Origin of the sequence: Streptosporangium sp. NPDC051023, from assembly GCF_040689595.1 — a bacterium.
GTDB lineage: Bacteria > Actinomycetota > Actinomycetes > Streptosporangiales > Streptosporangiaceae > Streptosporangium.
This window is the reverse complement of sequence record NZ_JBFBCE010000008.1, coordinates 57,672-114,802: the sequence shown is the minus strand read 5'-3', so window position 1 is coordinate 114,802 and position 57,131 is coordinate 57,672. Positions and strand designations below refer to the sequence as shown.

Sequence of the window (57,131 nt, the reverse complement as noted above, 5' to 3'; positions counted from 1 at the left end):
GTCCATGCAGCGGGCGGCCTGCTTGGTCAGGGCGGGCTTGGGGAAGTCCTGGTAGACCTCCCGCCAGTCGCGGATGCGCACGTCGACCGGGCGGCGGCCGGGCAGCTCGCGTCCGTGAGTGAGGAAACCCTTCGGGTCAGCCATCGGTGTACCCCCCTTATCCCTGGACCGCGGCCGTCATGACCGCCTCGTCGATGTCACGGCCCTCGAGCCGGGCGGCCTCCGCCGCGCGCAGCACCCGCTTGTAGTCGGTCGGCATGATCTTGCTGAAGCGGGCCGGGTCCCAGTCGGCCAGGAGCGCCTTGGCGACCGTGGAGCCGGTCTCCGTCAGGTGCGCCTCGACGATCTCCCGCAGCGCCTCAGAGTCGGCCTCGTCGAGCTCCTCGATCTCGACCATCTCGCGGTTGACCCGCGCGGTGTCGAGGTCGAGCAGGTAGGCGACGCCGCCGGACATGCCCGCGGCGAAGTTGCGGCCCGTCGGGCCGAGGACGATGGCCTTGCCGCCCGTCATGTACTCGCAGCCGTGGTCGCCGACGCCCTCGACGACGGCGGTCGCGCCGGAGTTGCGGACGCAGAACCGCTCCCCGACGACGCCGCGGATGAACGCCTCACCGGAGGTCGCGCCGTACAGGCCGACGTTGCCCGCGATGATGTGGCCGTCGAGCGGGGCCTCGTCGTACGGCTGGACGGTGATCCTGCCGCCGGACAGGCCCTTGCCGAGGTAGTCGTTGGCGTCGCCGGTCAGGCGCAGCGTGATGCCCCTGGGCACGAAGGCGCCGAAGGAGTTGCCCGCCGAGCCGGTGAAGCGGACGTCGATGGTGTCGTCCGGCAGCCCGGCTCCGCCGTACCGCTTGGTCACCTCGTGCCCGAGCATGGTGCCGACCGTGCGGTTGACGTTGCGGATGGGCAGCTCCAGCGTGACCCGGTCGCCCTGCTCGAGGGCCCCCTCGGCGAGCTGGATCAAGGTGTGGTCGAGCGCCTTGTCCAGGCCGTGGTCCTGCTCCTGGGTACGGCGCAGCGGGGTGCCCTCGGGCAGCTCAGGCCGGTGCAGGATCGGTGCCAGGTCGAGCCCGGCGGCCTTCCAGTGGTGCTCTGCCGGGGTGGTGTCCAGCAGCTCCGCGTGGCCGATGGCCTCCTCCAGAGTGCGGAAGCCCAGCGCGGCGAGGTACTCGCGGATCTCCTGCGCGATGAACTCGAAGAAGTTGACCACGAACTCGGGCTTGCCGCTGAACCGCCTGCGCAGCTCGGGGTTCTGGGTGGCGACGCCGACCGGGCAGGTGTCCAGGTGGCAGACACGCATCATCACGCAGCCGGAGACGACCAGCGGGGCGGTGGCGAAACCGTACTCCTCGGCGCCGAGCAGCGCGGCGACGATCACGTCGCGGCCGGTCTTGAGCTGGCCGTCGACCTGTACGACGATCCGGTCGCGCAGCCCGTTGAGCAGCAGCGTCTGCTGGGTCTCGGCGAGGCCGAGCTCCCAGGGGGCGCCCGCGTGCTTGAGCGAGGTGAGCGGGGAGGCGCCGGTGCCGCCGTCGTGGCCGGAGATGAGCACGACGTCGGCGTGGGCCTTGGACACGCCCGCCGCGACCGTGCCGACGCCGACCTCGGCCACGAGCTTGACGTGCACGCGGGCGGCCGGGTTGGAGTTCTTCAGGTCGTGGATGAGCTGGGCGAGGTCCTCGATGGAGTAGATGTCGTGATGCGGCGGCGGCGAGATGAGGCCGACGCCGGGGGTCGAGTGCCGGGTCTTGGCGATCCACGGGTAGACCTTGTGGCCGGGCAGCTGGCCGCCCTCACCGGGCTTGGCGCCCTGGGCCATCTTGATCTGCAGGTCGTCGGCGTTGACGAGGTACTCGGAGGTGACGCCGAAGCGGCCCGAGGCCACCTGCTTGATGGCGGAGCGGCGTGCGGGGTCGTAGAGCCGCTCCGGGTCCTCGCCGCCCTCACCGGTGTTGGACTTGCCGCCGAGCCGGTTCATCGCGATGGCGAGGGTCTCGTGCGCCTCCATCGAGATGGAGCCGTAGGACATGGCGCCGGTCGAGAAGCGCTTGACGATCTCGCTGACCGGCTCGACCTCGTCGATCGGGACCGGCTCGCGGACCCCGTCGCGGAGGGTGAACAGGCCGCGCAGCGTCATCAGCCTCTCGGCCTGCGAGTCGACCAGGGAGGTGTACTCCTTGAAGATCTCGTAGCGGCGCGAGCGGGTGGCGTGCTGCAGCTTGAAGACGGTCTCGGGGTTGAACAGGTGCGGCTCGCCCTCGCGGCGCCACTGGTACTCGCCGCCGACCTCAAGGCGCCGGTGGGCGTTCTCCACGCGGGGGTAGGCGCGTCCGTGGCGGAGCGCGACCTCCTCGGCGAGGACGTCGAAGCCAATACCACCGAGGCGGGAGGTGGTTCCGGCGAAGCAGACCCCGATGACGTCGTCGTCGAGGCCGAGCGCCTCGAAGATCTGCGCGCCGGTGTAGGAGGCGACGGTGGACACGCCCATCTTGGACATGACCTTCAGGACGCCCTTGCCGTACGCCTTGATGAGGTTGCGCACGGCCTTGTGCCGCTCGGTCGCCAGGACACCGGAGGTGATCATGTCCTCCACGGTCTCGATGGCGAGATAGGGGTTGACCGCGCCCGCGCCATAGCCGATGAGCAGGGCCATGTGGTGGGCCTCACGGGCCTCGCCGGTCTCGATGACCAGGCCGACCCTGGTGCGGGTCTTCTCCGCGATGAGGTGGTGGTGCACCGCGCCGGTGAGCATCAGCGACGGGATGGGCGCCAGGACGTCCGAGGAGCCCCGGTCGGAGAGCACGATGATCCGCGCCCCGCCCTCGATCGCCGCGGAGACCTCGGCACGGATCTCCTCGAGACGGTGGAGCAGTGCCTCGCCGCCGCCGCGGACCTCGTAGAGGCCGGAGACGATGTGCGGGCGAAAGCCCGGCAGGGCGCCCTCGTCGTTGATGTGGATGATCTTGGCGAGCTCTTCGTTGTCGATCACCGGGTAGGGCAGCACGAGCTGACGGCAGGAGGCGGGCTCCGGGTCGAGCAGGTTGCCCTCCGGGCCGAGCGTGCTGGCCAGGGAGGTGACGAGCTCCTCACGGATGGCGTCCAGCGGCGGGTTGGTGACCTGCGCGAACAGCTGGCTGAAGTAGTCGAACAGCAGCCTGGGCTTGTCGCTGAGGACTGCGACCGGGGTGTCGGTGCCCATGGAGCCGATCGGCTCGGCTCCCGTCGTGGCCATCGGCGACAGGATGATCCGCAGCTCCTCCTCGGTGTAGCCGAAGGTCTGCTGCCGCTTGATCAGCGCCTCGTGAGTGGGGATCTCGCGCGAGCGGGCGGGCAGCTCCTCGAAGCGGACGAGGCCCGCGTGCAGCCAGTCGGCGTAGGGCAGCTCGGCGGCCAGCTCGGCCTTGATCTCGTCGTCCTCGATGATCTTGCCGCGCGCGGTGTCGATCAGGAACATCCTGCCGGGCTGCAGGCGGCCCTTGCGGACCACGTCCTGCGGGGCGATGTCGAGGACACCCGCCTCCGAGGCGAGCACGACGAGACCGTCCGCGGTGACCCAGAACCGGCCGGGACGCAGGCCGTTGCGGTCGAGGACCGCGCCGACGAGGGTGCCGTCGGAGAAGGTGATCGAGGCGGGGCCGTCCCACGCCTCCATGAGGGTCGAGTGGAACTCGTAGAACGCCCGCCGCGCGGGGTCCATCTCGGTGTTGCTCTCCCACGCCTCGGGGATCATCATCAGCACGGCGTGGGGCAGCTTGCGGCCGGCGAGGTGGAGCAGCTCCAGCGTCTCGTCGAAGGAGGCGGTGTCGGAGCCGTCGGGGTCGCAGATCGGGAACAGGCGCGACAGGTCGCCGGGGAGCGCGGCGGTCTTCAGCATGGCCTCGCGGGCGCGCATCCAGTTGCGGTTGCCCTTGACCGTGTTGATCTCACCGTTGTGGGCGATGTAGCGGTAGGGGTGCGCCAGCGGCCACGAGGGGAAGGTGTTGGTCGAAAAGCGCGAGTGGACCAGCGAGATCGCGGTCTCGTAGCGCTCGTCGCTCAGGTCGGGGAAGAACGGCTCCACCTGGCCGGGGGTGAGCATGCCCTTGTAGACGATCGTCCTGGAGCTCAGCGACGGGAAGTAAACGTCCGCCTCGTGCTCGGCCCGCTTGCGCAGGCAGAAGGCGAGCCTGTCGAGTTCGAGGCCGCTCTCGCCGTTCGGGGAGGCCACGAAGAGCTGCCCGAAGAACGGCATCACCGCGCGGGCGCTGGGCCCGGGGAGCGTCGGGTCGGTCGGGACGTCGCGCCAGCCGAGGACCGTCAGCCCCTCCTCCGCCGCGATCTCCTCGATCAGCCGCACCGCGATCTGGCGGGCCTCGGGGTCAGCGGGCAGGAAGGCGGTGCCCACGGCGTAGGAGCCCGCCTCGGGAAGCGGGAAGCCGGCCTCGGCGCGGAGGAAGGCGTCGGGGATCTGCGTGAGAATGCCGGCACCGTCACCGGTGTCCGGCTCGCTCCCCTGGGCTCCCCGGTGGTCGAGGTTGCACAGGGCCATCAGGGCCTTGGCGACGATGTCGTGACTGCGGCGTCCCGCCACGTCGGCGACCATTGCGACACCACAGGCGTCGTGCTCGTTCGAGGGGTGGTAGAGGCCCTGAGGCTCGGGAAAGCCGAGGTGGGCAGCAGGCATTGAATCCCTCCCGTCGTCTTGCTTCTTTGGATCAAGCAAAGGGACGACGTTGGCCCTGCTGCGTGGTGGGTAGACATTACCGTACCCCGTCGGAAACCTACCTACCCGGCCCGCATAGCGACCATTTAGCATAGGTTTGCCCACTTCAGTCAACGCGGCCGCGAGGCGCGGCATTCCGGGCGGGGCCCCTAAGGTTGGGCCATGGAAGCGATTGCGGAGCTCCTCGCACGGGCGGGGGTTGACGGCAGGCGGCCGAGGGCGGTACTGGCCGCGCTGAGCGAGGGCCGCTGGTGGACCCTGGCCGACCTGGTCAGGGAGACCGCGACGTCGCGGCGGGCCGTCGAGGCCCTGCTGCGCGAGGCCGACCTGGAGCGCTCCGGCGACCGGTTCAGGCTCAAGGCCCCGCTGCCGGGCCTGACCGTACACGCCGCTGCGCCCGCCGATCCGGTCGCGCACCTGCTCGCCGGGCACGCCTCCCTGGTCGCCACGATGGAGGAGCTGATCGCCAAGGCGCCCCGGGGGCGTCACACGCTGGACCACGTGTCGGCGACCGCGGAGACCGTGGTCAGGCGGGCGCTGCTGCTGGATGCCAGGTTCTGGCTCGATGGCGCCCGGCTGCTCTGCGTCGGCGACCACGACCTCACCTCGCTGGCCGCAGCGGCGCTGCACCCCGGCCTCGAGGTGACCGTGGCCGACATCGACGAGCGCATCCTCAGCTACATCGCCGAGCAGGCGGAACGGCTCGCCCTGCCCGTGCGGACCCGCTGGGCCGACCTGCGCCTCGGCCTGCCCGCCTCGACGCGCGCGTGGGCCGATCTGGCGATCACCGACCCGCCCTACACGCCCGAGGGTGTCGGCCTGTTCGTCGCCCGCGCCGCCGAGGGCCTGCGCGACCGTGAGCAGGGCCGGATCCTGCTGGCGTACGGCGCCAGCGAGCGCACCCCCGCGCTTGCCCTGAAGGTGCAGCAGGCCCTGTCACAGCTCAATCTGGTCAGCGAGGCGATCTACCCCGACTTCAACCGCTATCTCGGCGCCGAGGCCATCGGGTCCGCCGCCGACCTGTACGTCCTGCGGCCGACCACGAAGACCTGGCCCGCCGTCGCCGCCCGCGTCGACGGCCTGAGCGCCGCCATCTACACCCAGGGGCCCCAGGCGGTCGAGTCGGCAGGCTCGACCGCGCCGGCGCCCCTTCCCGGCGGGACACCCGAGGTGCTGGTCGGCGACTGGCCTGGGGAGGTGTTGCCGAAGGTGCCCAGGGCCCGCTTGTCGACCTGGCTCGCCAAGCCGTACGCCACCGATCCCGGCGAGGTGGCGATAGCGGTGCCCGCCGGTCTCGAGGCGGCGCTGCCCCGGCTGCTACTGGCGACCCGTGCCCGCCGCGTCCAGGTCACGCTGGCTGCGCAGCCCACGCCGTCCGCGAGCCTCCCCACCGAACCGCTGTCGCCCGTCTACGAGCTGACCATCGAGGGCCGGACCGTGCACGCGGCACGGCTCCCGCTCCCGGAGACCGGCGAGGAGCGGATCCTGCGCCGCATCCTGGACAACGCCCACGGCAAGGTCGCCAACACCTGGCGGGAGGCGCTCATCAAGGCCAGAGGCGATCTGACCAAGAGGCAGGCCAGGGCGGTCGTCGCCGCCGTCGCGCCCTGGGCGGAGGACGTCACCGTCCTGGAACTGCCCGCCCACCGGCTGCTGGGGCTGCGGGACGCGGTGGCGCGGTCCCTCACCGCGCCCGCCGAGTGATCAGCGCACCAGACGGCGCTGGATCAGCAGGCTGGGGCTGTCGACGGCCACCTGCGGGTAGGTGAGGTCGCCCCCGCCCTTGTCGCCGACCGGGCCGACCCAGCTGACGGTGACGAAGTGGCCGAGGGCGCGGGCCTGCGCCCAGCCTCGCGATCCCTCGAAGCCGTCGGGGGTTCCGGGGGCCGGCCGGACGAACCCGCCGTGGCCGAACGCCGCGAGAAGCCTGTCCGCGGCGGCCGAGTCGGCCAGGTTGAAGATGACGAATTGCCCGAGGACCCGGCCGTCCCGGGTCGCGTAGCGGGCGCGCAGCACCTGGGTGCATCCGGCGACCGCCTGCTCCGCGCTGCCCCACACCGCTGCGGCGCAGTCGGTGAGCGCCTCGGTCCCCTGGCTCGCGAGCGTGGTGCCGCCCGCGCTCACCGAGCCGGTGGGAAAGATCTCCTCGACGGTCAGCGGGGCGGGATCGGCGGCCCGGGTGGCGATCGGGCCGTAGTGCGCCGTGGTCGGCTCGGCCCTGAACGTCGCCGGTCGCGGGGTGTCCGCGCCGCTCCGCCACCACAGGAAGGCCGCCCCGGCGGCCAGGAGCACGGCGACGACGGCGATCCACTTGCGCATGACCGATGAGCCTACTGCGAGCTGAGGCGTCACGAGGGGGCGGCGCTGGGACTCACCGCAACGACGCGGCGGAACACGGCCTTCTCCGCGCCTCTGACCGCCAGCGACAGGGAGACGAAGTCGTCCTTCTGGCCGGGGTCCGCGCCGTCGGCGCGGCCGATCCAGACCAGGCCCGCGTAGTGGCCCATGGCGTGGCCGCTGGCCTCGGTGTGGCCATCGGGGGGAAAGAGCATCCCGCCGGACTCGAGCGCCTGGACCCAGCCTCCCCGGTAGCCCGCGGTCAGCGACTGGACCAGCCCGTCCGCCGCGGTGGTGTCGCGCAGGTTGAGCAGGGTGTACTGGGCGATGTAGCGGCCGTCCGCGCTGGTGTACGCGCCCCGCAGTGCCTGGGTGCAGCCCGCCTGGGCAAGCTGGCTCGCCAGTTCCTGGCCCCAGATCACCGCCGAGCAGCCGGCGTCCAGCTTGGATTCGGTCAGTTTCAGCGTGACCTTGCCCTCTTTGAGGGTTTTTTCGGCGAAGACGTCCTTCAGGGTGAGCGGCGCCGGGTCGGCCGTGTTCTGCTCGATGGGCGCGAACAGCTTCGGCGAGACCCACCCCTTGTAGGTGTCGGGCCTGGGCCGGGTCGAGATGGCCGCGGCGGTCGCCCGCTCGGGCACGAAGTCGTTGCCGATCGCGGAGATCGCGAAGGTGAGGACGACCGCGGCGACCAGCACGCCCGCCACGGATCCGGCGATCACCAGCAGCCGTTGCTGGGCGGGGCTCAGGCCCCACTCCTCCAGCGCGGCGATGTTCTTGGGCTGCGTCCTGGCGGAGCTGCGGCGGCGCTTGCGCGCGGGCGGGGAGGGGGAAGGTGAGGTCACACGCCTCCTCCGAGCAGGTGGCCGAGGCCGAAGGTCAGGCCCGCCGCGACCACACCGACGACGAGCTGCCGCAGCCCGCTGTACCACCAGCTGCGCGCGGTGACCCTGGAGACCAGCGCGCCCGCCCCGAACAGCGCAAGGCAGGACAGGACCGCCGAGCTGACCAGGCTGGTGACCCCCAGGAGGTACGGCAGGAGCGGCAGGACCGCGCCCACGCTGAAGGACAGGAACGAGGAGACCGCGGCGACCTTGGGCGAGGGAAGGTCCCCCGGGGTGACGCCGAGCTCGGCGCGGGCGTGCACCTCCAGTGCCTTGGCGGGGTTCAGGGAGATCTGCCTGGCCACCTCGGCCGCCAGGTCGGGCTGGACGCCGCGCGACTCGTAGAGCTGGGCGAGCTCGCGCTGCTCGGCCTCAGGGTGGCGTTCGAGCTCGCGCCGCTCGACGTCGATCTCGGCGATGGCGAGCTCCCGCTGGCTGGCGACCGAGACGTACTCGCCGCCCGCCATGGAGAACGCGCCTGCCGCGAGGCCCGCCATCCCGGCCAGCACGACGACCTTGGTGCTGGCCGTACCGCCCGCGACACCGGCGATCAGGGCGAAGTTCGAGACGAGCCCGTCCATCGCCCCGAAAACCGACGGCCGCAGCCACCCGCCGTTGACGTCACGGTGGGCGTGATGGATCTCGGCGCGCCCTTCGCCCTCGCTCATCGTCTCTCTTTCTTCCCCTTGTTGGCGGCCACGGCTCACGCCGTGCCGCCCTCCCCGGACGTGCCGCGCTCGCTCCTCGCCACACCCCTGCCCGAGGCGGTCTCGGCCTCGTCTGCCTGGTCCGACGAGTGCGCGGGATCGATCCCGCCGTCGTGGGCGAGCGCGGACATGAGCGCCACTCCCCCATCCTGCACGGCAGCCTCTTCGGCCTGGTCCGCCGGGTGCGCCGGATCGGGCGTCTCGGGGCTTTCCTGGGCGGCCTCCGAGGTCCCGGCCGCCGCGTCACGTGCCTCGTGCTCGTCAGCCTGGTCGGCCGGGTGCGCCGGGTCGGCTGGGTGCGCCGAGTGCTCGGCCTCGAGGGCGGGCTCCGCCGCCTGGACCCGCTCCTCACCTGTCTTGTTCCTGGCGTACCAGAAGTAGGCGAGCGCCCCAATGAACAGCACGATCGAGGTCCACTGGTTGAGCCGCAGGCCGAGGATGTGGTGGGCGCTGTCCACCCGCAGGCCCTCAATCCAGAAACGGCCCAGGGTGTAACCGGCGACGTAGAGCGCGAACACCCGGGCGTGCCTGAGTGAGAACCTGCGGCCCGCCCAGATCAGGAAGAAGGCCAGGCCCAGGTCCCAGAGCGACTCGTACAGGAACGTGGGGTGGTAGGTGGAGACGCCCGCTATCGTGCCCGGCTTGTCGGGGTCGATCTCCAGGCCCCACGGCAGGTTCGTCGGGCTGCCGAACAGCTCCTGGTTGAAGTAGTTGCCCCAGCGGCCGATGGCCTGGGCGACCGCGATGCCGGGGGCCACGGTGTCGGCGACCGCCGACAGCGAGATCCCCCGGTTCCGGCAGCCGAACCACACGCCCAGGGCACCGAGCGCGACGGCCCCCCAGATGCCCAGTCCCCCGTTCCAGATGTACAGCGCCTCGATCGGCGTGTGGGGGGCGTCCGGCCCGAAATAGAGCTGCCAGTCGGTGATGACGTGGTAGAGACGCCCGCCGACCAGGCCGAACGGTACGGCCCATACGGCGAGGTCGACGATCGTGCCCGGCGCGCCGCCGCGGGCGCGCCAGCGGCGTTCGCCGATGATGACGGCGACGATGACGCCCAGCACGATGCACAGCGCGTAGGCCCTGATGGGAATTACACCGAGGTACCAGACCCCTTGGGAGGGGCTGGGAATCGAGGCGAGGGGCATGTCAGGTGACGTTACCGTGTCGCGGGCTACTTGGCGGCATCAAGAACGGCTTTGCGAAGATCCGCGGGGTTGAAGGCCACGTCGTTGCCGATCTCGGTGCCGTTGAGCTTCAGCGTCGGAGTGCCGCTGAGCCCGGCGGCCTGCAGAATCTTGGTGCTGTAGTCGGCCTGCTCCGGCGCCTTCTGCTGGCTGGTCACGCACGTGGCGAATCCCTCAGCGGTGACCCCCGCCTCCTTGCCCCAGGCGACCAGGTCGTCCAGCTTGAAGCCCTCGACGGTCTCCGCGGGCTGCTCCTTGAACAGCCTGTCGTGGAACTTGGCCCACGCGGTGCCGCCGGGGATGCAGCGGGAGGCGGCCCCCGCACGCAGGGAGTTGCCCCGGGTGACGCCGTTGTTCACATCCTGCGAGAAGATCGTGATCGGGTGGTAGACCACCTTGACCTTGCCCTCGGCCGCCAGGTTCTTGATCGTGGCTCCGCTGGTCTCCTCCATCGCCCTACAGGCGGGGCACTGGAAGTCCTCGTAGACGTCCAGCACCGGCTTCTCGACGCCCGCGACGGACATCACGACGGAGCCGTCCGCCGAGGCGGTGACCGGTGCGAGCGCCTGGGTGACCTCCTCGGGCTTGCTGCCGTTGGCGGCGTACCACCAGCCGGCCCCGATGGCGCCGAGTGCGACGATCACCACGGTCGTGACCGTCGCGATCCGCCTGAGCCGGTCCTTCTTCCGCTGCTCCTCGCGCTGTGCCTTGATCCGGTCACGCACCGACTGTTCCCGTACGGCCTTGCCCATCAGAGATTCTCCCGTTCGTGTAGCTCCTCTTCGTCGCCCTCCATGTCGTCGTACGGCTCCCGCTCCGGGGCGAGCCCGAGCGCGGAGTCCAGCGCGAACCGTCCCGGCGCGAACCAGGTGACGACCACGCCGAGGACGAAGAGACCGGAGTCCCGCAGGATGTCGATGAGGTAGTCGGGCTCGACCCCTGGCTTGAGCTGGCCGCCGCCGCCGAAGCAGCCGCAGTCGATCCGCAGCCCGCGCGCCCACACAGAGGCGATGCCGATGACGAACACCAGCATGAGCAGCGCGGAGATGCCGCCCGCGACACGGGTGAGCAGTCCGACAACCAGCAACACCCCTATGACGATCTCCAGGATGGGCAGGCCGTAGCCGACCACCGTGGCAAGCGAGTCTGGAAGCAGTTTGTATGCCTTGACCGACTGCACGGAGAGCACGGGAGTGCCGATCTTGCCCCAACCTGCGACAATAAGCACGCCTGCCAGCACCAACCGCGAGACGGTCGTTACCCAGGGTAGCGTCGAACTAGCGGTGCGCGACCTCGGGGGGGCCTGCTTCTCAGAAGTCACGAGCATCATCGTCTCCCATTCCGGGCCTCCGTCGTGGCCGGCCTCAACGGATACGCGCGTTCCCTGGGGGGAACCCCATCACGTGCTGGATAAACGTCGGATAAGTCAACCGGCGGGGAGGAGTCCCCTGAGGTGCCGTTCACGGGACCGGCCGCGCGGCCGTCGCCTCGGCCCCTCCGTCACCGGCACGCGCCCTTCTGATCCAACGACCGCCTCGGTTCCGTCCATGGCACCCCACCTGCGTGATCGGCAGGCCGAGCCCCTGTGAACTGGGAAATCGTAACCGAAGTACGGCCCGCGCGGCGTTTTCAGATCGATGGGGGGAAGGTTCGGAGTGGATCGGGAGGGGTTCTGCTCACTCCCGGGAGCAATGCACTTTCAGAGTGCGTATTTCTTTTCAGAGTACATATTTCAGAGTACGCCCGACCTGCGGCGGAGCCCCCGTACGGCATACCGCCGGTCGCTCCGTCCCAAGACAGCGTGCCACCCCGGGACACGGGACGACACGGAACGGCACGAAAAAAGCGGCCGTCCGGTCAGGACGGCCGCATTCGGCTCGGATCGGGACGTGCCGCGGAGCGGGACGTCTCAGCGAGAAGGTCAGGCGCGCACGCCCGCCGCCAGCTCGGCGCCCAGCTTGCGGACCGCCGCCAGGCCCTCGGCCTCGCTGGGGGCGTCCAGCAGGAGGCGGATGAAGGCCGAGCCCACGATGACGCCGTCGGCGTAGCGGGCGACCTCCGCGGCCTGCTTGCCGGTGCCGACCCCGAGGCCGACGCAGACCGGCAGCCTGGTCTGCGGGCGAGTGCGCTCGACCAGGCCCTCCGCGGCCTCGCCGACCGACTCGCGGGCCCCGGTGACGCCCATCAGCGAGGCGGCGTAGACGAAGCCGGTGCAGCACTCGGCGACGGCCTTGATGCGCGTCTCCGGGGAGCTCGGCGCCACCAGGAAGACGGTGTCGATTCCGGCCTTCGCGCTGGCCTCACGCCACGGCCCCGACTCCTCGGGGGTCAGGTCGGGGGTGATGGTGCCGACCCCGCCCGCGCCGGCCAGGTCACGGGCGAACCGGTCGGCGCCGTAGCGGTCGATCGGGTTCCAGTAGGTCATCACCAGCGTGGCCGCGCCCGTCTTGGCCACGCCCTCGACCGTGCGCAGCACGTCGGCGATGCGGGTGCCGTTGAGCAGCGACCGATGCACGGCGTCCTGGATCGTCGGGCCGTCCATGAGCGGATCGGAGTACGGCAGGCCGATCTCGATCACATCGCAGCCGGCCTCGACCATGGCGGTGGCGGCCGCGATCGCGCCGTCCTTCGTGGGGAAGCCTGCGGGCAGGTATCCGATGAGGGCGGCGCGATCGTCCGCCTTCGCCTTGGCGAACACCGTCTGAAGAGTCGTCATCGTTGGTTCCGTTGCGGTTCGTGGCCTCCATCCCCTCCGGAGGGCCGGAGGGGAAGCAAGTCGGTCGTCAGAGGTTGAAGTACTTCATGGCGGTGCCCATGTCCTTGTCGCCCCGGCCTGAGAGGTTGACCAGGATGATCGCCTCAGGGCCGAGCTCACGGCCGAGCTTGAGGGCTCCGGCGAGCGCGTGCGAGGACTCGATGGCCGGGATGATGCCCTCGGTCCTGGCGAGCAGGGCGAAGGCCTCCATGGCCTCGGCGTCGGTGATGCCGTGGTAGGAGGCACGGCCGGTGTCCTTGAGCCAGGCGTGCTCGGGGCCGACGCCGGGATAGTCAAGACCGGCGGAGATCGAGTGGGACTCGATCGTCTGGCCCTCCTCGTCCTGCAGGACGTAGGTGCGCGAGCCGTGCAAGACCCCGACGGAGCCCTCGGTGAGGGTCAGGGCGTGCTCGCCGGTCTCGCGGCCTCGGCCACCGGCCTCGTAGCCGTGCAGCTGGACACCCTGGTCCTCGATGAAGGCGTGGAAGATGCCGATCGCGTTCGAGCCGCCGCCGACCGCCGCGGCGACCGCGTCGGGGAGCCTGCCGGTGAGCTCGAGCATCTGGCGCCGGGCCTCGACGCCGATGATGCGGGCGAAGTCGCGGACGATCTCCGGGAACGGGTGCGGCCCGGCGATGGTGCCGAACAGGTAGTGCGTGTGGTCGACGTTGGCGACCCAGTCGCGGAAGGCCTCGTTGATGGCGTCCTTGAGGGTCTGGCTGCCGTTGGTGACCGGGACGACGGTCGCGCCGAGCAGCTTCATGCGGGCCACGTTGAGCGCCTGGCGCTCGCAGTCGACGGCCCCCATGTAGATCACGCACTCCAGGCCCATCAGAGCGGCCGCGGTCGCCGTCGCGACGCCGTGCTGGCCCGCGCCCGTCTCCGCGATCACCCGGGTCTTGCCGAGCCGCTTGGTGAGCAGGGCCTGGCCGAGCACATTGTTGATCTTGTGTGCGCCGGTGTGGGTCAGATCCTCGCGCTTCAGCACGATCCGAGCGCCGCCCGCGTGCTCAGAGAAGCGCGGCACGTCGGTGAGCGTGGTCGGCCGTCCCGCGTAGGTGCGCAGCAGGTGGTCGAACTCGCGCAGGAAGTCGAGGTCGTTCCTGGCCTTGTCATACTCGGCCGCCACCTCGTCGAGCGCCGGAATGAGCGCCTCGGGCACGTAACGTCCGCCGAAGACGCCGAACTTGCCGTGGACGTCGGGGTCGTCGCCGTGGACACCGTTTCCCGCGAGGTCCGCAGAGGTGAGGAGGATGCCGTCTGTCGCTGTCACTGCTTACTGCCCCTCGGGTCGAGATGCGGGGTGGGCGCCTGCGGTTACCAGGTCGACCACGGCGGCCCTGGGGTCCTTGCCGGTGACCAGGCTCTCGCCGACCAGAACGGCGTCCGCGCCCGCCCTGGCGTAGGCGAGCAGGTCGTGCGGGCCGCGCACACCCGACTCGGCGATCTTGATGATGCCTTCCGGAATCTTCGGGGCCAGCTTGGCGAACACGTCGCGGTCCACCTCAAGGGTCTTGAGGTTCCGCGCGTTGATACCGATGATCTTCGCTCCGGCGGCGAGGGCCCGGTCGAGCTCCTCCTCGGTGTGCACCTCGACCAGCGGGGTCAGCCCGATTGACTCCGCCCGCTCGATGAGCGAGACCAGCGCGTTCTGCTCGAGCGCGGCCACGATCAGCAGCACCAGGTCCGCGCCGTACGCGCGGGCCTCCCACAGCTGGTAGGAGGTGACGACGAAGTCCTTGCGCAGCACCGGGATGTCGACCACGGCGCGTACGGCGGCCAGGTCCTCGAGGCTGCCGCCGAAGCGACGCCGCTCGGTGAGAACGCTGATGACGTGGGCGCCGCCCGACTCGTAGTCACCGGCGAGCGCGGCGGGGTCGGCGATCGCGGCCAGCGCCCCCTTCGACGGGCTCGAGCGCTTCACCTCCGCGATGACCGCCACCTGGTCGCCGCCGAGGGCGGCGTAGGCGTCACGAGGCGCGGGCGCCCGCTGCGCGCGCTCCTTGAGCTGCGCCAGCGAAACCGCCTGCTGCCGATCGGCCAGGTCGGCGCGGACGCCTTCGAGGATCTCCTCCAGCACGCTCACTTGTCCTCCTCGCGAAACCCGGAGGTCACGTTGGCGAACGCTGCCGTACGCATGGTCCGCTCGCTCCACTCGCTCACGAGTAAGGCCCCTCCCGATCGATTGCCCTTGTCCCGCCGATGCTATCGGCCTTGCCGAGGTCGCCCCGCCACCGGGTGACGCCTATAGGTGACTAGGGGGCCAAGAATTTCCCAAAGGGAACATTTCGCACTATCCAAAAAACGATCATTAACCCAAGAAAGGTCCACACATAGGCAGGATGTATGGTTTTTCCGGCATATCGCTTACCTTGCCAGGAAAACACCGCCCAGCGCCCCCACAGCAGGACCGCCACGGGAATCATGACCACGACGAACGGGTTGAGCCCGAGTGCCGCGACGAGGTCACCGTGGGCGAGCGCGTGCACGGCCCGCAGCCCTCCGCATCCCGGACAGTAGAGCCCGGTGAGCATGAGGAACGGGCAGGTGGGATAGTGCCCCGGCTGGTTGGGGTCGACCAGGCCGACGAAGATGACCCCGGCGGCCGCCGCGGCGGCGACGGCGAGCGGTGCCAGCACGGCCCGCACCCGCGGCTCCCGCACCCTCTCGGCCCTGCCGGTCACCATCGGCCCGCCCGAACCCCTCTGTCGGCGACGACTGTCACCAGCCACGATACTCAAGGCTGGGCCGGATACCGGTTGACACCCCGTCGCTAGGCGGGCGGGCCGTATCTCTCCGCTCGGTTCTAGTACCCCGTGTACGAGGCCGAGCCCGCGAGGACGCCGATCGCGACCAGCCAGACCACCAGCACGATCAGCCAGCAGGCGACGCCGAAGTAGGACAGAACCAGGCCGGCGATCGCCATGCCCCGTCCCTCCTCGCCGGTGCGCTTGATCTGGCCGAGCGAGATGTGGCCGAGCACGATGCCCACGATCGAGGTGACGCCGCAGACGAAGAGCCCGGCGATGCCCATGATCAGGGCGGCGATGGCCATGCCGTTGTTGCCGCGGGGTGGCTGTGCGCCATAGCCATAGGGATCGTAACCACCGCCGGGGGGCGTGCCATAGCCGCCCGGAGGCCCGTAGCCGCCCTGTGGCGGCCCGTACCCACCGGACTGATTCCCATAGCTCATGAATGACTCCCCTTTAAACGCGTTGCGGGCGAAATCCTAGCGAAACCAGATCATCCCCGAAGAGTGACGGCGAGTCCGTGGGCAAGTTGTGACCAGGCGGTGAGCTTCGGCCCCTCACGGTCGCGTGGTCAGCGCCCGCCGCCGCCCTTTTCCCGGTTCTCCCGCGGCGCCGCGGGGATCTCGCCCTCCGGGTCGGCGGTGGGGTCGGCGCCGAGGTCGATGGCGTCCCACAGCTCCCGGTCCGTCTGGGCGCCTCCGGCCGAAGCGCGAGCCGCGCCCTCGCGGCCGGGCCCCTGGCGGTCGTACCGCTCCGACATCCCGGGCCAGCGACCGCCCCTGAGCGCGGCGACCACTCCCCCGGCGAGCAGCAGCAGCCCGCCGGCCCCCGCGAGCACCGGCCAGACCAGGGGGGCGGCGATCTGCACGACGTCGGTCGCCTTCGCGGCCATGGGCGCGTGCTCGGCCGCGATGGCCAGCCCGGCGTCCGGCCTGCCCCCGCTCACCGCCGCGGCGATCACCCCCGCGCCGCACAACGCCATCGCGACACCGACGATCCTGCGCCACAGGCCCCTGGTCGCGAGCACCGCGACCACCGCGGCCAGCGCCGCCCACGCCGCGGGCCCCAGCGCGGGCGCCAGCTCGGCCGCCGAGACCGGTACGGCGCGCGCGCCGTACGTCACGGTGACCCAGTCACGCCCCGCGGCCAGCAGCACGAGCCCGGCGCCCGCCGCGCACGCGGCGACCCAGGTCCACAGCGCCCGCCCCGCCTTCACGCCGTGGTCACCGCCAGCTGACCGGCGTCGAAGCAGGTCCGGTCGCCGGTGTGGCAGGCGGCTCCCACCTGGTCGACCCTGAGCAGGATCGTGTCGCCGTCGCAGTCGAGGGCGACGGACTTGACGTGCTGGACGTTGCCCGAGGTGTCACCCTTCACCCAGTAGGCTCCGCGGCTGCGCGACCAGTAGGTGGCACGGCCCGTGGTGAGCGTGCGGTGCAGCGCCTCGTCGTCCATCCAGGCGAGCATCAGCACCTCGCCGGTGTCGTGCTGCTGGACCACGGCGGGCACCAGCCCGTCGGCGGTGCGCTTCAGCCGGGCCGCGATGGCGGGGTCAAGGGACATGCGCCAATTGTGCCGTAACCAGGCGGAGGTCCCGCGCCCGGCATGACCGGGCGGGGCCTCGCGCTCTACGGGAGCCCGCCCCCTCGGGAGGTCGCCCTCAGGGCCGAGGCGGGGCGGGCTCAGCGCGTGCGGTCGTCGTCGAACAGATCGGCCGCGTGGACGACGATCCTGGGGTCGGGCTCACCGACGATCTCGTGGTCCTTGTTGGTGTAGTCGAACTGGCTGAGGAGGTGGCGCATGGCCTCGACCCTGGCCCGCTTCTTGTCGTTGCTCTTGATCACCGTCCACGGCGCCTCGTCCGTGTCGGTGTGCAGGAACATGTCTTCCTTCGCCTGGGTGTAGTCGTCCCACTTGTCCAGCGACTCCAGGTCCATGGGCGACAGCTTCCACTGCCGGACCGGATCGACCTGGCGGATGATGAAGCGGGTGCGCTGCTCGGAGCGTGACACGGAGAACCAGAACTTCACCAGGTGGATGCCGTCGCGGACGAGCATGCGCTCGAACCCGGGGGCCTGCTCCATGAACTCCGTGTACTCCTCGGGCGTGGCGAAGCCCATCACACGCTCGACCCCGGCGCGGTTGTACCAGGACCGGTCGAAGAAGACCATCTCCCCCGCGGCGGGCAGGTGGGAGACGTAGCGCTGGAAGTACCACTGGGTGCTCTCGCGCTCGCTCGGCTTCTCCAGCGCGACCACGCTGGCCCCGCGCGGGTTGAGGTGCTCCATGAAGCGCTTGATCGTGCCGCCCTTGCCTGCCGCGTCGCGTCCCTCGAACAGGACCAGGAGCCGCCCGCCGGTGTCCTTCATCCAGTACTGCAGCTTGAGCAGCTCGATCTGGAGCATTCGTTTGGTCCGGTCGTACTCCGAGCGGTCCATCCGCTCCCCGTAGGGATACTTCTCCCGCCAGGTGTCCACCGGGGTGCCGTCCAACCGCACGAGGACGGGGTCGTCGTCGTCATCGTCGAGGACCCTCAGGTTCGGCAGGTCGTCGAGCAGGTCGCTGCTGGCCACGGCGGAGCGTACGTCGAGCACGGGATACCGCTTCCCGCGCCTGTGATCGTCATCCAGTAGACCGGTCATGAACGTCCTTCCCCCGGACGGAGACTCCGCGCTCCTGGCTTGCCCTATACCTCTATGTGAGCACGTTAATCCTTATTACAGGGCCTCAAACAGCCCATGTCATGACTTGTCGACCAGTGTTCACTCCTCCTCACCGCGACCGTGACAAAAACCCACTAAACCAGTAGGTCTTGACGGAATTGGCCTCCTGTGTTGAAGTGAGGCCATGCAGGCCGAGTTCCCATCGGCGATTCGCGGCCACATCGTGCCGTGCCGCGCGTCGTCCCGTCCGTGTCGCCACTGACCCGGCACCCCCGTGGCCGCACGCCCGCCGCGCCGCAGTCCCCCTACTCCGGACGCCCCTCTCGCCCAGACGACCTGCCAGAAAGGCTTCAGCCATGCCCGTCGAGTTCCTAGGCATCGGTGCCACCCACGACGGATCGGAGACGACCTCGCGCTCCGGACCCGCGTTCGACAAACAGTTCACGCTACGGCTGGCGCGGGCGCACCACGAGCACGGCTGGGACCGGATCCTGTTCGCGTACGGCTCGGGGTCTGCGGACCCCGCGCAGGTGGCGGCCTTCGTCGCCGGGCAGGTCGAGGGGGTGCAGCTCCTGCTCGCCCACCGGCCGAACGTGTCATACCCGACGTTCGCCCTGAAGACCTTCGCGACGCTCGACCAGATCAGCGACGGCAGGCTGACGGTGCACTTCATCACCGGCGGAAACAGCAACGAGCAGGCCCGTGAGGGCGACTTCCTGTCCAAGGACAAGCGCTACTCGCGCACCAGGGAGTACATCCAGATCGTCAAGAAGGGCTGGACGTCCAGGACCCCCTTCAGCCACGAGGGCGAGCACTACCGGTTCGAGGACTTCCTGTCCGACGTCTTCCCCGTCCAGCAGCCACGCCCCAGGGTCTCCTTCGGCGGCTCCTCCCCCGCGGCGTACGCGGCGGGCGGCGCGGAGGCGGACATCTACTGCCTGTGGGGCGAGCCGCTGGCCCAGACCGCCGAGCAGATCGCCGCGGTCAGGAGCGCGGCGCTGGCGGCGGGGCGGAGCGACCTGCCCAGGTTCCAGGTGGCGTTCCGGCCCATCATCGCGCCGACGGAGGAGCTGGCCTGGGAGAAGGCGGGCCGCACGCTGGAGGCCATCAAGGCGGCCAAACCCTCGACACGACGGCGCCTCCCGGGCGAGGCACCCGAGAACTCGGGCTCCCAGCGACTCATCGCGGTCGCGGCCAGGAGCGACAGGTACGACCGCGCGCTGTGGACCCCGACCGCGACGGCCACCGGCGGCGCGGGCAACTCGACCGCCCTCGTCGGCACCCCGGAGACCGTGGCCCAGGCGCTGCTCGACTACTACGACCTCGGCGTCGAGATCCTCTCCGCGCGCGGCTACGACCTGCTGGAGGACGCCATCGACTTCGGCCGCCACGTCATTCCCATCGTCCGCGAGGAGGTGGCCAAGCGAGATCGTGAGCGCGAGGCCGCGGAGACCCGTCAGCACCCCGCGGCCAGTCTGGCGGGACGATGAGCCGCCCCGCCGTCGAGGCGAGGGGAACCCGGCAGGAACCCCTCGGCAACGCCGAGGACCTCTCCGAGCCGGCGGACGGCGTCACCCAGCCGCCCACGCTCAAGGTGGTCACCACCAAGCACCCCGGACGGTGGGTGGCCGCCGCCGGTGTCGGCGTGCTGCTCGCCATGGCGGCCAGTGCGCTGATCACCAATCCCGCCTGGGATTGGAACGTTGTCGGGGAGTACCTGTTCGCGCCGTCGGTGCTGCGGGCGGTCGTGTTCACACTGCAGCTGACCGTGCTCGGCATCGGCATCGGCTTCCTGCTCGGCACCGTACTCGCGATCATGCGGTTGTCGAGGAACCCGCTGCTGTCCTCGGTCGCCTGGGGATACGTCGCGTTGTTCCGGTCGATCCCGCTCATCCTGCAGCTGCTGTTCTGGTACAACCTGGCGCTGCTGTACCAGCGGATCTCCTTCGGCATCCCGTTCGGCCCCTCGTTCTTCGACATCGGGACCATGGACCTGATCAGCCCGGTCACCGCCGCCGTGCTCGGGCTCGGGCTGCACCAGGCCGCCTACTGCTCCGAGATCGTCAGGGCGGGGCTGCTGTCGGTCGACTCCGGCCAGCGCGAGGCCGCCGCCGCGCTCGGCATCCCCTGGAGAAGGCAGCTTTTCAAGATCGTCCTTCCGCAGGCGATGCGGTCGATCGTGCCCACCGCGGGCAACGAGATCATCGGCCTGGTCAAGGGCACCTCGGTGGTCTACATCATGGCCCTGCCCGAGCTCTTCTACCAGATTCAGGTGATCTACAGCCGCAACGGCAGGGTCATCGCGCTGCTGCTGGTCGCGACCGTCTGGTATCTCGTCATCACCTCCGTGCTGTCCATCGCGCAGTACTACGTCGAACGCCACTACGCGAAGGGCCGCAAATGAGCACCGCGATGGTCGACCTCAAGGACGTGCACAAGAGCTTCGGCTCGCTCGAGGTCCTGCGCGGCGTCGACCTGCGGGTCGCTCAGGGCGAGGTCACGGTGATCCTCGGCCCGTCCGGCTCCGGCAAGTCAACCCTGCTGCGCACCGTCAACCACCTGGAGAAGGTGGACAGCGGATCGGTGCGCGTCGACGGTGAGCTGGTCGGATACCGGCAGTCCGGCGACAGGCTGTACGAACTGCGCGAGCGCGAGATCCTCAGGCAGCGGACCAAGATCGGGTTCGTCTTCCAGAGCTTCAACCTCTTCCCGCACCTGACCTCGCTGGAGAACGTCGTCGAGGCGCCGCTCTCCGCGCAGCGAAGGCCGAAGGCCGAGGTGCGGGAGCTGGCCCTGCGGCTGCTCGACCGGGTCGGCCTCTCCGACAAAAGGGACGCCTATCCCGGGCAGCTGTCCGGCGGCCAGCAGCAGCGGGTCGCCATCGCCAGGGCGCTCGCCCTCGAGCCGAAGGTCATCCTCTTCGACGAGCCGACCTCGGCGCTCGACCCCGAGCTGGTCGGCGAGGTGCTCGACGTGGTGAAGGACCTCGCCAGGAGCGGCACCACCATGATCGTCGTCACCCACGAGATCGGGTTCGCCCGTGAGGTGGCCGACACCGTCGTCTTCATGGACGACGGGCGCGTCGTCGAGCAGGGGCCGCCGGCCCAGGTTCTCGACACCCCCAGGCACGAGCGGACCCGTGCCTTCCTCAGCAAGGTCCTCTAGCTGTGCCCTCGGCAAGACCCGTGAAAACCCCGAGCAGAACTCCCAGAAACCCCTCGCAAGGCTCCTCAGAAACTAGGACTGAAATGTCGCTCCTCTCCAGGCTCAGGCCTGCCCTCGTCGCCGCCCCCCTTCTGCTCGCCGCCGCCTGCGGGTCGACCGGGACCCCCTCGAGCGCGTCGGGGACCGACGCCAAGCCCGCGGAGAAGACCGCCGCCGCCGTTGAGGTCGGTGGAACGAAGATCAACACCTCTCCGCAGCAGAACCGGATCCAGGCCGAGAAGGTGGACGCGATCGCCGCCCAGGTGCCCGAGGCGATCCGCTCGAAGGGCGAGCTCTCCGTCGGCTTCAGCGGAGAGGGCGCGCCGCCGCTGGCCTTCCTCGCCGACGACGACCGCACCATCATCGGCGTCGAGACCGACCTCGCCCACATCGTCGCCGACACCCTCGGGCTGAAGGTCAAGGAGGAGATCACCTCCTGGGAGAACCTGTTCCTGGCGGTGAAGTCCGGCAAGTACGACGTGGCCTTCAACAACGTCACGGTCACCGAGGAGCGCAAGGACATCTACGACTTCGCCACCTACCGGGTCGACCAGCTCGCCTGGCAGACGGCGAAGAACAGCCCGATCACCCAGATCAAGCAGCCCTCCGACATCGCGGGCAAGCGGGTGGCGGTCGGCTCGGGCACCAACCAGGAGAAGATCCTGGTCGACTGGGACGCGCAGAACCAGAAGGCCGGTCTCAAGCCCGCGCAGATCCAGAACTACCAGAAGTACGTCGACGCCCTGCTCGCCCTGAAGTCGGGCCGCGTCGAGGCCTACTTCGGCCCCAACCCGTCCCTCGCCTACCAGGACGCCGTCGGCGGCGACACCAAGATCGTCGGAACGGTCTCCGGTGCGGGCCCCGACCTCCAGGGCCTGATCGCGGCCATGACCAAGAAGGACAACGGCCTCGTCAAACCGCTCAACGCGGCGATCAACGAGCTCATCAAGAACGGCAAGTACGGCGAGGTGCTCAAGCGCTGGAATCTCACCAACGAGGCCATCCCCGAGTCGCAGATCAACCCGCCCGGCCTGCCCAGGCAGACGGCGAAGTGACCGTCGAATCCGTCGAGGTGCGGCACGTCGCGATCCGCGGCCCGGAGGCCAGACCGCTCCTGGAGGACCTGCACCTGGAGTACACCAGCCGCTACGGCCCCAACGACGAGATCAACAGCTATCCCGACGACGAGTTCTCCCCCGCAAGGGGAGGCGTGTTCCTGATCCTCGTCGAGGACGGGCAGACCGTCGCCGGTGGCGCGTTCCGCCGCTATGACGAGCGGACGGCCGAGCTCAAACGGATCTGGACCCACCCCGCTCACCGGCGGCGCGGCTTCGGAGCCGCCGTTGTGCGGGAGCTGGAACGGGAGGCCGTACGGCAGGGGTACCGCAGGATCTACCTGACGACGGGCCCCCGCCAGCCCGAGGCCGCGGGCCTGTACCTGGCCACCGGGTACACCCCGCTCTACGACCTGGAGGCCGCCCCCCGCCTCCCCGGCGAGCGCCGCCGTCGTACCGGGCGGTACGGCCCGAGATCTCGGCTTGTTGACATCCTCCCGGCCCCAAAGGGACCGGGATTCCCGGCCGAAACCGGGCGGTTCGCGGTTCACAGCCCCGCCCAACGGCTGGAGGGCTCCCCGCGCCGCCACCCCATGCCCTGGGGCGGTCACACAACGCCAGCCTGGTTATCGCCAGCTCACTCACCGTAACAAGCCCCGCAGAGCAAATCCGGAGAACGCGATGAGTGACCGCTCCGCATTTCCTCCCGGCCCTGAAGGACGGGGCATCCATTCTGGAGGAATGTGGTGAACAAGCTGACAGCGAGCGAAACCGCGAGGTTGGCTTGGATCCGTCGGGTCGGGGGGCCATGGAGGAATCGGCCTGTCAGGAAGCGCGGTGACGAGGTTCGCTCCGCCCGCGTCCTGCCCGGTCTGAAAGGGCGTGAACGCCGGTGCGGAGAATCGCGCGAATCATCGCCGCCGCTTCACTGACGGTCGGCGTCGGCGTCGCGGTCAACCAGGTCCTCAGTGGCGGCGAGCTGAACTGGTACTGGCTCGGCGCCTCCGCGGCCGTCGCCGTCGCCGCAGAGGCGTTCGCCGCCAGGCCCCCCGAGGCCGGACAGCCAAGAGGGCCCCTCTCGATCCTGCCGGGCGCGCCTTCCAGCCAGCGCAGGACATACCTGCGGCAGCTGCGGCGCAGCGTCCGCGACATCGAGACGGTCGGCGTCGCGACACAGAGCGAGTTCGTGCTACGGCTGCGGCAGGTGTACGTCGAGGTGAGCCTGGTCCCCCGTCCACCACAGGACACCGCGAGCGAACCCTACGTTGGCGTGATACAGGCCGTGCCCGGGGAACGCAGGACGCTGCGTTCATTCCTCGACGACTCGGACGGCCAGGTGTTCGCGGTGATCGGCGGTCCCGGGTCCGGCAAGACCACTCTGGTGCGCAGCACGGCCCTTGAGCTGTGCCGGTGGAACGGGCGGCGCCGCTCGCTGCCCGTTGTGGTCTACCTGCGCGACCACGCGGCGGCGATCTTGACGGACCCCGCCCGCGGGCTGCCCGACGTCGCGGCCTCCGCCGGCTGGACGGCAGGCAGGATCCCGGCGGCCTGGTTCGGACGGCGACTGGACAGGGGCCGCTGCCTGGTGATGCTCGACGGGCTCGACGAGGTGGCCGACGAGGCGGACAGAGCCTCCGTGGTCGCCTGGGTGCGCACCCAGATCCAGCGCTTCCCCCGCAACGACTACGTGATCACCTCCCGGCCACATGGCTACCTGTCCACCCCCCTGGCCAGCACGAACGTGCTGCAGATCCATCGCTTCACCGGTGAGCAGATCTCCCTGTTCCTGCACAACTGGTACTACGGCATCGAGTGCCGCGCCACCGGCACCGCAGGCAGGAAGACCCGCGCCGACGCCGCACGCAAAGCCGACGACCTGCTGGAACGGCTCCGCCTGCAGCCTGCCCTGTACGACCTGGCGGCCAACCCGCTGCTCCTCACCATGATCGCCAACGTACATCGGTATCACGACGCGCTGCCCGGCAGCCGCGCGGCGCTGTACGCGGAGATGTGCCAGGTGCTCCTGCACCGCCGCCAGGACTCCAAGGGGCTTCATGACAAGACCGGCCTGCGCGGCCCGCAGAAGGAACACGTCGCACGCGCGCTGGCCTGGACGATGATGACCGCGAGGATCCGCGACATCCCCGCCCGGCAGGCCCGTGAGGCCATCGCACCGGTGCTGGCACAGGTCTCCAGGAGAGTACGGCCCGGCGACTTCCTCGACGAGGCCGACAAGAGCGGCCTGCTGGTCCAGCGTGAGGAGGGAGTTTACGCTTTCGCCCACTTCACCTTGCAGGAATACCTGGCCGCCGCCCACGTCGGCGAGCAGCCTGCCCTCCTCGGCCGCCTCGTCGCCGACGTCGACGACCCCTGGTGGCGGGAAACCGTCCTGCTGTGGGCGGCGGGCGCCAACGCGACCCCGGTGATCGAGGCCTGCCTGACGTCCGGCGGAGTCCACGCGCTGACCCTGGCCTTCGAATGCGAGGAAGAGGCTCTCAAGGTCGATCCCGGCGTGCGTGGCGCGCTGGAAAAGCTGCTTGTCTCACCGGGTTTCGGCGGCGATGCCCGGGCGCGTCTGATCAGCACGGTGAAGGCGACTCGGAGCCTGCGCGACGTCATCTGGCTCAGCGAGGGCGTCGCCCTCTGCGTCCGGCCGGTTTCCCGGACCCTTTACGCCATGTTCGCCCGCGACGAGCGAGCCGCGGGACGCCACACTCCCGCCATCGACGGCGATCCGGGGCAGGGCGGCGACGAGCCCGCCGCCGGTATGTGGGCCGGTGACGCGGCCCGTTTCGTCACCTGGCTCAACGCGCTGTTCGATGATGGCACCACCTACCGGCTGCCCACCGCCGCCGAACTCGCCGATCCCGCCGTCGGCCTGATCACCGACCTCACCAGCCACACCATCTGGGCGCACTCCGCCCCTCTGCCCCAGCTGCACCGGCCGACCGGTGTCCGCTGGCCCTACTCACCCGATCCACGGCGGCTGTCCCAGATCATGACCGTGGACCGCACGAGGATGATCCCGTACCTGCGTCTGGCTCTCGCCACCTCTCACTCGGAACGTGTGCTGGCCTACGGCCGCGTTCTCGCCACCGCCGGGAACTCCGCCCTCTCCTCGCGCGGACACAGGGAACGGCGCGTCCTCGAACTTGTTCTCAACCTCTCCCTCGCGCGCGCCCTGGCACGCGTCTTCGCCCTGGACCTGAGCCAGGTCACCGGACGCGCCCCGGCACGCGTCACCCCGGATTCCTCCCGCGCCGCGGATCAGACCACGGTCAGAGCCAGAGCCGCCGACTGCGCCCACCTCCTCAACCACACGCTGGGCCTGAACCCGGCCCTGAACCTCGACCGCCCTTTCCACCCCACCCTCGGCGACGTCCTCGACCGCGCTTTCACTCGCTCCCTCGCCCTCAATGGCAAGCTCACCTGGGCCGCGGAAAAACCTCTCGGCCCGAGGCTCGGCTACGCCCTCCAGCGCGCCCGCGACATCCCCGGCCACTCCGCCGACGATCTCGACGCCGAGCGAGTCTTCGCCGGGACCATCGAGCGCATCCTTGACCACGCCCTCATCCAGGCCCTCGACCTCGCCCGCACCCACGGCCTCGGCGACGTCCGTGCCGACGCCACGGACTTCGACCTCGCCGGCGCCCGGGTCCGTGTCCCCGGCCTGGACCGTGAGCTCGCCGACGCCTGGATCCGCGCCCCTGCCACGGAGCACGGACACGGCGGCCCCGACCCGGATCGCGTTCTCGACCTCGCCTTCGATCTCGCCTTCGTGCCAGGCTCCGCGGAGTTGCGAACGCTCGTGCCCGCCTTCGCCGGACTCCTCTCCGCATGGAGATCCTCCTGGAAGGAGGAGCCTCCACCCGGCCGGCGACTCGCCGACCTCGAGTCCCTCATGAGGCGTCTCCTGCTGGAGGCGCCGCAGAGGGCGACACCACCGGACAGGGAGCCGACCGCGGCGCTGGATCACGACTACGACTCGCTCAGCAGGCGTTCCTTCCGCTTCGAGCCCGTCTTCTTCTTCGACTACAAGCTCCCGTCCCGGGAGCGAGCTCGTCTGCTGGCCCACCAGGCTCAGGACCTGGTCGCATCGGTCCTGAGCAGGAACACCCCCTACGACGAATCCCTCCTGGCCTGCGCCCGCATCGGCCTGCTGGGCGCCCTGGCCCTTCTGCGGACACCGGACGGGCACAACCCCTCCGGCATGCCGCAGGCGCACGAGTCCTGCGTGGCACTGCGGGAGGCGGTGTACAACCTGATCGCGCTTCAGGAACGTGCCGACGGGCATCTCAAGCCGAACGAGATCCTGCTCCTGGTCCGGAGCTGAGACGACGCGCCCGCACGCGGCCGGGTTTCAGGATCGGGCGGCGGAGACCCAGGAGGCGTGCAGGTCCGCGTAGACGCCGGGCTCTCCGACGAGCTCGGCGTGCGGGCCGCGCTGGACGATGCGGCCCCGGTCGAAGACCAGCACCTCGTCCGCGGCCTCCGCGGTGGACAGGCGGTGGGCGATGGAGATGGCGGTACGGCCCCGCGTGACCCCCTCAAGCGCGCGGGCCAGCCGTACCTCGGTGGCCGGGTCGACCGCCGAGGTGGCCTCGTCGAGCAGCAGGAGGTCGGGATCGGCCAGATAGGCGCGGACCAGGGCGACGAGCTGGCGCTCCCCGGCCGACAGCGACTCCCCTCGCTGGCCGACCCTGGTGGCCAGGCCCGTGGGCAGGCCGTCGAGCCAGTCGGTGAGCCCCAGCTCGGTCAGGGCGAGCAGGATCTCGGCCCCGGTCGCGGAGGGGCGGCCGAAACGGATGTTCTCCTCCAGGGTGCCGTCGAACAGGAAGCCGTCCTGCGGCACCATGACGATGCGCTCGCGCAGCGAGGAGAAGCGGACCTCGCGCAGGTCCTCGCCGTCGACGGTGACCCGCCCCGTGACCGGGTCCATCAGGCGGGTGAGCAGCTTGGCGAAGGTCGTCTTGCCCGAGCCGGTCTCCCCGACGACCGCGATCCGCGAGCGCGGTGGGATGTCCACCGTGACCTCGCTCAGCACCGGCGCCCCGCCCGGGTAGGAGAACCCGACCTCCTCGAAGGAGACGGAGATGGGGCCGCGCGGCAGCTCGACGCCGTCGTGGCCGGGGTCGGCGACGTCGGGCGGGGTGTCGAGCACGCCGAGGATACGGCGCCAGCCCGCGACGGCGTTCTGCGCCTCGTTGAGCACCTCGGTGGCGATCTGCATGGGCGAGACGAACAGCGTGATCAGGAACAGGAAGGCGATCAGGCGTCCCGCGGTGATCTCGCCCGCGATGCCGAGGCGTACGCCGATCAGCACGACGGCGGTGATCGCCACCGCCGCGATGATCTCGGTCAGCGGGAAGACCGTGGCGACGATCCGCTGGGTGCGGGCCTGCGCGACCTTGTTCGCCTCGATCGCCGCGTCGAGGCGCTCGGCGGTGCGGGCCTCTGAGGCATGGGCCCTGATCACCGCGGCCCCGACGACCGACTCGCTGACGGCGGCGAGCATGTCGCCCGCGCGTTCACGGACCTGCGTGTAGGCGCCGGACAGCCATCGCTGGAAGCGCGGCAGCACCACCAAGAGCGGCAGGAAACACACCCAGACCACCAGGGCGAGCTGCCAGGAGTAGACGAACATCAGCACGGTCGCGACGAGGAGCTGGCCCATGGCGATGATGATCATCAGCCCGCCCCACTGCATGAAAACGCTGATCTGGTCGACGTCGCCGGTGACCCTGGAAACCAGGGCGCCGCGCCGTTCCGAGTTCTGGGTGAGCACCGACAGGTCATGCACGTGCCGGAAGCCGCGCACCCTGAGCGTGGCGAGGGAGGCCTCCGTCGCCCGGTAGAGGCGCACGTTCATCAGGTAGGCGCACAGCGCGGTGAGGACGACCGCGGCCGCGCACAGCAGCACGGCGGCGCGGATGTAGGGCAGATCGGGAACCGCGCCCTTCAGCCCCCTGTCGATGGTCTGCTGGACGGCGATCGGGACGATGACCTTGCCGACCGTCGCCAGGATGGCGAGCGCGAGTGTCCCGGCCAGCCCCTTGCGGAACTCCGGTGTCAGCGACAGGCCGTGCCGTACGGTGCCCAGCGCCGACCTTTCGACCCCGTGGAGCGAGCTCACGCGCTGACCTCTTCCTCTTCCTCTGCGCCGAGCGCCTCGCGCTCGGCCTCCTCGCGTTCGTAGGCGGTGACCAGGTTGCGGTAGCCCTCGCAGCGGGCGAGCAGTTCCTCGTGGGGGCCGCGGTCGACGACCCGGCCGTGTTCGAGGTAGACGACCTCGTCGGCCAGGGCGATGGTCGCCATCCGGTAGGCGACGACGACCACGGTTGAGGCCTGGGACGCGTCCCGCAGGCCCTGCAGGATCTTCGCCTCGACCTGGGGGTCGACGCTGGAGGTCGCGTCGTCCAGGACGAGCAGCCTGGGGCGGCGGACCAGCGCGCGGGCCAGGGCGAGGCGCTGGCGCTGGCCGCCCGACAGGGTCGTGCCGCGTTCGCCGACCTTGGTGTCGAGCCCGCCAGGCAGGGCGCTGACGAAGCCGTCAGCCTGGGCCAGGCGCAGCGCCGCCCAAACGTCCTCGTCGCCGACCGGCAGGCCCAGGGTGACGTTGCCCCGCACGGTGTCGTCGAACAGGAAGGTCTGTTGCGGTACCAGCGCGACCGCCTCGCTGACCCCGCCGCGGGCGATCTCGCGCAGGTCGACGCCGTCGACCAGGACGGCCCCCGCGTCCGGGTCGACCAGGCGGACAAAGGTCTGGGTGAGGGTTGACTTGCCGGAACCGGTCGGGCCGACCAGCGCGGTGGTACGGCCCGCCCCGACCTTGAAACCGACCCCGTGCAGGATCCGGGAGTCGCCGTAGGCATAGTCGAGGCCGCGGACCTCAAGCCCGGCGGGGGCGGGGCCAGGCAGCGTGGCGGTGCCGTACTCCATGGAGCCGGTCGCGGTGAGCACGGTCCGCACCCGCTCGTAGCCGACGACGGCGCGGGGCAGCTCGGCCAGCACCCAGCCGAGGGCTCGGATGGGGAAGGACAGCAGGGTGAACAGGTAGGCGACCTGGATCAAGACGCCAGGGGTTATCGCGCCGCCCTCAAGGCGTACCGCGCCGACCAGCAGCACGGCGAGCACGCCCAGGGTCGGCAGCGCCTCCAGCATCGGGTCGAACAGGCCTCTGACCCGGCCGACGGCGATGTTCGCGTCGCGCAGTTCGCCGGCCCTGGCGCGGAACCTGTCGGTCTCCTCGTCCTCGCGGCCGAGGGTCTTGACGACCAGCGCGCCGTCGAAGCTCTCGTGCGCGATCTCGCTCACCTCGGCGCGAAGCTGCTGGGCCCGGGTGGCCAGCGGGCTGAGCCTGCGCTGGTAGACGAAGTTGAGCACGGCGATCGCCGGGAAGATCAGGAAGCCGACCAGGGCGAGGACCGGGTCGGTGACCACCATCGCCACGGCGGCGGTGACCAGCATGACGATCACGCCGACCGCCATCGGCAGCGGGGCGAGCGGCGCCCAGGCGGCCTCCGCGTCGGCGCTGGCGTTCGACAGCAGCTGACCCGTCGGGTGGCGGTGGTGCCAGGCGAGGGGGAGCCTGAGGTACTGGCGGGTGACGTCCCTGCGGGAACGTGCCTGCATTCGGTACTGCATGACTCCGGCGAAGTAGCGCCGCCCCGCGACGCCGAGCGCCTTGAGCAGCGAGACGCCGAGGATGAGGAGGGCCGCGGCCACGAGCGTGCCGGTCTCCGCCCTGCCCTTGGCGAAGGAGGGGAGCACGAGGTTCTGGGTGGCCCAGCCGAGGGCCCACGCGGACGCGACCGTCATGACGCCGTAGAGGCCGCTGGACAGAACCGCGACGGCGAAGACCGCCTTCTCTGCCCGGATGGCAACCCCGAGTACGCGGAGCCCCTGACGCATGACGGCGGAAGTCACCTTGCTCGCCACTCGGGGGGTGTCCTTTCAACGAGAATATTCCTACTCATGTGACTATCACGCCTGATCAGGTACTTATTCCCGCGGATCCCCCTATACGCCGTTTTCCCTGGTCAGGAGGTCAGGGGTACGGCAGCCCAGAACGGGTCACGGCCGGGTCATGCGGTGTATCGGCGGGATCTCCGGCGACCGGTCCTCCACGGCGGGGCCGGCGAAGCGGCGGAAAACCCTTCCTGTCCGGAACCGGGGCGCCTCCCCCGGTCTCGCGCCTTACGCGCTCACCGAGGGAGGCTCACGGGCGCCGCCGGAGTCCGCGGGAGTCGCCGAGCGAGCCAATGGATCACGACCGGGCCGGGCCCCTCGGGCCGGGCGAAAACGAACCGGCCGAGAAGATTCTCGTGCCGGTTCAGCGCGTCATCGGCGTGAGAACCGGGCGCGGAAAGCCCGTCATCATCGGGCGATGCCCAACAACCGGATGTACGCCCGTTGCCGAGCGTGCGGCGACACCTACTACCTCGCCAGGTTCGCCCGTACGAGCTGGTGGTGCCCAGATGTGACCGGCATCGGCCCGTCGTGGAACCGGTGGCTGGACCAGCACGGCGAACACGCCTTCGTCGAGCTCGGCGCCCGGGGAGACTGGTTCGTCCTCGCCTACGAGAACGCCCAGGACCCCGGGGAACGGCTGGAATTCAAACCCGCGGAGGGCTGGCCGACGGAATAGACCGTGTACGGGCCGCGCCCTCCTCCCCCTAGCTGGGAATCTTGCTCCGGTGACGCGGGCACAGGCTGACGATGGCCGCCCCCGCCACGTATCCGGACTTCTCCGCCCCGAGGTCGTCGGCGCTGCTGGTCGCGACCTCGATGAGACCGTGGCCCTCATCCAGGGCCTTGCACATCGCCCGGCCGATGCGCAGGAGGTCGGCCATGTTCTCGTTCTTCAGGTCGTTCCGCTGCCGTATGGTGGCCGTGAACAGGGCCTCGTTCTCCTCCTCACTCGGCGCGGCGGTCGGCGTCTCATCCGAGGTCTCGGTGGGCGTCTCACTCGGCGTCTCGGTCGGTGTCTCACTCGGCTCGGCCCCGGCGGTACGGGACGGCTCGATGCTCGCCGACGTGCTCGGCGACGCGAACAGCCGGTTGTTCGCGTTCAGCAGGACGACCAGCCCACCCAGCAGGGCCAGCACGCCGACCACCGCGGCGACCACGACTATCACCATCCCCTTCCCGCTCTTTTGCGGAGGTTGAGGGGGCGGACCCGGCTGCCACGAGGGCGGCGGCCCCACGGGCGGGGGCTGCTGCCAGCCCTGGGGCGGACCCGGCTGGGGGTACGGCTGCGTCGGCGGTTGGCCGTACGGCGGCCCCTGCTGGGGCTGGGGCGGATACGGCTGGACGGGCGGCGCAGGCGGCCACTGCTGAGGCTGCCCGGGAGGGTACTGCTGAGGCTGGCCAGGCGGATACGGCTGGGGCTGCCCGGGGGGCGGATACGGCTGCTGCGGAGGATGCACCCGCGCACCATACGCCCCACCGCGGACATTCCGTCCAGAATTCCCGGGGATGGATACCTGAAAGAGACTGCCTTGAGCGCCCCAAAGCCCTGGTCGGCCGGGCGCGGCTCCCCCGCCTGGCGCCGCCGGAGGGTCCACGTGGCCATCCTGGGCCACGCCCCCGTTCCCCGGCCCCCCTTCCGGGATGTCCGCTTCGCTCCCGTTGCTCATACAACGGCATTGTTAGGATCATCAGATGACGTACGCCAGCGCCGAGCGCGCCGCGCTCGCCGACCTGCTCATCCAGCTCGGCCAGGACGCCCCGACGCTCTGTGAGGGCTGGACGACCTTCGACCTCGCCGCCCACCTCGTGCTGCGGGAAAGACGCATGGACGCCGCGGGCGGCATCGCGCTCGGGCCGCTGGCCGGATACACCGCCTCGGTCCAGGAGTCACTGAAGGCCAGGTACGGCTACGCGGGCCTGGTCGGCCTTGTCCGCACCGGGCCCGGCGGCCTCTACGGCCTGATTCCGGGGCTGGACGAGTTGGTCAACACCCTCGAGTTCTTCGTCCACCACGAGGACGCACGGCGCGCGCAGCCCGGCTGGGAACCGCGCGAGCTTCCCCCCGGTCTCGACGAGATCCTCTGGAAGCGGCTGCGGACCGTGGGACGCCTGCAACTGCGCAGGTCGCCGACGGGCGTCGTGCTGCACCGCATCGGCGGCGGTGTCGCGCTCTGCGGCAGGAGGAACGGCCCCAGGGTCGAGGTCACCGGCTCCGCGGGCGAGCTGACCCTGTTCTGCCTCGGCCGCCAGCGGCACTCCAGGGCCGAGGTGACCGGCGACGACGAGGCCGTGGCGCGGCTGGTGAACGCCTCACTCGGCCTCTGAGCCGTCCCGGCCCGTCGCCCGGGCACGGCGAGGGCCGCCGGAAGCCGGCCGGTCAGCCGTCTCCCGTTCGGATCCCGCTGTTCAGACGTCGGTGACACGCAGGAGGGAGTGCCGGGGGTCGGAGTAGTGCTCCAGGATTCCGTTGCAGAAGGCCGCGTAGGCCTCCATGAACAGATGCGCCTTCGCGTGCCAGCGCCACTCGGTCTCCTCGTCGATCCCCGGCACCATGGCGAACAGCTCCCGGCTGACGGAGCAGCGGCCGCGGGCCGCGTTGGCCCGGGCGTGCGCGCGCATCGGCTCGACGAAGCCGGGGGCCAGCCCGACCCTGTCGCACGCAGCCAGGAAGGCGTCGTAGACGACAGGGCCCTCATGGACGGCCGCGTCACCGCCGTCCGCGCCGAGACGGCCCTCGAGCACGCCGATGACGGCGACGAAGAACAGCGGGTCGGTCCGCGCCCACCAGGACAGCATCTTGATCAGGGCGGTGGTCGTCGGTAGCGGGCACGCGCGCGACAGGTCGTCGCGGGTGATGCCCAGGGACCTGAAGGCGCGGACCACGATGTCGTCGTGGCGGCGCTCCTCTCGACAGAAGTCGTTGGGCGTCCCCCCGAGGTCGGCGCTCTCCGCCAGGGTGAGGACGGCAGAGCCGAACTCGTTCTCCCGGAACAGGAAGAACCAGTTCTCGAGCCCGAAGCCGAAGAAGACGTTGGGGTGAAGCTGCCGCGGGCGTTGCAGGATCTTCCGCCAGAACGGGCCCGCGAAGACCAGGTCCTTGAGAAGCCGGTTGAGGACGTTCTCCAGGCGCAACAGGACGGCCTGCCCCGAGGAGACGAGGGAAACGGCGCCGTCGTCGACCAGACCCCAGATCACGGCGGGCTCGACGATCTCGCGTACCGCCTCGCCGTCAAGGCCGGTCTCGCGTTCCAGGTCCTCGATGGTCCTGCTGCCGTCGAGCAGTTTGAGCAGGCCAAGTAAATCGTCCCTGCTCATGCCCTCCGGGGCCTCGACCTCCAGGACCCCCGAGGAGGTGTGCAATTCCGCCTCGCCCTTCTCGCTGATGTGGAGGGAGGCCCGAAGCCAAGGCTTTACCGGAAGGAAGTTCACAGACAATGTCAATTTCCTTTGATGTCGGGGACCACATGCGGGCGAGGCGACATACGAGAGGAGGACCGGCACCTGGAGCGCCACCCCTCTCAAGACCGGTCACATCAGGGGTGAGCAGCCGAAAGAGCAGCCACCCTGGTGCGGCTCCCGATCCGCACGGCACACCTCCCCGTCTCCCTTGACCGCGAAAAAGATGTCAAAGTGCACATACTGATAGTTTTACCAAAACGCGACTATCAGAGTCAGACACTAAGACGACCTCACACGAGAGTCAACCCTGACATCTTCAGTTGATATACCCCCCATTATTCTGTGAATAAATAATGTGAGTGCTACTCAAAGTGATTTCCTGAGAGGGAGTGGAAAGAACCCGCTGGTACGGCGGACGCATTCGGCGTGTCCGGGACAGGGCTCCGGCAGGCGGCGCCGCGGCGATCACCCGCCCGTTCCGGCCGCGGGAAGAAGCCATGAATCGCGCGAGCCGCCGCTCGCCGGCCACCTCGGACAGGAAGCGGACCGACCAGAGCGCACCCCGCCCAGGCGGTCCAGCCCAGGCCGCCGGGCCCGGCCATGGCGGTCCGGAACGGAAGCGAGACGACCAGCGGGGCACCCTACGCCGGACAGACGGCCCGGACGGCGCATCGGCCACCTCACGCCCTCCGGGGCGCGGCGGACAGCGGTGACGCCCCCTGCAGGTGTCACGCGCCCCGGCCACGCGGGCGCCGGAACGGCAACCGCCCCGTGAAACCCCCGGCCGGGACTAAGCCCCCGGGCTGCCCGCCCGCGAGCCTCCTCCCCTCCTCCTGACCTCCTCCCAGTCCACGCTCTCCCAGTCCGCGCTCTGCCAGTTCTCGCCGAGCAGGTGGCCCGAGACGTTGGCCTGCGCGATCCGGCGCAACGCCGCGATCAGCGCGTCGCCCAGCGAGGTGCCGACGACGACCACCTCGACCATCCGCTCCAGGTTCGGCTCCCCCACCATGGCCGCGACGTCGGCCTCCGCGATCCTGGCCGCCGCCTCGGCGTACTCGTCGAGCCGGGCGAGGAGGCCCGTGTGCCCCAGCCCGCCGAGGGTGACCAGCACCCCGGCCACGGCCCGTATCAGGGGCCCGTCGTGGTCGTACCGCCAGCCGTGCCGGGCGACCAGTTCCTCGGCCTGGCGCATCGCGGCCTCCCATTCCTCGCCCTCGCCGGGCTCACGCCTGGGCGAGATGGCCCTCTGGGCGTAGCCGAACCGGACGTGCAGGCTGTGCCCGGGATCGTCGAGATGTTCGAGCAGCTCGCGGATGTCGGCGATCGACAGGCCCGCGTAGTCGGCCATGGCCCGCACCAGCATGATCCGCCGCACGTGCTCCTGGCCGTACCGCGCCTGGTTGGGACTGGTCCGCTCGCCGCTGGGGAGCAACCCCTCACGCAGATAGAACTTGATCATCGGGACGGAGACACCCGTCACCCGACTCAGATCCGCCATCCGCACCGTTGCCTCCTCTTGTGGTCTTCCTTAAGTTTAGCTATAGATAACGGATAAATCCGTTATCTATGTGAAAGGCGCCTCATGGCCCGCTGGCACCGCCCACTCCTCCTCTTGTCCGCGATCATGACCGTCCTGGCGATCATCTCGTTCGGCGGCCTCCTCCTTGACCACCGCCTCCTCGACGGCATGCCGATCTGGGCGAAACCCCTGAAGTTCACCGTTTCCTTTGTGACCTACGGACTGACCTGGGCATGGCTCCTCTCCCTGCTGCGGCGGACACCGCGCTGGGGCTGGTGGCTGGGCACCGTGTTGGCGATCGCGAGCGTCGTCGAGATGTCGATCATCATCGCCCAGGTCATCCGGGGGCGGCGCAGCCACTTCAACGCCTCCACCCTCCTGGACTCCTCGCTCTACGCCGTCATGGGCTTCACCATCGCGATCCTCCTGATCACCAACCTGGCGGCGTCCGTCCTGGTGCTGCGCGAACGCCGGGCCGACCCAGCCGACACCTGGGCGATCCGCATCGGGCTGGTCATCTCCGCCATCGGCCTCGGCGTGGCCATCCTGATGCTCCCGCCGACCGCCACCCAGCTCGCCGACGCCGCGCCCACGGTCCTCGGCGCCCACGGCGTCGGCGTTCCCGACGGAGGGCCCGGCCTGGCCGTGCTCGGCTGGAGCACGACCGGCGGCGACCTACGCGTCCCGCACTTCGTCGGCATGCACGCCCTGCAGATCATGCCGCTGCTCGCCCTGGCCCTCAGCTGGATCCGCGACCAGGCCGTCCGCCTGCGTCTGGTGCTCACCGCGGGAGCCGGTTACGCCGGACTCATGGCCCTGGTGACCTGGCAGGCGCTGCGCGGCCAGCCGCTCACGCGGCCCGATGCCCTCACCCTGGGCGTGGCGGGCGCGCTCTGGGCCGGGGTGGCGGCGGCCGTACTGCTGTCCCTGCGCTCCCCGCGCGTGTCCCCGCGGTCCCGGCGGACCGCGGCCACGGGGCCCGCCACGCCCACAGTGCCCGCCGCGACCACGAATCCCCCCGCGGCCGGAAAACCCGCCACGACCGCGAACACCGGGCTGTCCGGCGTGCGTGTGGAGCGTGCCACCACCGCGCAGTGCGGGCCGACATCGCCGGAGGCATGAGGACCGGGCGCCGTCGGCCGGTTTCACGGCGGCGGCGCCGTTTCGGATGCCGATGACCACCCGGCCGGTTCGCAGACCGCCGGAGGCGCCCCGGCAGCCGGGGTCCGTCCGCTGCCCACGGCATCGATCCCGACCTGCACGATCTTGCCGTCCGCCCTAACGCTACCGGTATATATGGCAATCAGGGTTGGACAGAACCGCTTCGCCACCGCACCATTGCGGAGGTGACCCGTGTCAATCCTTCGATCCGGCAATGGATTGCGGGGGCACGGCAGGTATGATCGTCAAAATCCGGGAGCCACTCGGGCCGAAGATGCCAAAGATCATTAAAATCCGGGTATAACGGCTGGGACTGGAACAGCAGGAGGCCCCCATGCAGGTCAAGAAGGTCGCCACCTACGTAGCGGTGGCGTTCGTGGCCTTTTATCTGTTCACCAGGCCCGCCGACGCGGCGAACGCGGTGAACGGAGTCTTCGACGGGATCGTGAGGGCGGCAGACCAGCTGTCTCTGTTCTTCACACGAGTGCTGAGCTGACCATCGGTGGGGGGTTTCCCCACCCTTGACCTGTTTCGGCGCTTCCGCCCGCTTCACACGGAAGCGCGTACCCCTCGTGGCGCCGAGTCGTCGTGCGATGTGCTTCCCCTGCCCCCGGGGGACGTGTTACGCAGAGAGCATGGCAGATCGCTACAGCGTCACCGGGGTTCATCCGCTCGACCCCGCGGAACGGCGTGTTCTCGAACGCGCCGAGACCGAGGGGATCGAGCTGGTCCGTTTCCTGTACGCCGACCACGGCGGGGTGATCCGCGGCAAGGCCACCTCACGGTCCCGGCTGGCGGAACGGCTCGGCTCGGGCATCGGGCACACCGTGGCGATGATGGCGATGAACATGCTCGACCAGCTCCAGGAGGTCGAGCGGCTCGGCCCCGTCGGCGAGGTCCGCCTCGTCCCCGACCCGGCCACGTTCGTCGCCCTCCCCTACGCCCCGGGCGCGGCGGCCATGCTGTCGGATCTGTGTGAGCTCGACGGCTCCCCGTGGGCCGCGTGCCCGCGCACCTTCCTTCGCGAGGCCATCGCCGCCCTCGCGAGCGAGGGTCTCGTCGCGGTCGCCGCCTACGAGCCCGAGTTCACCCTGGGCCACCGCGTGCCGGGGCAGGACGGTGAGCGGGACAGGCTCGTCCCCGTGGACGACAGCCTCTGTTACGCCACCTCCGGCTTCGACCAGGCTCACGACTACGCCATGCGACTGGTCCGCGCCCTGCAGGCGCAGGGCCTGCGGGTCGAGCACTACCACCCCGAGCTCGGTCACGGGCAGCAGGAGCTGTCCATCCGCCACGCCCAGGCGATGCGCGCCGCAGACAACCAGGTCATCTACCGGGAGACCGTGCGTGGCGTCGCCTTCCGCATGTCCCTGTGGGCCTCCCTCGCCCCGAAGCCGATCGCCGACCAGGCGGGCAACGGCGCGCACCTGCACATCTCCCTGTGGGATCCCGAGCTGCGGGTCAACGCGTTCAGCGCTCCCTCCGACCGCTATGGCCTGTCGGCGACGGCCTATCACTTCATCGGCGGCCTCATCGCGCACCTCCCCGCGCTCACCGCGCTGACCTGTGGCTCGGTGAACAGCTTCCGGCGCCTGGCACCGAGGATGTGGTCGAGCGCCTACGCCTGCTACGGCATGGACAACAGGGAGGCCGCGGTGCGGATCTGCTCCCCCATGCGAGGGGCGGCGGAGGCGTCGGTCAACCTGGAGATCAAGCCCTCCGACTCCTCCGCCAACCCCTACCTGTCGCTCGGCGCCGTCATCCACGCGGGCCTGGACGGCATCCGCAGGAAACTCGACCCCGGCGAGGCCGTCGGCGTCGATCCGGCGACGCTCCCCGAGGGCAGCGTCCCCCGCCTGCCCCGCTCACTGGAGGAGGCTCTGGACGCCCTGGAGGCGGACGACGTCCTGATGGAGGCCCTCGGCCCCCTTCGCTCCTCCGCCTACCTGGCGGTCAAACGCTCCGAGGCGCGGGCCTTCGCGGCCGAGGACGTCTCGTACGAGCTGTTCAACCACTTCCGCGTCTTCTGAAGGAGCCGGCATGCCCCGAACAGGGCGCTCCGGCTCCTCTCCTGGATCTCCCGGGGTTCTACTGCCAGGCGTCGGTGATCGGGGTGGCTCCGGCCGCGTTGCCGATGGGAGCCAGCCCGTACGCGTCCTCGATCGTCCGCAGAATGGTGTAGTGCGTGATGTTCTCGGAGTAACCGCCGGGCTTGATGTGCTGGCCCACGAACACGGTGAAGATCTGGTTGCCGCTGCTGCCGTCGTTCTCGTCGAAGGTGACGATGAGCAGGCTGTTGTGGGTCTTGGCCCACTGCGCGTAGGCGTCGAGCTTGTTCCTGGCCCAGGTGTCCCCGGTGTTGATCGAGCAGTCGTGCATGTCGTTGCACATGTTGGGAGTGACGAAGGAGACGGCGGGGAGGGTGCTGTAACCGCTGGAGCCGGGGAAGGCGGCGAACGTCACGTTGCTCGCGGCCGGCACGTTGTCGAAGTCGACCCAGGCGTTGTGCTTGCGGCGGTAGGCTCCGCTTGAGCAGCCGGTGTACCCGTCGGAGGGCATGGATTCCGAGTAGCCCTTGAACGACAGCCCGGCGTCGATGAGCTGGCGTCCGAGGTTGGCCTTGCCGGTGAAGTTCCGCGGGCAACTGTCGTCGGTCACCCCCTGCGTCGAGCCGGAGAACAACGCGATGTAGTTGGGCTGGCTTGGGTGGGTGACGGCGAACGACTGAGTGAACTTGGCCCCCTGGGAGGCGAGTGAGTTGAGGTAGGGGGCGCTGGAGCTACCGTTGATCTGGGAGTAGCCCTTGTTCTCGAACATCACCAGGACGACGTGGTCGGGACGGGGTACCACGGCGGCCTGTGCGGGCGGGGCCGCGATGCCTCCGCTCACAGCGATCAGTCCGGCCAGGGCGGCGATTGCGCGTTTCCTAAGCATTCACCCTCCATTGATACGAACCTGCGGTGATCTACACCAGAGCGTCCGCCTTGATGGAAGACAGGCGACGCCTAACACCTGACAGGTGAGTGTTGCCCGGTTGAATGGCCGTGCCCGCGAACCGGCATCGGTAAGGTCAGTCAACCGTGACGGATGCGGTGGCCGAGGCCTCGTCCTTCTCCTGTCCCTCTTGTCCCGCAACGGACTCCCGTGCGGGCCTGCGCAGCATGAAGAACGCCACGGCGAAGGCCACGGTGATGAGCCCGGCGCCGACGGCGAACGCCAGACGGTAGCCACCGGTCAGCGCCACGGCCTGGCTCTCGCCGTCCGCGAGCAGGCCTTCGGTGCGGGAGGCCGCCAGGGTGGACAGCACCGCGACGCCCAGCGCCATGCCGACCTGCTGTGTGGTGTTGAACAGTCCTGAGGCGAGCCCGGCGTCGCCGTCGCCCGCGCCGGACATGCCGAGCGTGGTCAGCGCGGGAAGGGCGAGACCGAAGCCCGCGGCGAGCAGCATCACCGGCAACAGGTCGACGAGGTAGTTCGCGTGCACGGGGACGCGGGCGAGCAGCCCGAGGACCCCGATCAGGAGGACCAGCCCGGCCAGCAGGACGTTGCGCTCGCCGAAGCGGGCGTTGAGCCGGGCGGAGACGCCCAGCGAGACCGCGCCGATGACCACGGCCGCGGGCAGCATCGCCAGGCCGGTCTCCGCGGCGCCGTACCCGAGCACCCTCTGCAGGTAGAGAGCGACGAGGATCTGGAAGGAGAACAGCGCGGCGACCATCAGGACCTGGACCAGGTTCGCCACGGAGACGCTGCGCGACCTGAAGATCCGCAACGGCACGAGCGGGGTCCCCGCGGTGGCCTGGCGGACGAGGAATGCGACGAGCAGGGCGACGGCGACGGCGCCGCGGCCGAGCGTGGGCGCCGAGATCCAGCCGTGCTCCTCGACCCCGACGACGGTGTAGATGCCGAGCATCAGCCCGGCCGTGACCAGGAGGGCGCCGATCGCGTCGGCTCCGGCCGCGAGACCGAGCCCGCGGTCGGCGGGCAGCACGGGCAGGGCGGCCGCGAGTGCCGCGAGCCCGATCGGCAGGTTGATGAAGAAGATCCAGTGCCAGTTGAGGGCGTCGGTGAGGACGCCGCCGAGCACCTGGCCGATCGAGGCGCCCGCGGCGCCGGTGAAGCTGAAGACGGCGATCGCCTTCGCGCGCTCCCCCGGGTCGGTGAACAACGTCACGAGGATGCCCAGGCCGACCGCAGAGGCCGCCGCGCTGCCGACCCCCTGCAGGAACCGGGCAGCGATCAGCATCTCGGGGGAGGTGGCGACGCCCGCCAGCAGCGAGGCCGCGACGAACACCGCGGTGCCGGCCAGGAACACGCGCTTGCGGCCGACCAGGTCGCCGAGCCGTCCGGCCAGCAGCAGCAGGCTGCCGAACGCGATCAGGTAGGCGTTGACGACCCAGCTCAGCCCCGCGGGGGAAAAGCCCAGGTCGTTCTGGATGGCGGGCATCGCCACGGTCACGATGCTGCCGTCGAGGACGGTCATCAGCAGGCTTGTGGCGATCACCCCGAGGGCGAGCCAGCGCGACCGGACCGCGGGAGGAACAGGGGTTGCGGACATGGGATCTCTCCTGTCGAATGAGGGCGACAGGAGAGACCGTAGCAGATAGTTTTGTAATAGACGGTTTTTTTCGGACCTACTTTGTCCGCTGACGCGCCCGCCGTACCGCCTGAGGGTTCTCGACGGGAGTGGCGAGATGGCCCGTGACCAGGCGGTTCATGGCCCGCAGGAGGACCTCCCGCTCGTCCTCGGGAAGTGCCGCCAGTGCCTCCCCGTGCACCCGGTCGACGATCTCCTGGCTCCGCTCGGCGACCCGCGCCCCCTCCTCGGTGACCGCGATGATCCGGGCCCGCCGATCCGCGCTGGAGGGGCGACGCTCCGCGAGGCCCGCCTTCTCCAGGGCGTCGACCGTCACCACCATCGTGGTCTTGTCCATGTCACCGATCTCGGCGAGCTGGATCTGGGTGCGCTCCTCTTCCAGGGCGTGGACCAGCACACAGTGCATGCGGGCCGTGAGCCCGATCTCGGCGAGCGCCGCCGACATCCGAGTCCGCAGGACATGGCCGGTATGGTCCAGCAGGAACGACAGGTCAGGTGCTGTGCTGGTTGGCGCCAAGGCGGTCATGCCCTCCAGCATAACCACTCGATCCGTGGCGGATTATCCGGCAAAAAACCAAGACGGCCGGAGCCTGCTTCACCCTCGCCTCCGCACGACGCCCCTCAGCACCGCACAACGACACCCTCAGCGAACCGGATGCCCCGCCTGACGCAACGCGTCCTTCACCTCACCGATCTTGAGCTGCCCGAAGTGGAACACCGACGCCGCCAGCACCGCGTCCGCGCCCGCCTCGATGGCCGGCGGAAAGTCCGCCAGCGCCCCGGCGCCGCCACTGGCGATCACCGGCACCGAGACCACCGCCCGCACGGCCCGGATCATCTCCAGGTCGTAACCGTCACGGGTACCGTCGCCGTCCATGGAGTTGAGCAGGATCTCTCCCGCGCCCAGCTCGGCACCACGCTGGGCCCACTCCACGGCGTCAATGCCGGTACCTCGGCGCCCGCCGTGGGTGGTGACCTCGAAGCCGGACGGCGTCGGCGGCCCGTCGACGACACGCCGGGCGTCGACCGACAGCACGATGCACTGCGCGCCGTACCGCTGGGACGCCTCGGTCAGCAGCTCGGGCCTGGCGATCGCCGCGGTGTTCAGCCCGACCTTGTCCGCGCCCGCCCGCAGCAGCTTGTCCACGTCCTCGACCGAGCGCACTCCCCCGCCGACGGTCAGCGGGATGAAGACCTGCTCGGCGGTCCTGCGGACCACGTCGTACATCGTGGACCGGTCGGAGCTGGAGGCCGTGATGTCCAGGAACGTCAGCTCGTCCGCCCCTTCCGCGTCGTAGCGGCGGGCCAGCTCGACGGGGTCTCCCGCGTCACGGAGGTTCTCGAAATTGACGCCTTTGACCACCCGCCCGGCGTCCACGTCCAGGCAGGGGATCACTCGTACCGCGACACTCACCAAAAACTCCTCACTGCCGGCGTTCCCGGCCCGACTCGCGGTATGCCTCGACCTCGGCCTCGACCAGCATGCGCGGGTCGATCAGGCCCGCGACCCGCACGCCCGTGCAGGTGGGACGGACCTCGCCGAACAGCTCCGCGTGCGCCCTGCCGACCTCGTCGTAGTGGTCGTCGTCGACGACGAAGTAACGGACCCTGACCACGTCCCCCCGGGACAGGCCCGCCTTCTCGATGGCGTCGAGCGCGACGCCGAAGGCGGTCAGCGACTGCCGGTAGGCGTCGCCGACGTGCAGGACCTCACCGCCGACCGTGGCGGTGCACCCCGAGACGATCACCCAGGGACCCGCAACGACCGCGCGGGCGTAGCCGTACCGTTCTTCCCAGACGCCGCCGCTGAACACCCGGGAACCCGAGCGGCGGCTCAGCGTGTGCTCTCTCACGTGGCGCTCCTCAGGTGTCACGTGACCGGTCGGCTCACCGCGGCCAGGGCGTCCTCAAGGGTGAACGCCTGGGCGTACAGAGCTTTGCCGACGATCGCGCCCTCGACGCCGATCGAGACCAGCTCCGCCAGGGCGCGCAGGTCCTCCAGCGAGGAGACGCCGCCGCTGGCGACCACCGGCTTGTCGGTGCGGGCGCAGACCTCGCGGAGCAGGTCGAGGTTGGGGCCGCGCAGGGTGCCGTCCTTGGTGACGTCGGTGACGACGTAGCGCGGGCAGCCGTCGCGCTCGAGGCGCTCCAGCACCTCCCACAGGTCGCCGCCCTCCTCTGTCCAGCCACGCGCGGCGAGGGTGGTGCCGCGCACGTCCAGGCCGATCGCGATGCGGTCGCCGTACTCGGAGATGATCCTGGAGCACCAGGCGGGGTTCTCCAGTGCCGCGGTGCCGATGTTGACGCGACGGCAGCCGGTGGCCAGCGCCGCCTCCAGCGAGGCGTCGTCGCGGATGCCGCCGGACATCTCGACCTTCACGTCGAGCGCGGCCACCACGGAGGCGAGCAGCTCACGGTTGGACCCCCTGCCGAAGGCGGCGTCGAGGTCGACCAGATGAATCCACTCAGCGCCCGCCTCCTGCCAGGCGAGCGCGGCGGAGAGAGGGTCGCCGTAAGAGGTCTCGGTGCCTGCCGCCCCCTGGACCAGGCGGACCGCCTGGCCGTCGGCGACGTCCACGGCGGGCAGCAGCTCTAGCGACATCTGATCAGGACCTCCGGTCGAAGACAAGGGTGAAGAAAAGTGGCACGAAGAGTGCCGAGAGAACGAACACGCCGAACCGTGCGGCCCACGAGGACCACAGCAGCCAGGCGATGGCCTGCACGATGAAGAACAGGACCGCCACAAGGCCGTTTTGCGCCCTGCGGCGGCGGGCCATGATGCCCCCTTGGACGGCGATCCTGACGGGTCTGCCGGGCAGGAGCGCGGTGAGACGTCCGACGCGCTCACGCCGCCGCGCCAGCCTGGTCTCCCGCTCCGCGCGCAGGGCGGCCTGCCGGGCCTGTTCGGCCTCGCGTGCCGCCCTGCGTCTTGCCCGCTCCCTGCTCATGGACCGCTCACCGAAGAGTTCACCGCACGCTCGGCCGCGGGCTCGCGTGACGGTTCACTTGAGGGTGCCCAGCCAGTTGGTGAGGAGCTGGGCTCCGGCGTCGCCCGATTTCTCCGGGTGGAACTGGGTGGCCATCAGCGGGCCGTTCTCCACCGCGGCGACGAACGGGACACCGTGCTCCGACCAGGTGACCAGCGGGTCGGTGAACCCCGGGCCCGCCTTGAGCTCCCAGGTGCGCACGCCGTAGGAGTGGACGAAGTAGAAGCGCGTCTCGGGGTCGATCCCCTCGAACAGCACGGTGCCCTCGGGAGTGCTGACGGTGTTCCACCCCATGTGGGGCAGGACCGGCGCGTCGAGTTGCTCGACGGTGCCCGGCCACTCGCCGCATCCCTCGGTCGTGACGCCGTGTTCGACGCCCGTCTCGAAGAGGATCTGCATGCCGACGCAGATGCCGAGGACCGGCCTGCCCGCGGACAGGCGGCGGTCGATGATCTGGTCACCGCGTACGGCGCGCAGCCCGGCCATGCAGGCCGCGAAGGCGCCAACGCCGGGAACGACGAGGCCGTCGGCCTCCATCGCCTGCGTGTAGTCGGAGGTCACCGTGACGTCGGCGCCGACCCTGGCCAGGGCCCGCTCCGCGGACCGGAGGTTGCCCGATCCGTAGTCAAGAACCGTTACGTTCACCACCAGAGCACCGCCGCGGTAGTCGCCATGGCCGCGAGCACGGCGAGCAGCACCGCGCCCATCTTGAGCCCCTGCTTGAGGAAGGAAACGATCCCGCCGACCAGGAAGAGGGCGACGAAGGCCATCGCGACGGCCGTCCAGTTGTCGCTCACGTCTGCCCCTCCACCGGCCGGACGGTCACAGGACGCCCTTCGTGCTCGGCACCCCGGTGGCGCGGGGGTCGGGCTCCGAGGCCTCCCGCAGCGCCCTGGCCAGGGCCTTGAACTGCGCCTCCACGATGTGGTGCGCGTTGCGGCCGTAGGGCACGTGAACGTGCAGGCAGATCGCGGCCTGTGCGACGAACGACTCCAGGATGTGCCTGGTCATCGTCGTGTCGTACTCGGGGCCGATCATCGGGGCCATGCCCTCGGGCTCGGTGTGCACGAGGTACGGCCTGCCGGACAGGTCGACCGTGACCTGCGCGAGGGCCTCGTCCAGCGGGCACGATGCACTACCGAAACGCCTGATGCCCGACTTGTCGCCCAAGGCCTCGCGGAACGCGGCGCCCAGCGCGAGCGCGGTGTCCTCGATCGTGTGGTGCGAGTCGATGTGCAGGTCGCCCTCGGTCTTCACGGTCAGGTCGAACAGGCCGTGCTTGCCCAGCTGGTTCAGCATGTGGTCGTAGAACCCGACCCCGGTGGACACGTCGACGTATCCGGTGCCGTCGAGGTTGACCTCGACCAGCACGGACGTCTCCTTGGTCGCCCGCTCGACACGACCGAGGCGCCGGGTGGACTCGGCTCCGGCAAGACTGCTCACAGGGTTCCTTCCAGGGCGGCGCGGAAGGCCGCCATCTCCTCAGCCGTTCCGATGGAAACACGCAGCCATCCGGGCGGCCCGACCTCGCGGATCAGCACCCCGCGCTCGAGCATGCCCTGCCAGACGGCGTGTCTGTCGGGGAAGCGGCCGAACAATACGAAGTTGGCATCCGAGTCGGCGACCTCGAGCCCCCTGGCCCGCAGCCACCCGACCGTCGCGTCACGCTCGGCGCGCAGCGCGTCGACGGTACCGAGCAGCTCGGCCCGGTGGGCGAGCGCCACACGCGCCGCCGCCTGGGTGAGCGTCGACAGGTGGTACGGCAGCCGCACCAGCAGCAGCGCCTCGATCACCGCAGGATGCGCGGCGAGGTAGCCGAGCCGGGTGCCCGCCATGGCGAAGGCCTTGGACATGGTTCGCGTGACGATGAGCCGGGGGTTGTCCGGCAGCAGGGTCAGCGCCGACGGCGTGCCGGTGCGGGCGAACTCGAAGTAGGCCTCGTCCACGATGACCATGCCGGGCGCGGCCTCGACGATCCTGGCGATCACCGCCGGGTCGAGCGCGGTGCCGGTCGGGTTGTTCGGCGAGGTCAGGAAGACCACCGCGGGCCGGTGCTCCTCGATCGTGGCGACGGCCTTGTCCGGGTCGATCCCGAAGTCGTCCTCACGCGCCCCGGAGATCCACTCGGTCGACGCCCCGGTGGTGATGATCGGGTGCATCGAGTAGGAGGGCTCGAAGCCGAGCGCGCTGCGCCCGGGACCGCCGAAAGCCTGCAGGATCTGCTGGAGCACCTCGTTGGAGCCGTTCGCGGCCCAGACGCGCTCGAAAGTCAGGCCGTGGCCCAGATAGTCGGCCAGCTCCCGGCGCAGCTCGACGGCATCGCGGTCGGGATAGCGATTGAGCTCTCCCGAGTCGCGGCGTACGGCCTCCGCCAGGTCGGCGACCAGCGCCGCGGAGGGCCCGTAGGGGTTCTCGTTGGTATTGAGCCGCACCGGGACGTCGATCTGGGGCGCGCCGTACGGCGAGCGCCCCCTCAGGTCGTCGCGGATGGGCAGGTCCTCGAGCCTCATGCGGGGATCTCCCAGTCGAACCTGGCACGGACGGCGGCCCCGTGCGCGGGCAGGTCCTCGGCGTCGGCCAGGACGCACACGTGCGCGGCGGCCTCGGCCAGGGCCTCGCGGCTGTAGTCGACGACGTGGATGCCACGCAGGAAGGTCTGCACCGACAGACCCGAGGAGTGACAGGCGCAACCGCCGGTCGGCAGCACGTGGTTGGAACCCGCGAGGTAGTCGCCGAGCGAGACGGGCGCGTAGGCACCGACGAAGATCGCTCCGGCGTTGCGCACCCGAGCGGCGAGCGCGGCCGCGTCAGCGGTGTGAATCTCCAGATGCTCGGCGGCGTAGGCGTCGACGACCCGCAGCCCGGCCTCCATGTCGTCGACCAGCAGGATGCCCGACTGGCGCCCCGACAGGGCCTCGGCGACGCGCTCGCCGTGCTTGGTCGCCGCCACCTGGCCCGGCAACTCGCGCTCGACGGCATCGGCCAGCTCAGCGGAGTCGGTGACCAGGACGGAGGCGGCGATCGTGTCGTGCTCGGCCTGGCTGATCAGGTCCGCGGCGACGTGCACCGGGTCCGCGGTCGCGTCGGCGAGGATCGCGATCTCGGTGGGCCCCGCCTCGGAGTCGATGCCGATGACGCCCTTGAGCAGGCGCTTGGCCGCGGCGACCCAGATGTTGCCGGGGCCGGTGACCATGGTGACCGGCTCGCACTCCTCGGTGCCGTAGGCGAACATCGCCACCGCCTGGGCGCCGCCGACGGCGTAGACCTCCTCGACCCCGAGCAGGGCGCACGCGGCCAGGATCGTCGGGTGCGGCAGCCCGCCGAACTCCCGCTGGGCGGGCGAGGTGACGGCCAGTGAGGAGACCCCGGCCTCCTGGGCGGGGACGACGTTCATGACGACGCTGGAGGGGTAAACCGCCCGGCCGCCCGGGACGTACAGGCCGACGCGCTCGACGGGGACCCAGCGCTCGGTGACGGTTCCGCCCGGCACGACCTGGGTGGTGACGTCGGTGCGCCGCTGGTCGCGGTGGACGAGGCGGGCGCGGCGGATCGACTCCTCAAGCGCGGCCCTGATCCTCGGGTCGAGGTCCTCCAGCGCCCCGGCGATCGCCCCGGCGGGCACCCTGGTGGACTCAAGCTCGACGCCGTCGAACCTGGCGGTGAGCTCCCGCACGGCCGCCACACCACGATGATGCACGTCCTCGCAGATCGGCCGCACCTTGTCCAGGGCGGTTTCGACGTCGAGATCGGCACGGGGCAGCACGGCGCGGAGGTCCTTCGGCAGGGCCCCGCGCAGGTCGGTACGAGAAATCACCCGTCTAGTCTACGGAGGTCCCGCACCCGCTCTCGTTCCGTCCACCATCCGGACACGCCCTTTACATTGTAGATTTTATCCGGCCACTACACTCGCCCTGTGAGCAAGAGCAGGAACAAGGGCGGCCAGGGAACCCCGGCGACGGTCGCGCTGACCCAGGCCAAGGTCGACTTCACCCTCCATCCCTACGAACACGACGCAAACGCCCAGGCCTATGGCGAGGAGGCGGCCGACGCGCTCGGTGTGCCGTACGAGCAGATCTTCAAGACGCTCGTGGCCGAGGTCGACGGCGGTCTCGCGGTCGCGGTCGTGCCGGTCTCCGGCAAACTGGACCTGAAGGCCTTCGCGGCGGCGCTGAGAAGCAAGCGGGCCGCCATGGCCGAGGCGGCCAAGGTTGAGCGGGTCACCGGCTACGTGGTCGGCGGGATCAGCCCGCTGGGGCAGCGCAAGCGGCTGCCGACCGTGATCGACGCCTCGGCCCTGGAGTTCGGGACGATCTACTTCTCCGCCGGACGCAGGGGGCTGCAGATCGAGACGGCCCCCGCCGAGCTGGTACGGCTGACGCAGGCGACCACCGCCCCCATCGGCAAGTTGTGAGATCGAGGGTTGCCGACGCGTCCGCGCCATGACTTCGGCGAGACTCGGGCTGAGGGGCCGTACGTGATCGGGAGAGCAGATGTTTTACCTGACCGCTGTCGAGATGCTGGAGCTGTTGCGGACCGGGCAGGTCAGCGCGGTCGAGTTGCTCCAGGCGCACCTGGACCGAATCGAAGAGATCAACCCGCGCGTCAACGCGATCGTCACGCTGACGGCCGAGCGCGCGCTGGCGGAGGCGGGTGAGGCCGACCGCGACCTGGCGCGGGGGCACTGGCGCGGACCGCTCCACGGGCTGCCGGTCGCGCACAAGGACCTGACGGAGACCGCGGGGATCCGCACCACGTACGGCTCGCCGCTGTTCGCCGACAACGTCCCCCTCCGTGACTCCCTCGTCGTACGGCGGATGCGCGAGGCCGGGGCGATCACGGTCGGCAAGACGAACACCCCCGAGTTCGGTACCGGTTCCCACACGGTGAACGAACTGTTCGGTGTGACCCGCAATCCCTACGACCTGTCGAGGTCGGCGGGAGGCAGCAGCGGTGGAGCCGCGGCCGCGCTGGCGGCCGGGATGGTCCCGCTCGCGGACGGCTCGGACATGGGCGGCTCACTGCGCAACCCGGCCTCCTTCTGCAACGTGGTCGGGCTGCGCCCGACCCCGGGACGGGTGCCCTCCCCCTCGCCGACCGCCGCGTGGTTCACCCTCGGCGTGCCGGGGCCGATGGCCCGCACCGTGGCGGACCTGGCGTTGCTGATGAGCGTGCTCTCCGGCTTCGACGCCGCCTCCCCCCTGTCGATCCCCCAGAGCGGCGCGGTCTTCGCCGAGCCGCTGGAGACGGACCTGACGGGACTGCGGGTGGCATGGAGCCCGGACCTGGGCGAGCTGCCGGTGGACGTGGAGACCGCGCGGGTCACCGCGGACGCCCCCGCGGTGCTCGCGGGCCTCGGCGCCCGGGTCGAACAGGTCAGGCTGGACCTGTCGGATGCCGAGGAGGCCTTCCGGATCTACCGGGCGTGGTACTACGCGCTGTCCTACAGCGGCATGCCCCAGGACAGGCTCGGCGCCAACGTGCGCTGGAACGTCGAGCAGGGCCTCGGCCTGACCGGCGCCGACCTGGCCAGGGCCGAACGGCTACGCAGCGGCCTCTACCGGCGGATGGACAGGTTCTTCGGCGCCCATGATTTCCTGCTGGCGCCGGTCAGCCAGGTGCCGCCGTTCCCGGTCGGCGAGCCGTACGTCTCGGAGATCAACGGGGAGCCGCTGCCCGACTACCTGGCGTGGATGCGCTCTGCCTACTGGATCAGCGTGCTGCACGCTCCGGCGATCTCCGTGCCGTGCGGCTTCACCCGGGACGGGCTCCCGGTCGGCGTGCAGATCGTCGGGCGCCCGTTCGACGACCTGGGCGTGCTGCGCCTGGCCCACGCCTTCGAGCGGGCCACCGGCCACGGCGGCCGCAGGCCCACGTTCAGCTGACCGGCACCGGGGTGGTCAGTGACGGCCGAACCGGTCGCCGACGCCCCCGACCCCGACTCCACCGGCGGGCTCCGGGCTCCGGGAGCGGCGGCCGACGTTGGAGAGGTACAGCACGAAGCATCCGGCCAGGCACGCGGCGGCCCCCGAACCAAGGAGCAGGGCGCCGGTGAACTGGGACTCGTACTCCTGCTGGTCGGCCTCGGCGAACCCGGTGTACCGCCCGGCCTCCCCCGTCACCTCGTCGTACCGCCCGGGATCGGTCTCCTTGAGCGTGTCCGCCTCAAGGAACAGCGCGGCCGCCTTCTCGCGATGCCCGTCGAGCCGTTCCTGCGTGGCGCCCGCCCGCAGGAACACCAGCACGCCCAGCCCCGCCAGGGCCAGGGCCGCGACCGCGAACCCCGCCGCGAACCACTTCCATCTCGCCGTTCTCATGGAAGGGGACCGTAGCCCGGCATCCGGGACGGCCGAACCCGCCGCCGGGGTGATCCGGTGTCCCCCGCCCGGATGATCCGTGACCCGCCCACCGCCGGGTGACGGCCGCGCGGGACGGGAGGCCCGACCTGTTTCCGCCGGCCTACCGGTCGCTGATGTCGTAGCTGGACAGCGGGCCGTAGGGGTCCTGGCCACCGAACGGGGTGCGCAGCGGCGAGTCGCGGTAGCCCGCGATGCCCTCGAGGGCGAAGAAGAGACCGACGGCCAGCGTGGGCCACGCGTACATGACACCGTGCGCGGTCAGGGCGAGCGGGCCGGGGAAGACGGACACGGCCTTGCCCGAGGCGGTGATGCTCGCCGGGGCGAGGTTGACGGCTCCGCCGACCAGCGTCGCGAGGTAGGACGCCAGCAGGCCGCCCGCGGCGAGGCCGAGGACGACGGCGAGCGGGCGCCCCCTGCGCGACAGGCTGTAGCCGACGGCGCCGCAGGCCAGCCCGATCGCGCCGGTGACCACGGCGAACCAGCCGTCGTCCGCGATGAGCGCCTGGGTCGAGGGGTCGGCCAGGAATGGCCCCTCCCCGGTCATGACGTACGGCGGGCGCGGCGCGAGCAGCGACCACAGGACACCGGCGACCACCCCGAGAAGGCCGAGCACCAGAACGGTGACGGCGAAGTCGCGCGCGTGCCGCAAAGTATCCCCCTACCCGCTGTACTGATGTCTGTACTGATGTGCCCGATGTTACCGATCCCGGGTCGTCTTCCCGGAGAGTCAGGACGAATCCCGTTACGCTGTCCGGGTGAACGAAGAGGTATGGCTGATCGAACCCTCCGGGCCGCTCCGCGGCGACGTCGAGGTCCGCGGGTCCAAGAACGCCGTGTCCAAACACATGGTCGCCGCGATGCTCGGCCTCGGTGAGAGCACGATCCACAACGCCCCCGACGTGGGCGAGGTCGGGATCACCGCGCAGATGCTGCGGGCTCTCGGCATCAACGTGGAGATCACCCCTCGTGAGATCAGCGTCTCCCAGGGAGAGAAGATCAATCCGCATGTCCCCGCGGCGTTCACCGGCCTCAACCGGATCCCGATCCTGATGCTGGGCCCGCTGCTGCACCTGGCGGGCGAGGCCTTCGTGCCGCTGGTCGGCGGTGACCCGATCGGGCGCAGGCCGGTCGACTTCCACGTCGAGGCGCTGCGCGCGATGGGCGCGGAGGTCGAGGTGAGCGACACCGGGGTCTACGCGAAGGCGAAGCGGCTGCGCGGCACCCGGATCGAGCTGCCGTACCCGAGCGTGGGCGCGACGGAGACGATCCTGATGTCGGCGGTGCTCGCGGAGGGCAAGACCGTCCTCAAGGGCGCGGCCATGGAGCCGGAGGTGGTCGAGCTCGCCCTGTTCCTGCAGCGTATGGGCGCGCGCATCGAGCTCAGCCCGGACCGGCGCATCGTGATCGAGGGCGTCGAGCGGCTCCGCGGCGCCTCGACCTGGCTGAACGGTGACCGGATCGAGGCGTTCTCCTACCTCGCGGCCGGTCTGATCACCGGTGGCGAGGTCCGGGTGCACGGGTGCCCGCAGGACCGCCTGGTCACCGCCATCACCACCCTCGCCAGGATGGGCGCGGAGATGGACATCACCGACGACTACGTGTCGGCATCGGCGCCGGACGGGCTGCGGGCCGCGGCGGTGCAGACCGACACGCATCCGGGGTTCATGACCGACTGGCAGACCCCGCTGATGGTGCTGTTCACCCAGGCCCAGGGCATGTCGGTGCTGCACGAGACGGTGTTCGAGAACCGCCTCGTCTACGTGCCCGCGCTGCAGAAGATGGGCTGCGAGATCGAGGTCTTCGACGTGTGCCTCGGCGGTCCCGCGTGCCGCTACCACGACACCAACGCCAAGCACTCCGCGGTCGTGCGGGGAGTGTCGAAGCTGCGCGGCGCCGACGTGACGCTGCCCGACATCCGGGCCGGGTTCTCCGCCGTGCTGGCGGCCGCCGCGGCCGAGGGCACCTCGACGCTGCGCGGGGTGCACCACATCGAGCGGGGCTACCACCGCCCCTTCGAACAGTTCGCCTCACTGGGCCTGCAGGTCAGCAGGGAAGAGGTCCGGGAAGGGTAAAGATTCACGGCCGGGTGTTTGTCCTTGGTCATCCGGCCGCACGTTACTATCCGTGACATTGCGATCATCCGAGGTGAGGCGCGGCCTCGCCGTGTGCGCGAGCGGGCTGGTGGCCTGCGGCGTGCTCGGCGGGCTGCTGGTCGCCGCGGCGGCCCTGCCGGTGGTCGGCGGCGCCGGCATCACCACCAACAGGGTCGCGCGCACCTTCATCGACCTTCCGCCCAGCCCGCGTGAGGATCCGCTCCCCGAGCGGACGGTGCTCCTGGACAAGAACGGCAAGCAGTTCGCCCAGTTCTACATGGAGAACCGGAAGATCGTGAAGCTCGACCAGGTCGCCCCGGTCATGCGCGAGGCGATCGTGGCGATCGAGGACTCCCGCTTCTACGAGCACGCGGGCCTGGACATCAAGGGGACACTGCGGGCCCTGGTGACCAACACCCAGGCGGGCGGGGTACGGCAGGGCGGATCCTCCCTCACCCAGCAGCTGGTGAAGAACATCCTGGTCGAGGGCGCGGAGACCGAGGCGGAGCGGGACAGGGCACGTGAGCCGAGCATCAGGCGCAAGCTCAGCGAGCTGCGCTACGCGCTGGCGATGGAGAACAAGTACACCAAGGCCGAGATCCTGGAGCGCTACCTCAACATCGCCTACTTCGGCGCGGGCGCGTTCGGAGTCGAGGCCGCCGCCCAGCGGTTCTTCTCCGTCTCCGCCTCGGAGCTGACCCTGCAGCAGGCCGCGACGCTGGCGGGCGCGGTGCGGACGCCGTACGCCACGGACCCGTCGCTCGGCACGCAGCGCAGGCGCCGCCTTCGGGAGCGCAGGGACATCGTGCTGGACCGGATGGCCCAGCTGGGGAACATCCCCGTGGCCCAGGCCGAGGCCGTCAAGCGCAGCCCGCTGAACATCCACATGAGGCCGGAGCCCGGTGGGTGCGCCGGGAGCGCCTACCCCTACTTCTGCCTCTACGTTCACCGGGAGCTGGTGAACAACCCGGCGTTCGGCCACAACCGGGCCGCTCGGGAACGCCTGCTGGCCAGGGGCGGCATCGTGCTGCGGACCACCCTCGACCCCCGGGCCCAACGGGCGGCGCAGCGGGCCATCTCCTCCCGGGTCTCGCCGAAGGACACCGAGGTCGCGGCGGAAGCGATGATCGAGCCGGGAACCGGGCGAATCAGGGCGATGGCGGCGAGCAAGAAGTACGGCGTCAACTCCGGCAACCTCAAAAACGGCCCCAGCACCACCTACAACCTGCCCGCGAACGTGGCGCACGGCGGCGGACAGGGGTTCCAGGCGGGATCGACGTTCAAGGCGTTCACCCTGGCGACCGCGCTCGGCAAGGGCTGGCGGTTCGACGACGGCTTCATGACCCCGGGCCGGTTCGTGCCCTCCGGTGGCTACTTCGACTGCCAGGGACACCGGGTGAACGACCCGAACGCCGAGATCTTCAACGCCAGTGGCGAGGGCAGCGGGGGGCCGCAGAGCATCTCGACCGGTACCTGGAAGTCGGTCAACATCTTCTACATGATGCTGGAGCGCAGGGTCGGCCTGTGCCAGGTGGTCAAGACCGCCAGGGCACTCGGGGTGGCCCGCGCCGACGGCACGCCGCTCCGCGAGGTGCCGACCTTCACCCTCGGGGTGAACGAGATGGACCCGGTGACGGTTGCGGGGGCGTTCGCCGCGTTCGCCGCGCGGGGCCGTTACTGCCACCCGATGGGCATCGTCGACATCGTCGAGCGGGACGGCACACACGTCGCGGTACCGCCGAGCTGTGTGCAGGCGATCGAGCGCGGCGTGGCCGACGCGGTGAACCATGTCCTGTCCGGGGTGTTCACGAAAGGGACCATGACGGGCCAGGACATCGGGCGCGACGCGGCGGGCAAGACCGGTACGAACAACGGCTACACCTCGGCCTGGTTCGCCGGGTACACCCCGGATCTGGCCGCCGCGGTCAGCCTGGGCGACATCAGGGGGTCCTACCGCTACCCGCTGCGCGACGTGACGATCGGCGGCGAGTACTACGGCCAGGTGCAGGGCGCCTCCCTGCCCGGCCCCATCTGGGTCTCCTCCATGGAGTCGGCCCTGCGGGACGTCTCCCCCACCTCCTTCCACCACCCGGACATGGGGCGTTTCGGCGGTGGCTTCACTCCCGGCATGGACAAGCTCCTGGAGGCCGAGAAGCAGAAGCACGGAGGAGATCATCGGGACGAGACCGGCCACAGCGGCGACTGGACCGGGGACCCGGCCGATGAGCGGGCCGGTGACCAGGCGGGCGGCCCCGGCGAGCGGCACGGCTTCCAGGGGGACCACGGTTACCGGGGGTGGAAGGCCCGCTGGAAGAAGTGGAAGCAACGCAGCCGCCACCGCTGAGCGCGCCGAAGGCCCCGTGTACGGCTCGGCGGCACACCGGGCCATACGGTCCCCCTGCCCGCGTCGCCACCTCGCACTTCACCGCCGACCCGACGCCGGGGTTGCGAGGCCGTCGTCCCCGTTGTCGGGCTCGGACGGCTACTTTTTGACGAGGAGCCGCTGGAGTGGGAGGGGCACGAACGGGGTGCCCTTCGCCAGGTGCGTGCCGGCCCCGCACAGGGCCTGGACCATGTGGGCTCCGAGCGCGCGGTCGATCGGATGCAGCGAGAGATCGCCGTTGTCGTCGAAGCGCTGGTACTCCGTCAAGTTGATCCCGAGGGAGAGCTGGCGGCGGCCGTCCTGGCTGGACAGGGAGAACGTGCCCATGCCGAACACTCCTCCGTTGTGGCCCCAGAACCGGCCACAGGGCAGATCCTGGGCGTAGATGCCCAGACCGTAGTTCATCAGGACATTGCCCTGGTCGTCGGTGACCGGCACCGTGGTCAGCATCTGGGCGAGCTGCGCCGGAGGCAGGAGGCCACCGCCGAGCAGTGCCCGGTAGAACCGATTGAGGTCGTCCATCGTCGAGACGATCGCGCCCGCGGTGCCTCCCCACGACATGTCGTAGACGCTGTAGTCACGCGGCGGGTCGATGAGCCCATAGAACGACTCGTACGCCTTGGAGTGCGGCCCCGGGATGGACGGCGTGCGCGGGAAGGAGGTGTCGCGCAACCCGGCCCTGCGGATCACGTTGCGGGTGATGTACTGCTCCGCCGGTTCACCGGTCACCTTCTCCAGCAGCAACCCGGCGATGATGTAGTTGGTGTTGGAGTAGGACCAGTGCTGTCCCGGCTCCCCCGTCCGCGGGGCCTCGAGGCCGAACCTCGCCAACTCCTCGGGAGAGAAGTGATGGAACCGGTTGTCGTCCAGGCTCGCGGTGGAGCCCTGGGTCAGGGAGGGAAAGGCTCCCTCGACGTAGTCGCCGATGCCGCTGGTGTGGTTGAGCAGCATCCGCACCGTGATCTGCCGGCCGAGCTCCCCCGGGACCAGGCCGGGCAGGTAGCGGGCGACGGGCGCGTCCAGGTCGACACGCCCCCGCTCGACCTGCTGGAGGATCGCCACCGCGGTGAAGGACTTGGTGACGCTGCCGACCCGATGGAGCATCCCGGGCCGCACCGGTCTGCCGGTGCGCACGTCGGCGATTCCGGCCGCCCCGCTCCAGGCCGCCTCGCCGTCCCGCACGCTGGAGTAGACGCCGTACATGCCCGCCTCGCGGACCGCCGCCAGGGTCTTGCCGAGCGCCTGGCGGTCGAGCGCGGCCGGGGAGGCCGGATCGGTGGCGGAGGGGGACGCCGGACCGGTGTCGGCCGTGGCCGCGGACGCGACGGGGGGCGCGACGACCCCCGTCACGAGCACCGTGCCCAGTCCGAGTCCGACGATCACGCACTTGCATCGGGAAGGCCATGCGAAGGTCATCGCCCGCTGTCTCCTCAGGTCGGAAGAAGGACACTGTGATCGTCGCAATCCACAGCGCCTCCCTCCTCCCCTTCACGAACGATCCGGCGTTACCCCGCAGGTCCTACCGTCGCCGGACGGGGTCAACCGTACGTATCACCGTACGGCCGGCGGGTATGACGCGCCCGCCGACTACCGCTTGACGAGGACCTGCTGGGTCGGGAAGGGCACGATGGAGGTGCCCTTCGCCAGGGTCGCGCCGGGTCCGCACAGGGCCTGGACCATGTGGGCTCCGAGCGCGTAGTCGATCGGGTGCGGCTGCAGGACGCCGTTGTCGTCGAAGCGCTGGTACTTCATCAGGTTGATCCCGAGGGAGAGCTGGCGGCGGCCGTCCTGGCTGGACAGGGAGAAGGTGCCCATGCCGAACACCGCTCCGTCGTGGCCCCAGAACCGGCCACAGGGCAGGTCCTGGGCGTAGATGCCCAGGCCGTAGTTGATCAGGACGTTGCCCTGGGCGTCGGTGACCGGCACCGTGGTCTGCATCTGGGTGAGCTGCGCGGGACCGATGAGCTTGCCGGTCAGCAGCGCCCGATAGAAGCGGTCGAGGTCGTCCATCGTCGAGACGATCGCGCCCGCCGTACCTCCCCACGACATGTCGTAGACGCTGTAGTCACGCGGCGGGTCGATGAACCCGTAGAACGACTCATACGCCTTGGAATGCGGCCCCGGAATGAACGGCGTGCGCGGGAAAGAGGTGTCACGCAGCCCTGCCCTGCGAATGACATTCCGAGTGATGTACGACTCCGCCCCTGTTCCGGTCACCTTCTCCAGCAGCAGCCCGGCGATGATGTAGTTGGTGTTGGAGTAGGACCAGCGCTCTCCCGGCTCCCCCGTCCGCGGGGCCTCGAGGCCAAACCTCACCAGTTCCCCCGGCGGGATGGCGCGGAAGCGGTTGTCGTCCAGGCTCGCGGCCGACCCCTGCGCCAGGGAGGGGAAGGCGCCGAGGACGTAGTCGCCGATGCCGCTGGTGTGGTT

53 protein-coding genes (2 of these 53 cut by a window edge) are annotated in these 57,131 nt (G+C 70.2%); 16 read left to right on the top strand and 37 right to left on the bottom strand.

The genetic code is table 11. The features are described from left to right. A protein-coding gene (locus tag AB0395_RS07620) for a glutamate synthase subunit beta (protein ID WP_366278014.1) crosses the window boundary here: on the bottom strand, positions 1-144 show its 5' end (the start). It extends 1,335 nt beyond the left edge of the window; the window shows 144 of its 1,479 coding nt (coding positions 1-144); it begins with the start codon at positions 142-144; its stop codon lies off the left edge, out of view. Positions 145-157: 13 nt separating this feature from the next. After that, positions 158-4,663, bottom strand: coding sequence for a glutamate synthase large subunit (gene gltB, locus AB0395_RS07615; protein ID WP_366278012.1), 4,506 nt, complete (start codon positions 4,661-4,663; stop codon positions 158-160). Positions 4,664-4,864: 201 nt separating this feature from the next. On the opposite strand from gltB, the gene AB0395_RS07610 reads away from it, so the two are divergent. Then, the gene (locus AB0395_RS07610) at positions 4,865-6,406 is read left to right on the top strand and encodes a bis-aminopropyl spermidine synthase family protein (protein WP_366278011.1); all 1,542 of its coding nucleotides are present in this window, start codon (positions 4,865-4,867) and stop codon (positions 6,404-6,406) included. Here the strand turns inward: AB0395_RS07610 and AB0395_RS07605 are convergent, their stop codons facing one another. From AB0395_RS07605 to ppk2, 14 genes are all read right to left on the bottom strand, one after another. After that, positions 6,407-7,021 carry a hypothetical protein gene (locus AB0395_RS07605; RefSeq protein WP_366278009.1) on the bottom strand — a complete coding sequence of 205 codons (615 nt, stop codon included), beginning with the start codon at positions 7,019-7,021 and terminating at the stop codon, positions 6,407-6,409. It abuts the gene before it with no gap. Positions 7,022-7,050: 29 nt separating this feature from the next. After that, positions 7,051-7,881 carry a hypothetical protein gene (locus AB0395_RS07600; RefSeq protein WP_366278007.1) on the bottom strand — a complete coding sequence of 277 codons (831 nt, stop codon included), beginning with the start codon at positions 7,879-7,881 and terminating at the stop codon, positions 7,051-7,053. Then, positions 7,878-8,588, bottom strand: a complete 711-nt coding sequence (locus tag AB0395_RS07595; RefSeq protein WP_366278005.1) for a VIT1/CCC1 transporter family protein — start codon at positions 8,586-8,588, stop codon at positions 7,878-7,880. Before AB0395_RS07595 ends, AB0395_RS07600 begins: the two co-directional genes overlap by 4 nt. A gap of 35 nt (positions 8,589-8,623) precedes the next feature. Continuing rightward, positions 8,624-9,775 carry a prolipoprotein diacylglyceryl transferase gene (lgt, locus tag AB0395_RS07590; protein ID WP_366278003.1) on the bottom strand — a complete coding sequence of 384 codons (1,152 nt, stop codon included), beginning with the start codon at positions 9,773-9,775 and terminating at the stop codon, positions 8,624-8,626. A gap of 26 nt (positions 9,776-9,801) precedes the next feature. Then, a complete protein-coding gene (locus AB0395_RS07585) occupies positions 9,802-10,566 on the bottom strand; it encodes a thioredoxin domain-containing protein (RefSeq protein ID WP_366278002.1) in 765 nt (254 codons plus the stop codon). Next, entirely contained in the window at positions 10,566-11,141 is a 576-nt protein-coding gene (locus tag AB0395_RS07580; RefSeq protein WP_366278000.1) for a DoxX family protein, read from the bottom strand. Before AB0395_RS07580 ends, AB0395_RS07585 begins: the two co-directional genes overlap by 1 nt. Before the next feature lie 594 nt (positions 11,142-11,735). Beyond that, a complete protein-coding gene (trpA, locus tag AB0395_RS07575; RefSeq protein ID WP_366277998.1) occupies positions 11,736-12,530 on the bottom strand; it encodes a tryptophan synthase subunit alpha in 795 nt (264 codons plus the stop codon). Positions 12,531-12,597: 67 nt separating this feature from the next. Further along, positions 12,598-13,842 carry a tryptophan synthase subunit beta gene (gene trpB / locus AB0395_RS07570; protein ID WP_366277996.1) on the bottom strand — a complete coding sequence of 415 codons (1,245 nt, stop codon included), beginning with the start codon at positions 13,840-13,842 and terminating at the stop codon, positions 12,598-12,600. A 3-nt stretch (positions 13,843-13,845) separates the two neighbouring features. Continuing rightward, positions 13,846-14,655 carry an indole-3-glycerol phosphate synthase TrpC gene (gene trpC / locus AB0395_RS07565; RefSeq protein ID WP_366277994.1) on the bottom strand — a complete coding sequence of 270 codons (810 nt, stop codon included), beginning with the start codon at positions 14,653-14,655 and terminating at the stop codon, positions 13,846-13,848. Between the two features lie 169 nt (positions 14,656-14,824). Then, entirely contained in the window at positions 14,825-15,217 is a 393-nt protein-coding gene (locus AB0395_RS07560) for a DUF2752 domain-containing protein (protein WP_366277992.1), read from the bottom strand. 158 nt (positions 15,218-15,375) lie between these two features. Next, positions 15,376-15,762, bottom strand: a complete 387-nt coding sequence (locus tag AB0395_RS07555) for a DUF4190 domain-containing protein (protein WP_366277991.1) — start codon at positions 15,760-15,762, stop codon at positions 15,376-15,378. A gap of 128 nt (positions 15,763-15,890) precedes the next feature. Further along, the gene (locus tag AB0395_RS07550; protein ID WP_366277990.1) at positions 15,891-16,535 is read right to left on the bottom strand and encodes a Trp biosynthesis-associated membrane protein; all 645 of its coding nucleotides are present in this window, start codon (positions 16,533-16,535) and stop codon (positions 15,891-15,893) included. Then, a complete protein-coding gene (gene hisI / locus AB0395_RS07545; protein WP_366277988.1) occupies positions 16,532-16,879 on the bottom strand; it encodes a phosphoribosyl-AMP cyclohydrolase in 348 nt (115 codons plus the stop codon). The genes AB0395_RS07550 and hisI overlap by 4 nt, the downstream gene beginning before the upstream one ends. Positions 16,880-16,998: 119 nt before the next feature. Beyond that, complete coding sequence (gene ppk2 / locus AB0395_RS07540; RefSeq protein ID WP_366277987.1) at positions 16,999-17,958, bottom strand: polyphosphate kinase 2; 960 nt, start codon at positions 17,956-17,958, stop codon at positions 16,999-17,001. A gap of 377 nt (positions 17,959-18,335) precedes the next feature. Between ppk2 and AB0395_RS07535 the strand changes: the two genes are divergently transcribed. From AB0395_RS07535 to AB0395_RS07510, 6 genes are all read left to right on the top strand, one after another. Further along, positions 18,336-19,469, top strand: a complete 1,134-nt coding sequence (locus AB0395_RS07535; RefSeq protein ID WP_366277986.1) for an LLM class flavin-dependent oxidoreductase — start codon at positions 18,336-18,338, stop codon at positions 19,467-19,469. Continuing rightward, positions 19,466-20,383 (top strand): amino acid ABC transporter permease, encoded by a 918-nt coding sequence (locus tag AB0395_RS07530; protein ID WP_366277985.1) that lies wholly within the window; start codon positions 19,466-19,468, stop codon positions 20,381-20,383. Before AB0395_RS07535 ends, AB0395_RS07530 begins: the two co-directional genes overlap by 4 nt. Then, positions 20,380-21,144 carry an amino acid ABC transporter ATP-binding protein gene (locus AB0395_RS07525; protein WP_366277983.1) on the top strand — a complete coding sequence of 255 codons (765 nt, stop codon included), beginning with the start codon at positions 20,380-20,382 and terminating at the stop codon, positions 21,142-21,144. Before AB0395_RS07530 ends, AB0395_RS07525 begins: the two co-directional genes overlap by 4 nt. An 83-nt stretch (positions 21,145-21,227) precedes the next feature. Beyond that, on the top strand, positions 21,228-22,238 hold the full coding sequence (locus AB0395_RS07520; RefSeq protein ID WP_366277982.1) for an ABC transporter substrate-binding protein: 1,011 nt from the start codon (positions 21,228-21,230) through the stop codon (positions 22,236-22,238). Continuing rightward, complete coding sequence (locus tag AB0395_RS07515; RefSeq protein WP_366277981.1) at positions 22,235-22,888, top strand: GNAT family N-acetyltransferase; 654 nt, start codon at positions 22,235-22,237, stop codon at positions 22,886-22,888. The genes AB0395_RS07520 and AB0395_RS07515 overlap by 4 nt, the downstream gene beginning before the upstream one ends. A 242-nt stretch (positions 22,889-23,130) precedes the next feature. Continuing rightward, positions 23,131-26,571 carry an NACHT domain-containing protein gene (locus AB0395_RS07510; RefSeq protein ID WP_366277979.1) on the top strand — a complete coding sequence of 1,147 codons (3,441 nt, stop codon included), beginning with the start codon at positions 23,131-23,133 and terminating at the stop codon, positions 26,569-26,571. A gap of 27 nt (positions 26,572-26,598) precedes the next feature. Here the strand turns inward: AB0395_RS07510 and AB0395_RS07505 are convergent, their stop codons facing one another. Both AB0395_RS07505 and AB0395_RS07500 read right to left on the bottom strand, forming a co-directional pair. Then, the gene (locus tag AB0395_RS07505; RefSeq protein ID WP_366277977.1) at positions 26,599-28,371 is read right to left on the bottom strand and encodes an ABC transporter ATP-binding protein; all 1,773 of its coding nucleotides are present in this window, start codon (positions 28,369-28,371) and stop codon (positions 26,599-26,601) included. Beyond that, the gene (locus AB0395_RS07500) at positions 28,368-30,149 is read right to left on the bottom strand and encodes an ABC transporter ATP-binding protein (RefSeq protein ID WP_366277975.1); all 1,782 of its coding nucleotides are present in this window, start codon (positions 30,147-30,149) and stop codon (positions 28,368-28,370) included. Before AB0395_RS07500 ends, AB0395_RS07505 begins: the two co-directional genes overlap by 4 nt. Before the next feature lie 475 nt (positions 30,150-30,624). Between AB0395_RS07500 and AB0395_RS07495 the strand changes: the two genes are divergently transcribed. Continuing rightward, on the top strand, positions 30,625-30,885 hold the full coding sequence (locus AB0395_RS07495) for a hypothetical protein (RefSeq protein ID WP_366277974.1): 261 nt from the start codon (positions 30,625-30,627) through the stop codon (positions 30,883-30,885). 28 nt (positions 30,886-30,913) lie between these two features. On the opposite strand, the gene AB0395_RS07490 is transcribed toward AB0395_RS07495, so the two are convergent. Continuing rightward, the gene (locus AB0395_RS07490; protein WP_366277972.1) at positions 30,914-31,378 is read right to left on the bottom strand and encodes a DUF732 domain-containing protein; all 465 of its coding nucleotides are present in this window, start codon (positions 31,376-31,378) and stop codon (positions 30,914-30,916) included. 523 nt (positions 31,379-31,901) lie between these two features. Between AB0395_RS07490 and AB0395_RS07485 the strand changes: the two genes are divergently transcribed. Then, on the top strand, positions 31,902-32,534 hold the full coding sequence (locus tag AB0395_RS07485; RefSeq protein ID WP_366277970.1) for a TIGR03085 family metal-binding protein: 633 nt from the start codon (positions 31,902-31,904) through the stop codon (positions 32,532-32,534). Positions 32,535-32,615: 81 nt separating this feature from the next. Here the strand turns inward: AB0395_RS07485 and AB0395_RS07480 are convergent, their stop codons facing one another. Both AB0395_RS07480 and AB0395_RS07475 read right to left on the bottom strand, forming a co-directional pair. Beyond that, positions 32,616-33,638: a hypothetical protein gene (locus AB0395_RS07480; protein WP_366277969.1), complete on the bottom strand. Its 1,023-nt coding sequence runs from the start codon at positions 33,636-33,638 to the stop codon at positions 32,616-32,618. A 760-nt stretch (positions 33,639-34,398) separates the two neighbouring features. Next, the gene (locus AB0395_RS07475) at positions 34,399-35,106 is read right to left on the bottom strand and encodes a MerR family transcriptional regulator (protein ID WP_366277967.1); all 708 of its coding nucleotides are present in this window, start codon (positions 35,104-35,106) and stop codon (positions 34,399-34,401) included. A 114-nt stretch (positions 35,107-35,220) separates the two neighbouring features. Between AB0395_RS07475 and AB0395_RS07470 the strand changes: the two genes are divergently transcribed. The 3 genes from AB0395_RS07470 to AB0395_RS07460 all read left to right on the top strand — a co-directional run bounded on the left by AB0395_RS07470 (position 35,221) and on the right by AB0395_RS07460 (position 38,318). Continuing rightward, complete coding sequence (locus AB0395_RS07470) at positions 35,221-36,249, top strand: hypothetical protein (RefSeq protein WP_366277965.1); 1,029 nt, start codon at positions 35,221-35,223, stop codon at positions 36,247-36,249. 373 nt (positions 36,250-36,622) lie between these two features. Beyond that, positions 36,623-36,784, top strand: coding sequence for a hypothetical protein (locus AB0395_RS07465; protein ID WP_184714415.1), 162 nt, complete (start codon positions 36,623-36,625; stop codon positions 36,782-36,784). Between the two features lie 139 nt (positions 36,785-36,923). After that, positions 36,924-38,318: a glutamine synthetase family protein gene (locus tag AB0395_RS07460; RefSeq protein WP_366277963.1), complete on the top strand. Its 1,395-nt coding sequence runs from the start codon at positions 36,924-36,926 to the stop codon at positions 38,316-38,318. Between the two features lie 58 nt (positions 38,319-38,376). Here AB0395_RS07460 and AB0395_RS07455 read toward each other — a convergent pair whose 3' ends face one another. The 12 genes from AB0395_RS07455 to hisD form a co-directional block, all read right to left on the bottom strand. After that, positions 38,377-39,222 carry an alkaline phosphatase family protein gene (locus AB0395_RS07455; protein WP_366277961.1) on the bottom strand — a complete coding sequence of 282 codons (846 nt, stop codon included), beginning with the start codon at positions 39,220-39,222 and terminating at the stop codon, positions 38,377-38,379. 136 nt (positions 39,223-39,358) lie between these two features. Continuing rightward, positions 39,359-40,843, bottom strand: coding sequence for an MFS transporter (locus tag AB0395_RS07450; protein WP_366277959.1), 1,485 nt, complete (start codon positions 40,841-40,843; stop codon positions 39,359-39,361). A gap of 76 nt (positions 40,844-40,919) precedes the next feature. After that, a complete protein-coding gene (locus AB0395_RS07445; protein ID WP_366277958.1) occupies positions 40,920-41,408 on the bottom strand; it encodes a MarR family winged helix-turn-helix transcriptional regulator in 489 nt (162 codons plus the stop codon). 117 nt (positions 41,409-41,525) lie between these two features. Continuing rightward, positions 41,526-42,296 carry an imidazole glycerol phosphate synthase subunit HisF gene (gene hisF, locus AB0395_RS07440; protein WP_366277957.1) on the bottom strand — a complete coding sequence of 257 codons (771 nt, stop codon included), beginning with the start codon at positions 42,294-42,296 and terminating at the stop codon, positions 41,526-41,528. A 10-nt stretch (positions 42,297-42,306) separates the two neighbouring features. Further along, positions 42,307-42,735: a RidA family protein gene (locus AB0395_RS07435; RefSeq protein WP_366277955.1), complete on the bottom strand. Its 429-nt coding sequence runs from the start codon at positions 42,733-42,735 to the stop codon at positions 42,307-42,309. Positions 42,736-42,752: 17 nt separating this feature from the next. Further along, on the bottom strand, positions 42,753-43,484 hold the full coding sequence (gene priA, locus AB0395_RS07430) for a bifunctional 1-(5-phosphoribosyl)-5-((5-phosphoribosylamino)methylideneamino)imidazole-4-carboxamide isomerase/phosphoribosylanthranilate isomerase PriA (protein WP_366277953.1): 732 nt from the start codon (positions 43,482-43,484) through the stop codon (positions 42,753-42,755). Positions 43,485-43,488: 4 nt separating this feature from the next. Beyond that, complete coding sequence (locus AB0395_RS07425) at positions 43,489-43,830, bottom strand: hypothetical protein (RefSeq protein ID WP_366277951.1); 342 nt, start codon at positions 43,828-43,830, stop codon at positions 43,489-43,491. Positions 43,831-43,884: 54 nt separating this feature from the next. Next, positions 43,885-44,520, bottom strand: a complete 636-nt coding sequence (gene hisH / locus AB0395_RS07420) for an imidazole glycerol phosphate synthase subunit HisH (protein WP_366278118.1) — start codon at positions 44,518-44,520, stop codon at positions 43,885-43,887. Then, positions 44,511-44,666, bottom strand: a complete 156-nt coding sequence (locus tag AB0395_RS07415; protein WP_366277949.1) for a hypothetical protein — start codon at positions 44,664-44,666, stop codon at positions 44,511-44,513. Before AB0395_RS07415 ends, hisH begins: the two co-directional genes overlap by 10 nt. A 25-nt stretch (positions 44,667-44,691) precedes the next feature. Then, complete coding sequence (hisB, locus tag AB0395_RS07410; protein WP_366277948.1) at positions 44,692-45,312, bottom strand: imidazoleglycerol-phosphate dehydratase HisB; 621 nt, start codon at positions 45,310-45,312, stop codon at positions 44,692-44,694. Then, positions 45,309-46,379 carry a histidinol-phosphate transaminase gene (locus AB0395_RS07405; protein ID WP_366277946.1) on the bottom strand — a complete coding sequence of 357 codons (1,071 nt, stop codon included), beginning with the start codon at positions 46,377-46,379 and terminating at the stop codon, positions 45,309-45,311. The genes hisB and AB0395_RS07405 overlap by 4 nt, the downstream gene beginning before the upstream one ends. Next, positions 46,376-47,683 carry a histidinol dehydrogenase gene (gene hisD, locus AB0395_RS07400; protein ID WP_366277945.1) on the bottom strand — a complete coding sequence of 436 codons (1,308 nt, stop codon included), beginning with the start codon at positions 47,681-47,683 and terminating at the stop codon, positions 46,376-46,378. The genes AB0395_RS07405 and hisD overlap by 4 nt, the downstream gene beginning before the upstream one ends. A gap of 99 nt (positions 47,684-47,782) precedes the next feature. Here hisD and ybaK point away from each other — a divergent pair, with 99 nt between their 5' ends. Further along, positions 47,783-48,280: a Cys-tRNA(Pro) deacylase gene (gene ybaK / locus AB0395_RS07395; protein WP_366277943.1), complete on the top strand. Its 498-nt coding sequence runs from the start codon at positions 47,783-47,785 to the stop codon at positions 48,278-48,280. Positions 48,281-48,359: 79 nt separating this feature from the next. Further along, the gene (locus AB0395_RS07390) at positions 48,360-49,751 is read left to right on the top strand and encodes an amidase (protein ID WP_366277942.1); all 1,392 of its coding nucleotides are present in this window, start codon (positions 48,360-48,362) and stop codon (positions 49,749-49,751) included. A gap of 15 nt (positions 49,752-49,766) precedes the next feature. Here the strand turns inward: AB0395_RS07390 and AB0395_RS07385 are convergent, their stop codons facing one another. Next, complete coding sequence (locus AB0395_RS07385; RefSeq protein WP_366277940.1) at positions 49,767-50,183, bottom strand: hypothetical protein; 417 nt, start codon at positions 50,181-50,183, stop codon at positions 49,767-49,769. A gap of 142 nt (positions 50,184-50,325) precedes the next feature. Continuing rightward, positions 50,326-50,874: a hypothetical protein gene (locus AB0395_RS07380; protein WP_366277938.1), complete on the bottom strand. Its 549-nt coding sequence runs from the start codon at positions 50,872-50,874 to the stop codon at positions 50,326-50,328. A gap of 106 nt (positions 50,875-50,980) precedes the next feature. On the opposite strand from AB0395_RS07380, the gene murA reads away from it, so the two are divergent. Further along, entirely contained in the window at positions 50,981-52,297 is a 1,317-nt protein-coding gene (murA, locus tag AB0395_RS07375; protein ID WP_366277936.1) for a UDP-N-acetylglucosamine 1-carboxyvinyltransferase, read from the top strand. Between the two features lie 52 nt (positions 52,298-52,349). Further along, positions 52,350-54,662: a transglycosylase domain-containing protein gene (locus AB0395_RS07370; RefSeq protein WP_366277934.1), complete on the top strand. Its 2,313-nt coding sequence runs from the start codon at positions 52,350-52,352 to the stop codon at positions 54,660-54,662. 138 nt (positions 54,663-54,800) lie between these two features. Here AB0395_RS07370 and AB0395_RS07365 read toward each other — a convergent pair whose 3' ends face one another. Further along, the gene (locus AB0395_RS07365) at positions 54,801-56,117 is read right to left on the bottom strand and encodes a serine hydrolase domain-containing protein (RefSeq protein ID WP_366277932.1); all 1,317 of its coding nucleotides are present in this window, start codon (positions 56,115-56,117) and stop codon (positions 54,801-54,803) included. A 171-nt stretch (positions 56,118-56,288) separates the two neighbouring features. Further along, a protein-coding gene (locus AB0395_RS07360) for a serine hydrolase domain-containing protein (protein WP_366277930.1) crosses the window boundary here: on the bottom strand, positions 56,289-57,131 show its 3' portion. The gene runs 453 nt beyond the window's last position; only the last 843 of its 1,296 coding nucleotides appear in the window; its start codon lies off the right edge, out of view; its stop codon occupies positions 56,289-56,291.

Excerpts from the sequence above, each read along its gene's own strand:
- gltB (WP_366278012.1), bottom strand. The coding sequence starts at position 4,663 with ATGCCTGCTGCCCACCTCGGCTTTCCCGAGCCTCAGGGCCTCTACCAC.
- AB0395_RS07610 (WP_366278011.1), top strand. The coding sequence starts at position 4,865 with ATGGAAGCGATTGCGGAGCTCCTCGCACGGGCGGGGGTTGACGGCAGG.
- AB0395_RS07605 (WP_366278009.1), bottom strand. The coding sequence starts at position 7,021 with ATGCGCAAGTGGATCGCCGTCGTCGCCGTGCTCCTGGCCGCCGGGGCG.
- AB0395_RS07595 (WP_366278005.1), bottom strand. The coding sequence starts at position 8,588 with ATGAGCGAGGGCGAAGGGCGCGCCGAGATCCATCACGCCCACCGTGAC.
- lgt (WP_366278003.1), bottom strand. The coding sequence starts at position 9,775 with ATGCCCCTCGCCTCGATTCCCAGCCCCTCCCAAGGGGTCTGGTACCTC.
- AB0395_RS07585 (WP_366278002.1), bottom strand. The coding sequence starts at position 10,566 with ATGGGCAAGGCCGTACGGGAACAGTCGGTGCGTGACCGGATCAAGGCA.
- AB0395_RS07580 (WP_366278000.1), bottom strand. The coding sequence starts at position 11,141 with ATGCTCGTGACTTCTGAGAAGCAGGCCCCCCCGAGGTCGCGCACCGCT.
- trpA (WP_366277998.1), bottom strand. The coding sequence starts at position 12,530 with ATGACGACTCTTCAGACGGTGTTCGCCAAGGCGAAGGCGGACGATCGC.
- AB0395_RS07555 (WP_366277991.1), bottom strand. The coding sequence starts at position 15,762 with ATGAGCTATGGGAATCAGTCCGGTGGGTACGGGCCGCCACAGGGCGGC.
- hisI (WP_366277988.1), bottom strand. The coding sequence starts at position 16,879 with ATGTCCCTTGACCCCGCCATCGCGGCCCGGCTGAAGCGCACCGCCGAC.
- ppk2 (WP_366277987.1), bottom strand. The coding sequence starts at position 17,958 with ATGACCGGTCTACTGGATGACGATCACAGGCGCGGGAAGCGGTATCCC.
- AB0395_RS07535 (WP_366277986.1), top strand. The coding sequence starts at position 18,336 with ATGCCCGTCGAGTTCCTAGGCATCGGTGCCACCCACGACGGATCGGAG.
- AB0395_RS07530 (WP_366277985.1), top strand. The coding sequence starts at position 19,466 with ATGAGCCGCCCCGCCGTCGAGGCGAGGGGAACCCGGCAGGAACCCCTC.
- AB0395_RS07525 (WP_366277983.1), top strand. The coding sequence starts at position 20,380 with ATGAGCACCGCGATGGTCGACCTCAAGGACGTGCACAAGAGCTTCGGC.
- AB0395_RS07520 (WP_366277982.1), top strand. The coding sequence starts at position 21,228 with ATGTCGCTCCTCTCCAGGCTCAGGCCTGCCCTCGTCGCCGCCCCCCTT.
- AB0395_RS07500 (WP_366277975.1), bottom strand. The coding sequence starts at position 30,149 with ATGCGTCAGGGGCTCCGCGTACTCGGGGTTGCCATCCGGGCAGAGAAG.
- AB0395_RS07495 (WP_366277974.1), top strand. The coding sequence starts at position 30,625 with ATGCCCAACAACCGGATGTACGCCCGTTGCCGAGCGTGCGGCGACACC.
- AB0395_RS07490 (WP_366277972.1), bottom strand. The coding sequence starts at position 31,378 with ATGGTGATAGTCGTGGTCGCCGCGGTGGTCGGCGTGCTGGCCCTGCTG.
- AB0395_RS07485 (WP_366277970.1), top strand. The coding sequence starts at position 31,902 with ATGACGTACGCCAGCGCCGAGCGCGCCGCGCTCGCCGACCTGCTCATC.
- AB0395_RS07475 (WP_366277967.1), bottom strand. The coding sequence starts at position 35,106 with ATGGCGGATCTGAGTCGGGTGACGGGTGTCTCCGTCCCGATGATCAAG.
- AB0395_RS07465 (WP_184714415.1), top strand. The coding sequence starts at position 36,623 with ATGCAGGTCAAGAAGGTCGCCACCTACGTAGCGGTGGCGTTCGTGGCC.
- AB0395_RS07460 (WP_366277963.1), top strand. The coding sequence starts at position 36,924 with ATGGCAGATCGCTACAGCGTCACCGGGGTTCATCCGCTCGACCCCGCG.
- AB0395_RS07455 (WP_366277961.1), bottom strand. The coding sequence starts at position 39,222 with ATGCTTAGGAAACGCGCAATCGCCGCCCTGGCCGGACTGATCGCTGTG.
- AB0395_RS07450 (WP_366277959.1), bottom strand. The coding sequence starts at position 40,843 with ATGTCCGCAACCCCTGTTCCTCCCGCGGTCCGGTCGCGCTGGCTCGCC.
- AB0395_RS07445 (WP_366277958.1), bottom strand. The coding sequence starts at position 41,408 with ATGACCGCCTTGGCGCCAACCAGCACAGCACCTGACCTGTCGTTCCTG.
- priA (WP_366277953.1), bottom strand. The coding sequence starts at position 43,484 with ATGTCGCTAGAGCTGCTGCCCGCCGTGGACGTCGCCGACGGCCAGGCG.
- AB0395_RS07425 (WP_366277951.1), bottom strand. The coding sequence starts at position 43,830 with ATGAGCAGGGAGCGGGCAAGACGCAGGGCGGCACGCGAGGCCGAACAG.
- AB0395_RS07405 (WP_366277946.1), bottom strand. The coding sequence starts at position 46,379 with ATGAGGCTCGAGGACCTGCCCATCCGCGACGACCTGAGGGGGCGCTCG.
- AB0395_RS07390 (WP_366277942.1), top strand. The coding sequence starts at position 48,360 with ATGTTTTACCTGACCGCTGTCGAGATGCTGGAGCTGTTGCGGACCGGG.
- AB0395_RS07385 (WP_366277940.1), bottom strand. The coding sequence starts at position 50,183 with ATGAGAACGGCGAGATGGAAGTGGTTCGCGGCGGGGTTCGCGGTCGCG.
- AB0395_RS07365 (WP_366277932.1), bottom strand. The coding sequence starts at position 56,117 with ATGACCTTCGCATGGCCTTCCCGATGCAAGTGCGTGATCGTCGGACTC.